The organism is Mycobacterium sp. ACS1612, assembly GCF_001667505.1.
GTDB lineage: Bacteria > Actinomycetota > Actinomycetes > Mycobacteriales > Mycobacteriaceae > Mycobacterium.
On record NZ_LZHZ01000058.1, the window covers coordinates 1 to 44,033 of the forward strand.

The 44,033-nt window shown below is 65.8% G+C and carries 53 protein-coding genes, 1 tRNA gene and 3 pseudogenes; 38 read left to right on the forward strand and 19 right to left on the reverse strand.

The features are described from left to right. Positions 1–335 precede the first annotated feature (335 nt). From A5724_RS33280 to A5724_RS34960, 4 genes are all read right to left on the reverse strand, one after another. Positions 336–545 carry a helix-turn-helix domain-containing protein gene (locus A5724_RS33280; RefSeq protein ID WP_082965227.1) on the reverse strand — a complete coding sequence of 70 codons (210 nt, stop codon included), beginning with the start codon at positions 543–545 and terminating at the stop codon, positions 336–338. 128 nt (positions 546–673) lie between these two features. Continuing rightward, entirely contained in the window at positions 674–1,159 is a 486-nt protein-coding gene (locus A5724_RS22970; protein WP_067807726.1) for an SRPBCC family protein, read from the reverse strand. 34 nt (positions 1,160–1,193) lie between these two features. Then, a complete protein-coding gene (locus A5724_RS22975; protein WP_067807729.1) occupies positions 1,194–1,826 on the reverse strand; it encodes a class I SAM-dependent methyltransferase in 633 nt (210 codons plus the stop codon). 22 nt (positions 1,827–1,848) lie between these two features. Beyond that, positions 1,849–1,971 (reverse strand): hypothetical protein, encoded by a 123-nt coding sequence (locus tag A5724_RS34960; protein WP_255397292.1) that lies wholly within the window; start codon positions 1,969–1,971, stop codon positions 1,849–1,851. A 318-nt stretch (positions 1,972–2,289) separates the two neighbouring features. Here A5724_RS34960 and A5724_RS22980 point away from each other — a divergent pair, with 318 nt between their 5' ends. The 8 genes from A5724_RS22980 (at position 2,290) to A5724_RS23015 (ending at position 8,981) form a co-directional block, all read left to right on the forward strand. Further along, a complete protein-coding gene (locus A5724_RS22980) occupies positions 2,290–2,973 on the forward strand; it encodes a metalloregulator ArsR/SmtB family transcription factor (protein ID WP_082965222.1) in 684 nt (227 codons plus the stop codon). 21 nt (positions 2,974–2,994) lie between these two features. Continuing rightward, complete coding sequence (gene mddA / locus A5724_RS22985; protein ID WP_067807731.1) at positions 2,995–3,759, forward strand: methanethiol S-methyltransferase; 765 nt, start codon at positions 2,995–2,997, stop codon at positions 3,757–3,759. A 20-nt stretch (positions 3,760–3,779) separates the two neighbouring features. Then, positions 3,780–4,256: a DUF4395 family protein gene (locus tag A5724_RS22990; RefSeq protein WP_197518760.1), complete on the forward strand. Its 477-nt coding sequence runs from the start codon at positions 3,780–3,782 to the stop codon at positions 4,254–4,256. Between the two features lies 1 nt (position 4,257). Next, positions 4,258–5,619, forward strand: a complete 1,362-nt coding sequence (locus tag A5724_RS22995; protein WP_067807745.1) for a rhodanese-like domain-containing protein — start codon at positions 4,258–4,260, stop codon at positions 5,617–5,619. Continuing rightward, entirely contained in the window at positions 5,616–6,881 is a 1,266-nt protein-coding gene (locus A5724_RS23000) for an MFS transporter (RefSeq protein ID WP_067807748.1), read from the forward strand. Before A5724_RS22995 ends, A5724_RS23000 begins: the two co-directional genes overlap by 4 nt. A gap of 443 nt (positions 6,882–7,324) precedes the next feature. After that, positions 7,325–7,385: transfer RNA gene (locus A5724_RS23005), tRNA-OTHER, on the forward strand. Between the two features lie 103 nt (positions 7,386–7,488). Further along, complete coding sequence (locus tag A5724_RS23010; protein WP_232004942.1) at positions 7,489–7,860, forward strand: hypothetical protein; 372 nt, start codon at positions 7,489–7,491, stop codon at positions 7,858–7,860. Between the two features lie 128 nt (positions 7,861–7,988). Continuing rightward, positions 7,989–8,981 (forward strand): nitroreductase family protein, encoded by a 993-nt coding sequence (locus tag A5724_RS23015; protein ID WP_067807751.1) that lies wholly within the window; start codon positions 7,989–7,991, stop codon positions 8,979–8,981. On the opposite strand, the gene A5724_RS23020 is transcribed toward A5724_RS23015, so the two are convergent. Beyond that, positions 8,978–9,433, reverse strand: coding sequence for a GNAT family N-acetyltransferase (locus A5724_RS23020; protein WP_067807753.1), 456 nt, complete (start codon positions 9,431–9,433; stop codon positions 8,978–8,980). The genes A5724_RS23015 and A5724_RS23020 overlap by 4 nt on opposite strands. A gap of 307 nt (positions 9,434–9,740) precedes the next feature. Between A5724_RS23020 and A5724_RS23025 the strand changes: the two genes are divergently transcribed. Both A5724_RS23025 and A5724_RS23030 read left to right on the forward strand, forming a co-directional pair. Further along, positions 9,741–10,337 (forward strand): hypothetical protein, encoded by a 597-nt coding sequence (locus tag A5724_RS23025; RefSeq protein WP_067807756.1) that lies wholly within the window; start codon positions 9,741–9,743, stop codon positions 10,335–10,337. 8 nt (positions 10,338–10,345) lie between these two features. Next, complete coding sequence (locus A5724_RS23030) at positions 10,346–11,236, forward strand: universal stress protein (protein ID WP_304528354.1); 891 nt, start codon at positions 10,346–10,348, stop codon at positions 11,234–11,236. A gap of 6 nt (positions 11,237–11,242) precedes the next feature. Here the strand turns inward: A5724_RS23030 and A5724_RS23035 are convergent, their stop codons facing one another. The 3 genes from A5724_RS23035 to A5724_RS35195 form a co-directional block, all read right to left on the reverse strand. Next, a complete protein-coding gene (locus A5724_RS23035; protein ID WP_067807759.1) occupies positions 11,243–11,890 on the reverse strand; it encodes a response regulator transcription factor in 648 nt (215 codons plus the stop codon). Between the two features lie 217 nt (positions 11,891–12,107). Beyond that, entirely contained in the window at positions 12,108–13,106 is a 999-nt protein-coding gene (locus tag A5724_RS23040; protein ID WP_067807861.1) for an NAD(P)H nitroreductase, read from the reverse strand. A gap of 26 nt (positions 13,107–13,132) precedes the next feature. Further along, entirely contained in the window at positions 13,133–13,480 is a 348-nt protein-coding gene (locus tag A5724_RS35195) for a hypothetical protein (RefSeq protein ID WP_369830658.1), read from the reverse strand. Between A5724_RS35195 and A5724_RS35200 the strand changes: the two genes are divergently transcribed. From A5724_RS35200 to A5724_RS33885, 3 genes are read left to right on the forward strand one after another with little or no spacing between them, the layout of a single operon-like run. Further along, positions 13,464–13,955: a hypothetical protein gene (locus tag A5724_RS35200; RefSeq protein ID WP_369830659.1), complete on the forward strand. Its 492-nt coding sequence runs from the start codon at positions 13,464–13,466 to the stop codon at positions 13,953–13,955. The two genes, A5724_RS35195 and A5724_RS35200, sit on opposite strands and share 17 nt — an antisense overlap. After that, positions 13,940–14,413 (forward strand): AAA family ATPase, encoded by a 474-nt coding sequence (locus A5724_RS35205; RefSeq protein WP_369830660.1) that lies wholly within the window; start codon positions 13,940–13,942, stop codon positions 14,411–14,413. Before A5724_RS35200 ends, A5724_RS35205 begins: the two co-directional genes overlap by 16 nt. A 31-nt stretch (positions 14,414–14,444) precedes the next feature. Beyond that, complete coding sequence (locus A5724_RS33885) at positions 14,445–14,594, forward strand: Hsp20 family protein (protein ID WP_232004945.1); 150 nt, start codon at positions 14,445–14,447, stop codon at positions 14,592–14,594. A 49-nt stretch (positions 14,595–14,643) separates the two neighbouring features. Here A5724_RS33885 and A5724_RS34255 read toward each other — a convergent pair. Continuing rightward, positions 14,644–15,303 (reverse strand): annotated as a pseudogene (locus A5724_RS34255) (3-oxoacyl-ACP synthase); the annotation flags it as partial. Further along, positions 15,236–15,541, reverse strand: a pseudogene (locus A5724_RS33290) (3-oxoacyl-[acyl-carrier-protein] synthase III C-terminal domain-containing protein); the annotation flags it as partial. The pseudogenes A5724_RS34255 and A5724_RS33290, both read right to left, overlap by 68 nt. Before the next feature lie 402 nt (positions 15,542–15,943). On the opposite strand from A5724_RS33290, the gene A5724_RS33890 reads away from it, so the two are divergent. The 3 genes from A5724_RS33890 (at position 15,944) to A5724_RS23065 (ending at position 18,193) form a co-directional block, all read left to right on the forward strand. Next, the gene (locus tag A5724_RS33890; RefSeq protein WP_156752418.1) at positions 15,944–16,099 is read left to right on the forward strand and encodes a hypothetical protein; all 156 of its coding nucleotides are present in this window, start codon (positions 15,944–15,946) and stop codon (positions 16,097–16,099) included. Between the two features lie 29 nt (positions 16,100–16,128). After that, positions 16,129–17,811, forward strand: coding sequence for a GAF domain-containing sensor histidine kinase (locus tag A5724_RS23060; protein ID WP_067807865.1), 1,683 nt, complete (start codon positions 16,129–16,131; stop codon positions 17,809–17,811). A gap of 70 nt (positions 17,812–17,881) precedes the next feature. Then, a complete protein-coding gene (locus tag A5724_RS23065) occupies positions 17,882–18,193 on the forward strand; it encodes a hypothetical protein (RefSeq protein ID WP_067807778.1) in 312 nt (103 codons plus the stop codon). Here the strand turns inward: A5724_RS23065 and A5724_RS23070 are convergent. Then, complete coding sequence (locus tag A5724_RS23070; protein WP_067807868.1) at positions 18,190–18,486, reverse strand: DUF3618 domain-containing protein; 297 nt, start codon at positions 18,484–18,486, stop codon at positions 18,190–18,192. The two genes, A5724_RS23065 and A5724_RS23070, sit on opposite strands and share 4 nt — an antisense overlap. Next, positions 18,473–18,883: a phage holin family protein gene (locus A5724_RS23075; RefSeq protein WP_197518761.1), complete on the reverse strand. Its 411-nt coding sequence runs from the start codon at positions 18,881–18,883 to the stop codon at positions 18,473–18,475. Before A5724_RS23075 ends, A5724_RS23070 begins: the two co-directional genes overlap by 14 nt. 351 nt (positions 18,884–19,234) lie before the next feature. On the opposite strand from A5724_RS23075, the gene A5724_RS23080 reads away from it, so the two are divergent. Beyond that, positions 19,235–19,741 (forward strand): hypothetical protein, encoded by a 507-nt coding sequence (locus A5724_RS23080; RefSeq protein WP_067807871.1) that lies wholly within the window; start codon positions 19,235–19,237, stop codon positions 19,739–19,741. 80 nt (positions 19,742–19,821) lie between these two features. On the opposite strand, the gene A5724_RS23085 is transcribed toward A5724_RS23080, so the two are convergent. The 3 genes from A5724_RS23085 to A5724_RS23095 all read right to left on the reverse strand — a co-directional run bounded on the left by A5724_RS23085 (position 19,822) and on the right by A5724_RS23095 (position 22,069). Continuing rightward, a complete protein-coding gene (locus A5724_RS23085; protein ID WP_067807785.1) occupies positions 19,822–20,691 on the reverse strand; it encodes a L,D-transpeptidase family protein in 870 nt (289 codons plus the stop codon). Between the two features lie 142 nt (positions 20,692–20,833). After that, complete coding sequence (locus tag A5724_RS23090; RefSeq protein WP_082965228.1) at positions 20,834–21,535, reverse strand: GAF and ANTAR domain-containing protein; 702 nt, start codon at positions 21,533–21,535, stop codon at positions 20,834–20,836. Between the two features lie 36 nt (positions 21,536–21,571). Next, positions 21,572–22,069: a DUF1990 family protein gene (locus tag A5724_RS23095; protein WP_067807790.1), complete on the reverse strand. Its 498-nt coding sequence runs from the start codon at positions 22,067–22,069 to the stop codon at positions 21,572–21,574. A gap of 37 nt (positions 22,070–22,106) precedes the next feature. On the opposite strand from A5724_RS23095, the gene A5724_RS23100 reads away from it, so the two are divergent. From A5724_RS23100 to A5724_RS23170, 15 genes and pseudogenes are all read left to right on the forward strand, one after another. Then, complete coding sequence (locus A5724_RS23100; protein WP_067807793.1) at positions 22,107–22,979, forward strand: aldo/keto reductase; 873 nt, start codon at positions 22,107–22,109, stop codon at positions 22,977–22,979. A 21-nt stretch (positions 22,980–23,000) separates the two neighbouring features. Continuing rightward, entirely contained in the window at positions 23,001–23,621 is a 621-nt protein-coding gene (locus tag A5724_RS23105) for a PaaI family thioesterase (RefSeq protein WP_067807796.1), read from the forward strand. Beyond that, complete coding sequence (locus A5724_RS23110) at positions 23,618–24,037, forward strand: TIGR02611 family protein (RefSeq protein WP_067807799.1); 420 nt, start codon at positions 23,618–23,620, stop codon at positions 24,035–24,037. Before A5724_RS23105 ends, A5724_RS23110 begins: the two co-directional genes overlap by 4 nt. 79 nt (positions 24,038–24,116) lie before the next feature. Then, complete coding sequence (gene thrS / locus A5724_RS23115; RefSeq protein WP_067807802.1) at positions 24,117–26,171, forward strand: threonine--tRNA ligase; 2,055 nt, start codon at positions 24,117–24,119, stop codon at positions 26,169–26,171. Continuing rightward, positions 26,168–26,725 carry an HIT domain-containing protein gene (locus A5724_RS23120; RefSeq protein WP_067807805.1) on the forward strand — a complete coding sequence of 186 codons (558 nt, stop codon included), beginning with the start codon at positions 26,168–26,170 and terminating at the stop codon, positions 26,723–26,725. The genes thrS and A5724_RS23120 overlap by 4 nt, the downstream gene beginning before the upstream one ends. Further along, positions 26,722–27,393: a phosphatidylinositol phosphate synthase gene (pgsA, locus tag A5724_RS23125; RefSeq protein WP_067807808.1), complete on the forward strand. Its 672-nt coding sequence runs from the start codon at positions 26,722–26,724 to the stop codon at positions 27,391–27,393. The genes A5724_RS23120 and pgsA overlap by 4 nt, the downstream gene beginning before the upstream one ends. Beyond that, complete coding sequence (locus A5724_RS23130) at positions 27,390–28,295, forward strand: phosphatidylinositol mannoside acyltransferase (protein WP_067807811.1); 906 nt, start codon at positions 27,390–27,392, stop codon at positions 28,293–28,295. Before pgsA ends, A5724_RS23130 begins: the two co-directional genes overlap by 4 nt. Continuing rightward, entirely contained in the window at positions 28,295–29,419 is a 1,125-nt protein-coding gene (locus tag A5724_RS23135; RefSeq protein WP_067807814.1) for a glycosyltransferase family 4 protein, read from the forward strand. Before A5724_RS23130 ends, A5724_RS23135 begins: the two co-directional genes overlap by 1 nt. Further along, positions 29,416–30,449, forward strand: a pseudogene (locus A5724_RS23140) (NUDIX domain-containing protein). Before A5724_RS23135 ends, A5724_RS23140 begins: the two are co-directional and overlap by 4 nt. 134 nt (positions 30,450–30,583) lie before the next feature. Further along, on the forward strand, positions 30,584–31,432 hold the full coding sequence (gene pdxS / locus A5724_RS23145; protein WP_232004947.1) for a pyridoxal 5'-phosphate synthase lyase subunit PdxS: 849 nt from the start codon (positions 30,584–30,586) through the stop codon (positions 31,430–31,432). Between the two features lie 10 nt (positions 31,433–31,442). After that, complete coding sequence (gene tesB, locus A5724_RS23150) at positions 31,443–32,285, forward strand: acyl-CoA thioesterase II (RefSeq protein ID WP_067807819.1); 843 nt, start codon at positions 31,443–31,445, stop codon at positions 32,283–32,285. Continuing rightward, positions 32,282–32,866 (forward strand): pyridoxal 5'-phosphate synthase glutaminase subunit PdxT, encoded by a 585-nt coding sequence (gene pdxT, locus A5724_RS23155; RefSeq protein ID WP_067807821.1) that lies wholly within the window; start codon positions 32,282–32,284, stop codon positions 32,864–32,866. Before tesB ends, pdxT begins: the two co-directional genes overlap by 4 nt. 59 nt (positions 32,867–32,925) lie before the next feature. Beyond that, entirely contained in the window at positions 32,926–33,597 is a 672-nt protein-coding gene (locus A5724_RS23160) for an SDR family oxidoreductase (protein WP_067807874.1), read from the forward strand. Between the two features lie 77 nt (positions 33,598–33,674). Beyond that, entirely contained in the window at positions 33,675–34,430 is a 756-nt protein-coding gene (locus A5724_RS23165) for a YebC/PmpR family DNA-binding transcriptional regulator (protein WP_067807824.1), read from the forward strand. After that, positions 34,430–34,849, forward strand: coding sequence for an ester cyclase (locus A5724_RS23170; RefSeq protein ID WP_067807827.1), 420 nt, complete (start codon positions 34,430–34,432; stop codon positions 34,847–34,849). Before A5724_RS23165 ends, A5724_RS23170 begins: the two co-directional genes overlap by 1 nt. Before the next feature lie 81 nt (positions 34,850–34,930). Here the strand turns inward: A5724_RS23170 and A5724_RS23175 are convergent, their stop codons facing one another. Beyond that, on the reverse strand, positions 34,931–36,889 hold the full coding sequence (locus A5724_RS23175; RefSeq protein ID WP_232004944.1) for a molybdopterin-dependent oxidoreductase: 1,959 nt from the start codon (positions 36,887–36,889) through the stop codon (positions 34,931–34,933). Between the two features lie 21 nt (positions 36,890–36,910). After that, positions 36,911–37,747 (reverse strand): alpha/beta fold hydrolase, encoded by an 837-nt coding sequence (locus A5724_RS23180; protein ID WP_067807832.1) that lies wholly within the window; start codon positions 37,745–37,747, stop codon positions 36,911–36,913. 67 nt (positions 37,748–37,814) lie between these two features. On the opposite strand from A5724_RS23180, the gene A5724_RS23185 reads away from it, so the two are divergent. The 6 genes from A5724_RS23185 to A5724_RS23210 all read left to right on the forward strand — a co-directional run bounded on the left by A5724_RS23185 (position 37,815) and on the right by A5724_RS23210 (position 41,393). Next, the gene (locus A5724_RS23185; protein WP_082965225.1) at positions 37,815–38,411 is read left to right on the forward strand and encodes a TetR/AcrR family transcriptional regulator; all 597 of its coding nucleotides are present in this window, start codon (positions 37,815–37,817) and stop codon (positions 38,409–38,411) included. Then, entirely contained in the window at positions 38,402–38,707 is a 306-nt protein-coding gene (locus A5724_RS23190) for a hypothetical protein (protein ID WP_067807838.1), read from the forward strand. Before A5724_RS23185 ends, A5724_RS23190 begins: the two co-directional genes overlap by 10 nt. Before the next feature lie 72 nt (positions 38,708–38,779). Then, positions 38,780–39,355, forward strand: a complete 576-nt coding sequence (gene ruvC / locus A5724_RS23195) for a crossover junction endodeoxyribonuclease RuvC (protein ID WP_067807841.1) — start codon at positions 38,780–38,782, stop codon at positions 39,353–39,355. Beyond that, positions 39,352–39,939 carry a Holliday junction branch migration protein RuvA gene (ruvA, locus tag A5724_RS23200; RefSeq protein ID WP_067807844.1) on the forward strand — a complete coding sequence of 196 codons (588 nt, stop codon included), beginning with the start codon at positions 39,352–39,354 and terminating at the stop codon, positions 39,937–39,939. The genes ruvC and ruvA overlap by 4 nt, the downstream gene beginning before the upstream one ends. Further along, complete coding sequence (ruvB, locus tag A5724_RS23205) at positions 39,936–40,997, forward strand: Holliday junction branch migration DNA helicase RuvB (RefSeq protein ID WP_067807847.1); 1,062 nt, start codon at positions 39,936–39,938, stop codon at positions 40,995–40,997. Before ruvA ends, ruvB begins: the two co-directional genes overlap by 4 nt. Before the next feature lie 9 nt (positions 40,998–41,006). Then, entirely contained in the window at positions 41,007–41,393 is a 387-nt protein-coding gene (locus A5724_RS23210; RefSeq protein ID WP_067807849.1) for a DUF1304 domain-containing protein, read from the forward strand. Here the strand turns inward: A5724_RS23210 and A5724_RS23215 are convergent. Both A5724_RS23215 and A5724_RS23220 read right to left on the reverse strand, forming a co-directional pair. Continuing rightward, positions 41,390–42,190: an MOSC domain-containing protein gene (locus A5724_RS23215; protein ID WP_067807852.1), complete on the reverse strand. Its 801-nt coding sequence runs from the start codon at positions 42,188–42,190 to the stop codon at positions 41,390–41,392. The genes A5724_RS23210 and A5724_RS23215 overlap by 4 nt on opposite strands. A 79-nt stretch (positions 42,191–42,269) precedes the next feature. Next, a partial coding sequence (locus A5724_RS23220; protein ID WP_156752419.1) for a thioester reductase domain-containing protein occupies positions 42,270–44,033 on the reverse strand: 1,764 nt, incomplete at its 5' end.

The following is a 44,033-nucleotide window of genomic DNA, read 5'->3' on the forward strand; positions in this document are numbered from 1 at the left end:
CGACAAGCCACACCCCACTCGGGGGTTCTCCTCACTTCAAGCCGACACGCCTGCTACCAACCTCATGGCCAGGTACAACTAGCCGCCGAATCGCGGCTCGATTCGCGGCCGCCAGATGTCTTCGTAGCCGCGCCGAACCTTGGCACTCAGATCTAGCCGTGAGGCCAGCCATCGAGCACATCCCCGGCAACTGACTTCGTGACGATGGCCGCCTCGCCATTAAACGTCAAAGCGTGGGCTAAGATTGATTTCGCGGCGAGTGATAGCCATGGGCATTTTCCGTCAATAGTTCTGTGCAGTAGAGTATTTCACGGTGCACCGACCAGAATTTGAGTTCATACACGGGTGGATGCCAGCCCCGTCTCGACGTCGATGAGCGCCCACCGGCGATGACGTCCGCTGAGTCGAAGGTGGCGCGGTCCGGGGGCGTCGATAAGGAGTTCGCGCTTGGCCGCCCAGTCATGGAGCGTCGTTAGCGGCACGCCGGTGATCTCGCGAACCTGTTGTGCGGTAGGAATTTCCCTTCCCTCGTCAGCCAAGGTCATCGTGCGCTCCACTCCAGACCGCAGCCGCTAGGTGGCCCACTTAGACATCGTCAGCCCTGCGCGGTGCCCATGCCACAGGCGTCGGAAACATCTTCTGCCGCAGGTACATTTTAGGACGAAGACGTGCGTCAGTCGGCCGGTTTGGTCGTCGTGGTCGCTTCAGCCGCGCGCTTGATGCGTGCGAGTGTTTCCTCGATGCCGCGCTGCACCTGACGTCCGCGGGGAGCCAACATCTCCAGCGCTCGGTTTGTGAATGAGCACCAGAGAAATTCGAACCGCTCGCGGAGCAGGGTTCCCGAGCGGGACGTCTCCATCGTGTATTGCCAATTGGTCTCGCGGCGGCCGGTGCGGTCATCGATCGTAGTGAAGGCGAACTCGCGGCCCGGGTCGGCGACCTGCACGATGGCGGTTCGCTCCCAGCGGTACCTGCCGCGCCGGTTGTAACCGCGGAACCGCGCACCCGCCGAGGCGCTGGTCGCCGCGTCGAGCCATTCGCAGCGGTAGCACTCAGGACTCCATTCGCCCATCCGAGTCACATCGGCGACCAGTTGATAGACCAGGTCCGGCGGCGCAGCGATGTGAATGCTCGCGTCGCCGCGTTTAGGCGTCGGCATTAGCAGCGCCTCCAGACGGTGATGTCGCCGCTACTCACCGGTCGAGCTTTCGGGCCACGATGCGCTCGACAAGCCCCAGCTTGAATCGTTCTGCCCGCTCGATTTCGAACGGCAACTGCTTCAGGTTGTTCAGCGGTCGGCGCAGGAAGTGCTCGCTGGCCATGGGTACCGTGATCAGTTCGAGTGCGCGCTGGATGGCGCGTGCAATCCGCGAGGAGCTCTCGACGTGGTCGACAAGAATCAACTTGCCACCGGGGCGAAGGACGCGGGTCATTTCGCCAAGTGCGGTATCGATGTTGGGTATCGCGCAGAGCCCGAAGGTGCAGACGGCGGTGTCGAAAGTCGCGTCCGCGAACGGCAGTGCGTGCGCGTCGCCTTGGCGAAGCTCGACATCACGCGCCAACTCGGCGGCACGCGTTCTGGCGATAGCCAGCATCGGCTCGCTGAGATCGATGCCAGTCAGTTGAATGTCCGATGGGTAGGCGCCGAGATTCAGACCCGTACCGACAGCCACCTCGAGAACGTCGCCGCTGGCCTGCGAGCAGGCCCACTCGCGTGAGTCGTCGAACAGCATCCGTTCCATGAACTGCATCTCGCGGTCGTAGCCGCGGGATTTCTTGTCCCAGTACCGATGCCACCGTTCGGTGCGTTCTTGCGTGTGAACCATGTCGATCCCTTCCTTGTCGGCGCTAACGGGCGGCGACGACGATACGGGCACGCCACCGCGGGACGTAGGTGATATTGCGGACGTGACCGCGCTGGGGCTTGCTGTCGACCGGCCACCGCGGACCGGGTTGATACGGGGATCGCATGGGCTTCTCCCTCGACACGACGGGGTCGGCAAGCGCTTGTTCCATTCAAACGTTTGTTTATCACCATGATGGTTCTTGCAAGATCGGTCTGCTGATACCGGCAGCAAAGACAGGCTTCTTGGCGCCGGTCCCGGACAACCTCGCCGCGATCACCTCCGTGCTGACGGCCGTGTGCGACGGCCCGATGCTGCAGTGGATCGCCGACCCGGACGCTCGTCCAATGCCGCCGAGGCGCTCAACGCCCTCGGTGCGATCGGCGCCCTGGCGGCCATGCGCTAAGGGCTTCCCATCTGCTAATTCAAGAATTACATTGAATAGGTGATTAATGAGGCTCGGGCAAAACGCGACTTCAAGGACCGCCTCTACGGCGAGTTCGCCCGCATCGGCAAGGCCATCGCTAGCCCGCACCGGTTGGAGATCCTCGAGATCCTCGCGCAGGGCGAGCGCACTGTGGAGTCCATCGCGGCCGAGACCGGCCTCTCGGTGGCGAACACCTCACGGCACCTGCAGCAGCTACGGCAGGCGCAACTCGTGCTCGCCCGACGCGAAGGACTCTTCGTCCACTACCGGCTCAGCGGACCCGAGGTCGTCGGCCTCGTGCTGGCGTTGCGAAAAACCGCCGAGCAACACCTCGCCGAGGTCGACCGCGTCGTGGATGACTTTTTCGGTGATCGTGGTGGCTTCGAGCCCGTCACGCCTGATGAGCTGACGCGCCGCATGACCAACGGCGAAGTCGTTGTGCTCGATGTGCGGCCCGAACAGGAGTACGCGGCAGGGCACATCGCCGGTGCGCGGTCCATGCCCGTCGGGGACATCTCGAAGCGAATCGGCGAACTGCACCCCGACAAGGAGTACATCGCCTACTGCCGTGGACCCTATTGCGTGTATGCCGACGAAGCCGTGGCGATGCTGCGGGCCAAAGGACGTAGGGCGCAACGGCTTACCGACGGCTACCCGGAGTGGTGGCTAGCGGGGCGGCCGGTGCGCAGGACGAACAAGTAACCACCACACCGGGGAGGAATCATGAATCGCTATCTGACGATCGGCTATGGCGCCGTGTGCTACGTCGTGTTCCTGGCGGCCTTCCTCTACGCGATCGGCTTCGTGGGTAACTTCGTCGTACCGCGCAGCATCGATCACGGCGTCGAAGCGTCCATCGCGGAAGCGGTAGTCGTCAACGTGCTGCTGCTCGGACTGTTCGCAGCGCAGCACAGCGTGATGGCACGGCCCGCGTTCAAGAGGCGGTGGATCCGGCTGGTGCCAAGGACAATTGAGCGCAGCACCTATGTGTTGTTGTCAAGTCTTGCGCTTTTTCTGCTGTTCTGGCAGTGGCGCACCATGCCGGCGATCGTATGGGACGTGACATGGACGCCCGGCCAGATCGTGCTGTGGGTGCTGTTCGCCGCCGGCTGGTTGACCGTTCTGCTATCGACGTTCATGATCAGTCACTTCGATCTCTTCGGCCTGCGCCAGGTGTACCTGGCCTGGCGCGGAGCCCCCTACACCGATCTTGAATTCCGAACCTCACTGCTGTACCGAGTGGTGCGCCATCCGCTGATGCTGGGCTTCATCACCGCGTTTTGGGCGACACCCACGATGACGACCGGGCATCTGCTGTTCGCCGTTGCGACAACGGCGTACATCTTGATCGCAATTCAATTGGAGGAACACGATCTCAACGCGGCACTCGGCGACCGCTATCGCAGCTATCACGCCCGGGTGCCGATGCTCATCCCCGGCCTTCACCGCCACCGCTCCCTGCCCGACGTTACGGCGCGACCGGCATAGCGAGAGGCACGACCATGCCCGTGAATCCGACCGTCCGCAGTCGCCTTGAGGCTCAGGGCTTTTGCGGGCTTGACGAAGCCACGCTGGAACAGCTGGCGCCTTGGATGCGCTGGACATACACGCTTGGGACGCTGGTTGCGGTGATCGGTGTGGCGCTGATGTCACCCGCTGTGCTGTGGACACTCGCCGCCATCACCTCTGTAGGCATTCTTTGTCCGGTCCACCCGTTCGATCTTCTCTACAACTACGGAATGCGGCACCTGACCCATACGGGACGCTTCCCGCACTCTGGGCCCCAACGACGGTTCGTTTTCGTCTTCGCGACCGCATGGCTGATCGCGACTGGCTGGGCGTTCCACGTGGGGGCCAGCGTCGTAGGAATCTCCTTGGGTGTCGCTTTGATTTTCGTCGGTGCGCTGGCCAGCATCACCAACTTCTGCATCCCGTCGTTCATCTACAACACCGTCACCGGCCAGCGGCGCAGGGAGAGAGTCTGAAATGTCCGGTATTGACCTGGTGCCGCTGGTCGACGAGGGCCTCGGCAACTCCGCCTATCTCGTCGACCTCGGCGATGGACGCGCGCTCGTCGTCGATGTGAGTCGTGACCTGCGCGCCGTACACGAGGCCGCGGCCAAGCGTGGTTTGGCGATCGGCTTCGCCGCTGACACGCACCTGCACGCCGATTTCCTTTCCGGGGCACATCAACTCGGGGCCAGAGGACACGCTCAGGTGTTGGCATCAGCGGCCGGGCATCGCGAATTCACGCACACCGGTCTGCACGATTGCGACGAGGTTGACCTCGGTGGCCTGCGGCTGCGCGCACTGTTGACGCCTGGCCACACCCACGACCACCTGGCGTTCCTGTTGCTCGACGGCGACCAGGAGGTAGGTGTGTTCACCGGTGGCTCGCTGATCGTCGGTTCGGCGGCCCGTACCGATCTGGTGTCCGAGGACCGGACCGAAGAACTCGCCCGCGCGCAGTACGCGTCGTTGCACATGTTGGCGACACTGCCCGGACATGTCCAAGTCTGGCCCACGCACGGGGCGGGCTCGTTCTGCTCGGCCCCGCCGGGCGCTGAGCGCACCAGCACCATTGCGACCGAACTGGCCACCAATCCGTTGCTGCGGCTACCGGACGAAGACTCGTTCGTATCCCAGCTTCTCGGTTCGCTCGGCAGCTATCCGCCGTATTTCCGGCGGCTGCCCGAGATCAATCGCGTCGGACCACCGGTGCTGGAAGGCGATCCGATCCTGCGGGCGCTCAGCGTCGACGAGGTGCGAACACGGATAGACGACGGCGCTGTCCTCGTGGATGTCAGAACGGTGGACCGCTTCGCCGTTGCACATATCCGCGGTGCTATCTCCATACCGCTGCGGCCAGTGTTCGCCAGCTGGCTCGGCTGGCTCGTCCCCGTCGACCGACCGCTGATCATCGTGCGCGACAGCGACCAGGACCCGGTCGAGATTGCCTGGCAGGCCGCGAAAATCGGCTACGACAACGTCATCGGGGAACTGGACGGCGGCATGCATGCCTGGACGTCGGCGGGCGGCGAGGCGCTTGAAATCGGTCTTGTCCGACCGAAAGACATCGACGGACGCACGGTACTCGACATTCGGCAGCGTTCGGAGTACCTGAACGGGCATCTGCCAGGCGCGATCCATGTCGAACTCGGTGACGTTCCCGAACAAGCCGATGACCTCTCCGACGAAGCGACAGTGGTGATGTGCGGTCACGGTGAGCGGGCGATGGGTGCAGCGAGTCTGCTCGAGCGCGCGGGGCACCGCGACTTGGTCGTACTGGACGGCGGGCCCGGGGACTGGGCCGAGGTCACCGGCGGCAAGCTCGAGACGGGCGCATGAGCACGAGGCATGAGCCCCGACTTGGATTGCGCGCTAACATCGCCCAGTTTTCTCTATTGGTCGTTGTCAACGCGTTTGTGGGCGGAATGGTCGGCCAAGAACAGGCCGTGCTACCGCTGCTGGCTCAACACCAGTTCCACCTCAGCGGCTACACATTTCTGCTGACCTATGTGTTGGCGTTCGGCATCACCAAGGCCGCCACCAACTACTTCGCCGGCACCTGGTCAGATCGGTTCGGACGCAAGCCTGTATTGCTGGCGGGCTGGCTGATCGCGATTCCGGTTCCGCTGCTGCTGATTTGGGCGCCGTCCTGGGGATGGGTGATCTTCGCCAACGTCCTGCTGGGAATCAACCAGGGCCTGACGTGGTCGACAACGGTTGTGATGAAGATCGACCTCGTCGGCCCACGGCAACGCGGGCTGGCGATGGGTTTTAATGAAGCCGCCGGCTACGGTGCGGTCGCGCTGACCGCGGTGACTGCCGGCTACCTGGCCGCCCACTACGGACTACGCCCAGCGCCATTCCTGCTCGGCTTGTCCTACGCCTTAATCGGATTGGGCATTTCCGCTGTCTTCCTGCGCGAGACCCGTGGATACGCTCACCTGGAGGCCGAAAACCACCGCAGCACCGATACCGGCGGCTACGGCGCGTTGTCCAACCGAGAAATCTTCACCCGCACCACATTCACCGAGCCCGCGTTGTCGTCGGCGAGCCAAGCGGGGTTGGTCAACAATCTCAACTTCGGACTCTCATGGGGATTGTTCCCGATCCTGTTCGCGAGCACTGGCACGCCTATCGAGCGTATCGGCGTGCTCATCGCCACTTACCCCGCATTGTGGGGGGCGGGCCAGATCCTCACCGGCGCGCTGTCCGACAAATGGGGACGCAAACACCTCATCACCGCCGGAATGCTCACCCAGGCAGTTGCGCTCGGCTTGATCGCAATCGGCGACACCTTCGCCTGGTGGCTGTTGGCCAGCGCATTGCTCGGCGTGGGCACCGCTATGGTGTATCCCACGCTTCTGGCGGCGATCGGCGACGTGGCCCACCCGCTGTGGCGTGCGCGGGCGGTCGGCATCTACCGCCTGTGGCGCGACAGCGGATATGCCGCTGGCGCAATCGTCGGCGGTACCGCCGCCGACCTCTGGGGCCTGCGCGCTGCAGTCTGGGCGGCTGCTGCGATCACGGTTGTCTCCGGACTAATCGTCGCCGCCCGCATGTACGAGACCCACATGCGGGTCCAGCGCCGCCTCACATCATGAACAGCACCTGCGTCCCGCTCACAGCTCTGTAGCGACGGCGGACCCGCGTCAAAGGGGGAGAGATCATTACCGCGGTGAAAGCGGTTGGTCCTCGCGCAACGTGGCTGGTTCCGGGCTGGCTGAAACGGCTATCCGAGATCGGCGTCAAACCATCGGACTCGGAGGAGCTTCGCGTTCGTCGCGGGCGATCCTGGGGCCCGCAGACCGACCACATTGGCTAGACGTTAAGAGGCTGCCGGAGCTCGCTATGGAACTTATTCATGTGGGCGATATGGCGGTCGCGCAATTCAGCCGGAGATCGTCGGACGTACGCGCCGTCGCCGCTGCGGCGGTACCGGATTTCGAGGCCGGATCGGCCTTTCACTTCTGTATCTGTGGGGGCTCGAACAATCGCCAACGGCTCAGGGCCACTCCCAGCCCGTTGCCAGCGCAAACGGAATCTTGTCACTGGCTAAACCGCCTCACACGCGGAAGGTCACTGGTTCGATCCAGTCGGGACCACCACACCATCCTTGGCTCCAATTACTGCCCCACTTCAAGGGATTAGACGCGCCATGACTAGGTCATGCGCCAGCGGGAACACAGACGTCGGACAAAGGAGACGCAGATGCCCCGCAGCCAGGACCCCGGATCACGAGCGGTTGACACGGCGCGGCGTGCCGCCGAGCTACGCCAGCGGCCCGGTGAGGCGACGCAGCCCCTCAGCCCAGATGACGTCGAAGAGGCCGAACGCGCCGCGGATGAGGCCCGCATCGCCGCCGCCCATTCCGCTCGCTCGGCCGCGCGTAGTCTCGAAAAGACAGCAGAACTCCATGAACGCGTCGCGGAGGTGGAGATCCGCACCATCGATCAGGGCGCCAGTCGGGCTGACGTGCACGAGGAGTCCGTGGCCTTCCACCGTGAATCGGCGGACGAGGACCACAAACTCGCTGAGCGGAAACGCGAGGAGGCCGCTGCCGACGCCGAGCCCGGCCCCTGATCAGGCAGTGCCGCCCATCCGTCCCGACGTGGAGTCAGACGCGCTGCCCCGCGGCGAGTTCGGTGGTCCCTCGACACCAGGGTCTTTGTGCTCTGCTCATTGCGAAGGTGAGTCGCCATTGTGGAGCTATGAACGCACATTTCCCAGACGTCGAGACCATCCGGTCCGCCCTGTTGCTGGCCGCCCGGGCTCCGTCCGTGCACAACTCGCAGCCGTGGCGGTGGCGGGTGGGGGACCAGAGTCTGCATCTGTACGCCGATCCCGATCTGCAGCTGCGACACACCGACCCTGACCGTCGAGACCTGATGCTCAGTTGCGGGGCTGCGTTGAACCACTGCGTGGTCGCGTTCGCCGCTCTGGGGTGGCAGTCGAAGGTCCACCGGCTGCCGAATCCCGACGATCAGCATCATCTGGCCTCGATCGAGCTTTATCGCTACCCGGCCAACGAGATGGATGTGACTCTGGCCGCGGCCATTCCACGGCGCCGCACCGACAGACGTCACTACAGCGCGTGGCCTGTGCCCCAGGGCGACATCGCACTCATGGCGGCCAGGGCGGCGCGCGCGGGTGTGACCCTGCGTCGAGTCGACGGGCTCGAGCATCTCAAAGACCTTGTCTCTGAAGCCGCCGTCCGCCATGCCAACGATCAGGAGTATCTGGCTGAGTTGGCAACCTGGAGCGGCAGGTACGGCGCGACGGCAGGTGTTCCTGCGCGAAGCACTCCCGAACCTGCCTCGGCTGCGATGATTCCGGCGCGCGCTTTCGCCGGTCCCGCGTTGGCGCAGACCGCCGACGTGGATCCGGCGGAGGACAACGCGGTGGTCATCGCCTTGGGCACCGCCGAGGACGACGAGGTTTCGCGGTTGCGCGCAGGGGAAGCCACCAGCCTGGTGTTGCTGACCGCGACCGCACTGGGATTGGCGAGCTGCCCGATCACAGAACCGTTGGAGATCGAAGAAACTCGGGCGGCGGTGCGGGCCGACGTGTTCGGCGACGACGAGTATCCTCAGATGCTGCTGCGTATCGGCTGGGCCCCTGTCAACGCCGATCCGTTGCCGTCGACGCCGCGCCGTAATTTCGCTGAATTGGTTGTGCGACTTGACGGTTCTGCGTTCGGCTAGTGCGCCTCTGCGGCCAGATCGACCGTGATGTGTAACACCGAGCCGTCGAGACGCCGTGTGCACGGCCACCCCGCGTCTGCGAGCACGCGCAGCATCAAATGGTTCTCCCAGAGCACTTCTGCGACGAACTGACGAATTCCGCTGTCCCTGGCGATTCGGCCCAGTTGACGGAGCAGTGCCGTACCGACGCCACGAAGGTGTTGCGCATGGGCCACCACCACGGCCACTTCGGCTACATCCGGCTTCGGCGTGCAGACCACGTAATTGGCTACGCCCAGTAGGCGCCCGACTCCAAACGCGCCGAGGGAGTACTGGCCGGTCTTCGGTAGGGTCAACGACTTCGCCCAATCGGCGAGGTGCGCGGGGTGCATCGCAAAGAAGCGGAAGTAGCGCTCCTCGTCGGTCAACGTGTCGTACAGATTCACCACGTCTTCTGCATCGTCCGGCCGCACCCGCGCAGCGAAATCACCGAGCGGTCAAGGAGTTCTGCCGTCCACACGGCATCGACCCGTTGTGCGTCCATGAGCTCGAAGCCACACCCCTCGTCACCCGGCAGCCTGTTGCATCGAGACTATTGGGTTGGACGGCTGCAGAACCGGGGCCATTGGTCTCTGGTGTCGGCGCCGAAGGTCCACGACAGGAGGCGGTGACATCCGTCTACCGCGGGAGGGCCGTTGGGCCCTAAAACTGCATGCCTGTGTCGGTCCAAGATCGACATATCAGACAGCGCAACCGGCATCTGTGACTCGAGGAGACGTCATGGACACCTTCACAATCGGCACGCTGAGCCCGTGGTGGCTGCGCGCCCTCGTTCGGAGTAACCCGTTGGTGCGCCGCAGCGATCGCATCGAGGCGTTGGTGCTCGTACTCGCCGTCCTCCTCGCGGTCGTTGCGATACCGGTCGCAGGCGCCGTCGGTACTTCGATTCACGAGGAGCGCTCGCGACTGTATGCCGAGCAGGCGCAGACCAGGCATCAGGTGATCGCGAAAGCGGTCGGAGAGGGCCAGGTCGTTCCGAATCATCGAAGCGTCGCATTCGCAGCCGAGGGCACGTGGACTTGGGCCGGGATTGCGCACCAGGGTGTCGTGCCTTGGTCGGATAAGGCCAAAATCGGTGACCGGCAAAGTATTTGGATCGACGACCATGGCGATTACGTCGGCCCGCCGACATCGCCGAGCCGGGCTACCGGGGAAGCGGTCGCGGTTGCGTTTCTCATTCTGCTCGGCGTCGCTGAATTCGCCGCGGCCTCAGTGCATCTGATTCGGCGCCGGCTCGACGACAGGCGATCCGCGCAGTGGGACCGCGACATCAGGGCATTTCAGGATAACGACGGCCCGAGGAGGCACACATCATGACGCAGGAGATCCCGATGAACGCGACTCAGAACGGAATCGTCGTCGGTGTCGACGGTTCACCGGCCGCCCGCGTCGCGGTCGACTGGGCCGCCAGGGAAGCATCGGCACGCCAGGTTCCGCTGACGCTGATCCACGTCATTCCCTGGGCCTCCCTGGGCATGTGGCCCGAATTGCCGATGCCTGCGGATCTCGTGACGCAATTCAACGGCCAGGGGCGCGACATTCTCGGCACTGCCCGCCAAACGGCGATGGACGCAATCAAGAACTCACACCCGATCCAGATCAGTACGGAACTGATCACCGACGGTGTCGTGTCAACGCTCGTCGAGTGGTCGAAGGGGGCCGACTTGGTCGTCGTCGGATGCCGCGGGCTCGGTGCGCTCTCGCGCCGTCTGTTGGGGTCGGTGAGCTGGGGCCTCATCCATCACTCGCACTGCCCGGTCGCGGTGATCCACGACGAGGATCCCTTGATGCCAACGCCCGCAATGGCGCCCGTCGTGGTGGGAATCGACGGTTCACAGGCATCCGAGAAGGCCACCGAGATCGCATTCGAACAAGCTGCCCGCCGTGGGGTAGACCTGGTCGCGGTGCATGCCTGGAGTGACTTCGCGGTCAACGATTTCCCCGGCATCACATGGTCTGATCTGGAGAAGCAGGCCGAGGAGGCGTTGGCCGAGCGGCTTGCGGGCTGGCAGGAGCGTTGTCCCGATGTGACGGTTCGCCGCGTCGTCGTCATGGATCGGCCGGCACGCCAACTTCTCAAGCAGTCGGAGTCAGCGCAACTGACGGTCGTCGGCAGCCACGGCCGCGGGGGGTTCGCTGGAATGTTGCTGGGTTCGGTCAGCGCGGCGGTTGCCGAATCGGCCCGCATGCCGGTGATCGTCGCCCGTCCGTCGTGACGGTCACTACTCAGGCTGGCGGTGCGACGTTTCCAGCTTGGAAATGAACACGGCCGCCTGTGTTCGTCGCTCCATGCCGAGCTTCGCCAACAGCCGGGAAACATAGTTCTTGACCGTCTTCTCGGCGAGGAACATCCTGGCCGCGATCTGCTTGTTGGTCAGGCCCTCGCCGAGCAGGTCAAGCAGGACGCGTTCTTGTTCGCTGAGCCCCGACAACGGATCGGAATGTTCTGCGGCGCCACGGAGTTTGGCCATCAGCGCCGCGGCTGCTCTGTTGTCGAGCAGCGACCGGCCGGCACCGACCTCTTTGATGGCTCGGGCGAGTTCCATGCCCTTGATGTCTTTCACCACGTATCCGCTTGCGCCGGCCAAGATCGCGTCGAGCATGGCCTCGTCGGAGGTGAACGACGTCAACATCAGACAGCGCAGATTCGGCATCCGCGACAGCAGGTCTCTGCACAGCTCGATGCCGTTGCCGTCGGGCAATCTCACATCCAGCACCGCGACATCCGGCTGCAGCGCCAGGATACGGGCGAGCGCCTGACTGACCGAGCCGGCTTCGCCGACCACTTCGAGTTCGGGGTCCGCGCTCAGTAGATCGATGAGTCCGCGCCGGACCACCTCGTGATCGTCAACGAGAAACACTTTCACCACGCGAGGGCCTTCCCTAGACGCTGCCGATCCGGTGGATGTAGTGCTCACAATACGTGCTGCCTTTCGCAGATCAGCGCGGACCACCGAGCCTCGTTCAGTGCCGAGTGGCCTGGCGGACTCAATAGCGCGGAAACGCCGTGCGGGCGTTCACATGGTTCAGGCGCTATCGACGTTGCGTCTGTTTCGCAGAGAGGCGAAAGTCCCTCGTGCGCGGTCGTCAGTCCGTGGTGCGCACTTCGAATACCTCGTCGACAGATCGTCGCGGGGTCGGTGGTGGCACGCCTTCGATGGACGGGGCCCGGCCGATGCGGATCAAGACCTGTGGCGTGATGTCCTGCGTGCTGTGACCGATGAGTTCCGCGACGATGTCTCGGCTTGCCGGCACCTCCGTGATGTGGGTGAGTGTGCAGGTGGCCAGTCCGACCATGGCGGCGTCGAGCAGCACGGCAGAGAGCATTTCCCCACACTCGAGCACGTCGTGCGGCGTGTTGTCGTACGTCGACAACACTGCGACCTTGGCGTGGTCTTCGTCGACCTCCGGCCTCCGCTCCCGATGATGCGTCACGGGGAACGAACGGCCTACGTCGACGCGATCGCTTTCGGCCGCCGACACCAGCGAGCTGCGGGGGATACCTTCGGACAGCGCGAATCCCGCTGTCCACCATTCGAGTTCGGTGTGATACGACGAGTCATACAGGCGCAGCGACTCCGTGAGCTGCGACGCCTCCGCGAGTTCTGAACGACGGTCGTCGGGAATCACGTCGATTCGTACGTGTTCCGAGCGCACGGTGTCTCCAAGCGCCGGTTCGAAGGTGTCCCAGTCCGGCGGTGGCGCAAACGGAAGTCGATCGGTGCGCCGCAGCAGAATCGCGTTCGCGCGCTGACGGTGTCCGTCGGTGACGAATTCGAGTGGGCTGAACTCGATGGCCGCCACGTGCAAGAGGTTGTTGGGGTTGGGAAACCGTTCGACGTGGGCGGAGAAACCCGCGGCGGCCATGGCCACCCGAAGGTGGTCGAGGACGGCGCCACAGGCCATCAAAGTTTCTCGGCCCGAGGCGTCGGCGGCGCGGGGCACCCGGTATGGATCGGCGAAGAGATGGAGGGCGGTTCCCTCGAGTACCCACCGCCACGGCTGGCTGTTGTGAAGCGACGGTGCGCGGCACGCCAGCCGGACGGCTTTTTTGATGATCTCGGTGTCAACCATCGTGGCAGGCATCAGGACCTCCGCTTTCTGTTTTGCCCTCACTCTCGGTCCTCGGCGATTGGCAAACCAGGGCCAATGGTCCCGAGGACGAGGTCTTCGGACCCTTGGTAGGGATCATCCCGGTTGGCAGGCTTGGCCACATGCCGGCGACAGTGAGCGCCTCGAATCAGGCCGTCGCCGCAGCGGGCGGTATGGACGCCCAGGTGCGCGAGACCCACACCGGGCTTGTGTTTCTCGTCGGTGACAAGGTCTACAAAGCCAAGAAGGCCGTAGTGACCGACTTCCTCGACTTCAGCACGTCCGCCGCCCGCGAACACGCGTGTGCGAAGGAAGTGGGTTCCAGCAGAACAGATCTCGGAAGTGGCCCGGTTGGCCACCCAGTTCATTTCGGGACGTGTATCGCTGTACGAGCAACGAATCGCCGACCGCCGCGTCGTCGACGGGCACGCGGATCTGTTGGCAGACGACGTTTTCTGCATGGCCGACGGGCCGGCCCTACTCGACTGCCTGGAGTTCGACGATCGCCTGCGTTACGTCGACGGCCTCGACGACGTGGCTTTCCTGGCGATGGACTTGGAGTCCTTGGGGCGAAAAGAGCTCGGTGACTACTTCCTCGACGAATACGCTCGGCGCGCGGACGACCGTGCGCCCGGCACACTGCGAAATTTCTACATTGCCTACCGGGCTGTGGTTCGGGCGAAGGTGGACTGTATTCGGGTGGCACAGGGAAATCCGGACGCACGTAACGATGCGCGCAGACACATGGATATCGCGGTAAACCGGTTGAAGGCAGGGACGGTACGCTCATCCTCATCGGCGGCGGGCCAGGCACCGGAAAGACGACCTTGTCTCATGGATTAGCAGAAGCCATTGAGGCCGAAGTGCTTTCGACTGACGATGTTCGGCGCGAACTGCAGCGGTCCGGCGTCATCAGCGGGCAACCCGGCAGCCTCGACGACGGTTTGTACACACCCGAGAATGTCGCGATTGTGTATGACGAAGTGTCGCGGCGAGCACGGCAGTTGCTTGCCAACGGAAGATCGACGATTCTCGACGGTACTTGGCGTGACTCCCGTCAACGTGACCGGGCGCGTGAACTAGCCCGGGCAATGGCGGCGCCGATATCAGAATTCACGTGTTCGGTGCCGACGTCGGTGGCTTCCGAAAGGATCGAGAACCGGCCACCCTCCGCCTCGGACGCGACGCCGCAGATCGCCGTCGCGCTGGCGGATCGCAACAACGAACCGCTCGACGGATACCGGGTAGACACCGGTCGACCGCTTTTCGAATCCGTCGCGGACGTACGACGACATATCTGAATAAGGAGATCAATGGGTGGTGCGAATTCTCGTGGCGCATCGATGCGTTCAGTTCCTTGCCCCTGGCGCGGACGAGGACACCATCAGGGCCAGCTGTGACAAGGCAATTTTGACTGTGTCGGTGCCGGTGACCCAGGCGGCAACCGCCGAAAAGCACGTCCCTGTCGAAGCGGCTGAGTAAACCTCCAGACGACAGCCTTGCGACGGACGCCAGGCATGGTTGACACTCCCTACGGCCGACGGGGTGGAACCCGGTACAGAGCAGCTCCCGCAACAATTCCGGCGCCTGCGGCGACCAGCAGAACCCGGCTGCCCGGCCGGGCTCGGTCGACGACGTGGCCGGCCGCGACTGCGAACCAGTGGCCGATCGCGTCGGATTCCGAACCGCAGCACGGTGTGGCCGTCGATGAGACCGACTGTCGCGTTGCAGGTTTCGCCAACGTCGAGGTCGCTCACCCAATGCACACGCGCAATTCGTAGTCGTCGTCGGTCCAACCGCAGAGCACAGCCGGCCCCGACGGCGAGAAGGGAAACTTTTCGCTCATTGCGCGGCCAGGATCGGCATCGCTGATCACGATGAGGGCGCAATCAACGGCGTGCGATTTGAGAAATCCGTCGACAATCTTTAGGGCCGTGAGCATTCCGCAAATCCCGTTGGAAATATCAAATGAGAACGTGCCATGCGTGGCTGAGTGCGGATCCTCCGGATTGGCTCCGATGTCCTTCTGGCTCAACGCCGCAAGGGCAGGCTTTCCAAGGTTGCGGTCGCGATAGACGCCGGCGTTGATGAGCAAGTCAATGTCGTGAGGCTGTTTGCCCGCGTCACTGAGGCAGGCGCGGGCCGCCTTGACCGCGATGCGAAGGGGGCTGTGATGATCGTGCCAGCCGCCGTGGCCAGGCTGTCATCGCCACCGTCGCGCCGGGTCGGATATGTTCGGCTTCGAGTTCTTCGACAAGAGCGACGGTATGCGTTGTCGACCCCGTGTTGCCGTATCGGCCAACGGTTATCACCGCGTCGTGGCGTGGTGTGTCGCCGAAGGCGGCCGCCATCTTCGCCATGTCCTTGCGGATCTCCCTTGCCGAAGGCTGACGGGTGATCACGTGGTCGATGTCGTGTATCGAAATGCCCACCACATAAGGGTCTTCGTCACCGACCGAGACGCGTCGCTCCCGAATCCCCGTCAGTCGTTCGAGGTCGATATGCGTGTGGTGGCGTGTCGTTGGCATCAACTCCGCGGTGCTCAGATGCGTGGGTTTTACAGCTATTCGTGGTTCGAGCGGGTTGCCGGCGCGGATATCCGAAATGCGAACGCCGTACACCTCAATTGGCAGGACTTGCGCCGTGGTGACTCGGTCTGGCTGGCACGGCGGTACGGTGACGCTGCTCGTCTGGTGGTGGCGGTCAAACCGAACTCATATCTGCTTCGGACATCGCCCGACGATTTCGACCGCGTGCAAGACGGAGCGCCGGCGCCGTCGGGCATGCGGCTTTTGATCTGCCGCACTTCGTGATGGAGCAGAAGATGACGCGTGGCGTTCGAGACCGCGCCGAACAATTGCGCCGCGATCGCGTCAACGGGTTCACGCGGTATCGGCATCGTGGCTGCCGCGAATCCGTCGAACTCGTCAAATAATCGCCGGAAAACTTCGCCTCTCGCCTTGCCCGATGCAACGATGGAAATGTGACCGACCCCGAGTCGGGCGTTGAAACCAGCATGCGCCCGCTTCGCGACACGCTGTCTCAGCTGCGGCTTCGCGAGCTGCTGAGCGAGGTGCAGGACCGTGTCGAACAGATCGTTGAAGGGCGCGACCGCCTCGACGGCCTGCTGGAAGCCATGTTGGTGGTCACGTCGGGTCTCGAACTGGACCAAACCCTTCGCACCATCGTGCACACCGCTATCGAATTGGTCGACGCGCAATATGGAGCGCTCGGCGTCCGAGGGCGCGACCATGAATTGATCGAGTTCATCTACGAGGGCATCGACGAGGAGATGCGCGAGAAGATCGGGCATCTGCCTGAGGGCCGCGGAGTTCTCGGCGTCCTCATCGACGATCCGAAGCCCATCCGGTTGGACAACATCGCTCACCACGCGGCATCGGTGGGGTTTCCGCCCAACCATCCCCCCATGCGCACCTTTCTCGGCGTACCCGTACGTATCCGCGACGAGGTCTTCGGCAACCTGTACCTCACGGAGAAGGCGAACGGTCAGCCGTTCAGCGAGGACGACGAGGTCCTGGTTCAGGCACTCGCGGCGGCAGCGGGCATCGCCATCGACAACGCACGGCTCTATCAGAAATCCAAGACGCGCCAGTCCTGGATTGAAGCCACCCGCGACATCGGGACGGAACTGCTCTCCGGCACCGATCCGGCCAGGGTGTTTCGCCTGGTCGCCGACGAAGTGCGAACGCTCAGCGGTGCCGAAGTGACGCTGGTGGCCGTTCCGGCAGATCCTGACGTGCCGGCAACCGAGGTCGACGAACTGCAGGTCACCGCGACATCCGGCGACGGTCCGGCGACGGATCTGGTGTCGATCCCGGTCGAGGGAACATCGGTTGGCGCGGCGTTCGTCGAGCGCGCCCCCGGCCGGTTCGACCGCTTCGACCTCGTTGCCGGTGAACCTGCGTCGACGGGCCCCGCGCTGGTGTTGCCGCTACGGGCGACGGACGCCGTTGCGGGCGTTCTCGTCGCGGTTCGCGGCGCAGGGGCGCAACCGTTCAGCGACGAAGAACTCGACATGATGGCGGCGTTCGCGGACCAGGCCGCCCTGGCGTGGCAACTGGCGAGCGCGCAGCGGCAAATGCGTGAACTCGGCATCCTGACCGATCGCGACCGCATCGCGCGAGACCTGCACGATCACGTCATCCAGCGCCTCTTCGCCGTCGGGCTCTCCCTGCAAGGGACGATCCCTCGAGCGCGGATACCCGAAGTGCAACAACGGCTTTCCGCCTGTGTTGACGATCTGCAGGAAGTGATACAGGAAATCCGGACCGCGATATTCGACCTGCACGGCGCATCGTCGGGGACGACTCGACTACGTCAGCGTCTTGACGAAGCGGTGGCCCAGTTCGCCAGCCCGGACGTCCGGACCACGACGCAATTCGTCGGCCCGCTGTCGGTGGTCGACGCCACCCTGGCCGACCACGCCGAAGCGGTCGTCCGGGAGGCGGTCAGCAACGCGATCAGGCACGGCAAGGCCACCACGCTGTCGGTGAGTGTCACGGTCGCAGATGACCTGATCATCGAAGTCGTGGACAACGGCGGGGGAATATCGGGCGAGATCACCGGCAGCGGCCTGACCAACCTGCAGAAGCGTGCCCAGGACGTCGGCGGCACTTTTGCCATCGAAAGTGCCGCTGACCGCGGAACCACCCTGCGGTGGTCGGCGCCACTGCAGTAGGTCGAACGAACCGCGCGTCGACGACCAAAGGCCCTAATGAGGCCGTGAGCGCTCTGGATAACGTGCGATCGTGCTCGATGACCGACCGGACAATGACGCACGCGTGCACCTCGCGATGCAGGAAGGGCGTCTTCGGAAAGCGACCGTGCGACAAGTGGATCGGCGCGTCGACAGTTGGATCCGCCGTTATCCGGACGTACCCGTCGAAGTTGTCGCCGCAGGCACCGGTCGACAGTATCGGCAGTCCGACGGCGACGGCGCAGACGTTCAACTAGCGGTGGTCGGTGCGGCCGACGCCGGCGCGGCCGCCACGCTGACGATGCCGAATTGCCACCCCATCTTGGGATATCCGGATTGTTCGGTGTTGTTGGTCCGTACCTAGCGACGCCTGCGCCACAGGACCAACGCGACGATTGCGGCACCGGCCACGACTGCGATGATCGGCGCACCGACTTTCGGCTGGGTCGCCACCCGGCCCACGTGGTGCGTCGTGTCGACGACGCGCTGTTTGGTCTCGGCGGCCTTGTCCTTGGCGCGCTGTTTCACGTCTAGCTTCTCCGACAGTGCGCCGACGGTGTCGCCCAACTCTTTTCGAGTGCGTTCGATGTCGGCCTGAATGTCTTCGACGCCGGCGTCGGGGCCGGGCTCCTGCGGTAACGGGTCAGGCTGTGCCATGGCGCGCATCCTTGATCTCTTGTATATCTGCCTTAACCGTCTCGACGGTTCGCGGCGCCGCCGGGGTGACCTCCTTGGCTTGGCTGCGTCCGGCGAACGCGGCAATGCCCGCGGCGAGGATCAACACCGCGCCGACGATCAGCGCGGCAGCCCACACCGGTAACACCAGCGACAGCGCGGCGACCGCGGCGGCGATGACGGTGGCCGCACCGAAGAACGCGAGCAGGCCCGCCACGCTGAACAGTCCCGCGCCGATGCCGGCGTGTTTGGCGGATTGCTGGAATTCCTTCTCCGCAAGCCGCATCTCGTCGCGGATCAGCCGCGACACCTGTGACGACAGCTGGCCCATCAATTCACCGATCGTGGGCTCCGCGGTCTGCTTCGACTCGACACTCATCACATACCAACCCCTGTCCTAGTTCGTGTCCTCCCTTCTCAGTGATGCCCATCAACGCTGCGCCGAAAACCCGATGACGGGTCGGCTTCGACGTGGCATCAGTTGGATAACTGCGAATCCGCGGTGGTGAAGCAGCGCTTGGCTTTTCAAGATCGTTGCACGTCAACGGGTTTTGCGGGATTCCGAAGCCGTACGTCACCATTTGGACACAGTGTGGTGCGCCGGGGCGCGCCGCCGACGTTGGCTGCTGATAATTAACGTCGTCGTTCAACACGACTTCTGTACGGCACGCGGCTTTGCCGCACCACCTGAAAGCCGAATGGCTGAGCGCGAATGAAGGGTTCGATGTCGATGACGATCTTTGATCGAGTCACCGTCACAGTAGTTGCTGCTGGCGCTGTATTGTGCAGTGCCGCGATGGCGTTGAGCCCGCAAGTGGCAGCCGCCCCGTTGGTCACCGGCGGCGAGGATTACGCATGCTTGCAGTCATCGGCGGGCGCGGCTCCCGCTGCCGCTGCGGCACCGGCAGCCGCCGCATGCGCTCCCAGCGCGCCACTGTCCGAAATGGCTGGTGTTCCGATGGCCCTGCCGGGGCCGGTTCCCGTCGTGGCGCCGGTACCTGCTGGTGCTCCGGTTCCCGTCGGCGCTCCGGTGCCGGTCGGCGCTCCGGTGCCAGTGGGTGCCCCGGTACCGGTGGGCGGGCTGCCGGTGGGCGCGCCGATCCCTGCGGCTGCGCCGCTGGCCGGCGGTGCGCCTCTGGTCGAGATGGCCGGCACAGGCAAGGGTGCTCCGACCGGTCCGCCGCCACCTGGTGCGCCCGTGGACGGTCAACCGATCACCCCAGGCCCGACAGGCTGACCGCGCACACATCCTGAACCGGGTTCGGCCCGGCGGCGAGTACCGATCCGCCGCCGGGCCGAAACGTTTGGACTCCCGCTTCAGTTCGGCACTGCGCGGGGCACCTCGATGCTGTTCTCCTGCACGATGATCGGGTCGCCGACGTTGGCGGTGTTGAAGTACCACTCGGCGTCCTCGGTGCTGAGTCCGACACACCCGTGGCTGGTGTTCTCATAGCCGAGCGAGTTGACCGCCCACGGCGCCGAATGCACGAAAAGCCCACGGCGAGTGAAGCGTACGGCGTACTCGACGTCGAGCAGGTACCCGTCGGGAGCGTCGACCGGAATGCCGACGCTGCTCGAGTCCATCATCACGTCGCGTTCCTTCGACAACACGGTGTAGGTGCCGACGGGTGTTGGATACTCCGGTCTGCCCATCGACGCCGGGAACACGCCGGGCTCACCCCAGTGCGGTCGGTGATGCGGGGCGGGCAGTTCGGACGGAGGTCCCGCGTCGGCGCCGTCGATGGTCACCGTGAAGGTGTGGTCGGAGATGCTGGCGACGCCGATAACCGCTGGGCCCGTTTGGAATTCGGTCTTGAACCCACCCACCGACAGTGCCACCGTGCTGTGCGCCGGCCAGAAGCGGTCGGGCAGCCATTGCACGACGCGGTTGTCGAGCCAGTCGAACTCGCCCGTCATCGCGGGGGCGGAGGTGATGCCGATCGCGCGTTCCGCGGCGTGCTTGTCGAGCACCGGCGCGTTGAACGTCACCACGATCGGGTGCGCCACCCCGACCACCTGGCCGCGAGCCGGCTGCACCGACGCGATCGCGGGCTTGAGCAACGGATTCGCCGCAGGGGCAGGAACGTTCGCCCGGTTCGTGACCGCCATGCTGGCGTCGGCAGGCCCGGCAGCCATCACCGCGTTGATCCCGAGTACCGCAAGAACACACAGCGCAACCCCACGCATGCCTTTTGATTCCTTTGAAATAACAACAGTGTTAATTAGATCGTAGGGTGCCGCGCGGAGTTCGATGTGTAGGTGCGCCTTGGCATTTCGGTCAAGGATCCATCACGCTTTGGCCACGGTGGATACCCGCGGCTGTGAACAGCTAGCTGTCCTGGGCCTTCGTGATGAGGTCGGTGGCCACCTGGACCAGGGGGACATTCGAGTCCTGTGACAGCTTGCGCAACACCTCGAACGCCTGCACCGCGTCGACGCCGTAACGCTCCATGATCATGCCCTTCGCCTGGCCGATCATGTCCCGACTGGCCAGCGCGCGCTTGAACTGTTCTTCCCGCCGCGCCGAATTCCAGGCCACCGAGGAATGTGCAGCGAAGACCCGCCCGATGTCGCGCGATGAATCGTCGAACGCGTTCGATCGCTCGGCGTAGACGTTGAGCGCACCCATGGTTTCGTCGGCGATGAACAACTGAAACGCGATGATGGCCCGGATCGGCGTCTGCTCTAGCGCATCCCGGCGGTAGCTCGGGAACCGGTCGTCGGTCTCGAGGTCCGCGACGTGCACGATCTTCTCTTCCCAGGCGGCGGTGAGGCACGGGCCTTCGCGATGGCGTTGCTGGACCTCGTCGAGCAAGATAGGCCACTTGTGCGTCGCGGCGGGGGTGTCGATGTGTTTGGCGTTGCGGGTGACCGTGATGCCCGCGTAGTCGGCGCCAGGGATCTCGACCGCGGCGTGTTCGACCAGTTCGTCGAGCACCGTGTCGGCGTCCGCATCCGCCCGGCTATGAAGCGCCTGCACCAGTTGAGCAATGCGAAGGTGGGTAGCCTCCACGTCGCCTCGGTCGTTCAACGTCACCCCTCGATCTTCCGTCAACCCGGTGCCGAATTACAACGCCCGTAAATAACGGTCGGTGACGACTCGCTGGATCACCGACGTGACGGGCGAGCCGAGCCTGCTCCACCACGTGGCGTGCCGCGAGAACGCGGTCACTTCCGCGTGTACCTCGTCGGAGGCCAGGTCGTAGCGCACCATGAAGCGTTCTTCACCGCTTTCGGCGTGACCCGGCAGCGTCCCGTAGGCGAACCCGCGCAGGTCCGGTTCGTCGACGATGTACACCACGCGGCATGGCGCAGCCACCGGGCCCAGGTGCACCAGCACCTCCGCTCCCGTGACGGCCACCTCGCTGGTCGCATCGACGCGCAGACCGGCGCCGCGCAGCATGCCCCACCGCATGCCTTCGGCGGCCGCGTCCTCGAACCGTCGCCGCCCCCGCCCGATCACCGCCGACTTCCGTACATGGTGGTATCCCTCAGGTAACGCGGCCGCCGTGGCTCCCACTTCGGGGTACGTCAGCGGCAGCCCCGCGAGGTCCAGCAGCTTCACAAGGACACCTTCTCATCGCGGGCGTACGGTCTGTGAAATGACGACGCAAAGCATCGCGCACGCATCCGGAACGTTCACCCTCGGCGGTGACCTCACGGTCAACCGTCTGGGCTTCGGCGCGATGCGCCTGACCGGAACGGGCGTTTGGGGTCCGCCCGCAGATCACGACGAATGCATCCGGGTGTTGCGCCGCGCCGTCGAGCTCGGCGTCAACTTCATCGACACCGCGAACTCGTACGGGCCGTACGTGTCCGAGGAGCTGATCCGCGAGGCGCTGCACCCGTACGACGGTGTGGTCATCGCCACGAAGGCAGGCCTGCTGCGCACCGGGCCGGACGAATGGTCGCCGCTGGGCTTCCCCGCGTATCTGCGCCAGGAATGCGAGCTGAGCCTGCGCAGGCTCGGCGTCGACACCATCGACCTGTTCCAGTTGCATCGGATCGACCCCAAGTTCCCCGCCGAGGACCAGCTCGGCGAGCTGGTGAAGCTGCAGCAGGAGGGCAAGATCCGCCACATCGGGCTGTCCGAGGTGGACGTCGATCAACTCGAGGCGGCGCAGAAGACCGCGACGATCGTGTCGGTGCAGAACATGTACAACATCACCGTCCGGTCGGCCGAGCCGGTGCTCGACGCGTGCGAAGCCGGCAGCATCGGGTTCATCCCGTGGTTCCCGCTGGCGGCCGGACCGTTGGCCGCGCCAGGCGGCCCGCTACAGCGCATCGCCGACGAGCACCATGCCACCCCGTCCCAGCTGGCGCTGGCCTGGCTGTTGAAGCGCTCGCCGGTGATGCTGCCGATCCCTGGCACGTCCAAGGTCGCGCACCTGGAGGAGAACGTGGCGGCCGCGAAAATCGAGCTGTCCGACGCCGAGTTCGACACGCTGAGCAAAGCCGGGTCCGCCGACAGCTGAGGCAACCAATACGGTGACCGGGTGGCCTACGCACAGGAGCATCGCGGTGGAGACTTCAGCCCAGCCGAGCCCACCGCCCACGGCGGACCCGACTACGGCCGATTCGTCGAGGCAGTCCGCACGCTGCAGGACCATGCGCGCGCCGCGGACGCGCCCGACGACGTGATCACCCAGGCTGCCGATCTGATCGAGGCCGCGTCCAACCTGCTGGCGCCCTACGACGCGGACGAGTGGTCGTCACCGTCGGGCCGCAGGATGGACCTGCCCAACCGGGGCAGCGTGTTGGGCATCCCGGGGGAGTACCACAAGACCGACGATGGGCGAGTCGCAGGCAGCGTCTGCTTTCGGCGTTTCCACCTTGGCCGCAACGGCGCAGCCCACGGCGGATGCATCGCGCAACTGTTCGACTCGCTGCTCGGGTACACCGCGTTCCGGCTGACGCAAAGCCTCTATCAGCGCACCGCCTTCCTGCACGTCGACTACCGCAAGATCGTGCCGATCGAGACGGAACTGCAGGTCGACGCCGGGGTGGACCGCGTCGACGGCCGCAAGATGTTCATCTCGGGCCGGGTGCTCGACGGGGACACCGTGCTGGCCGAGGCCAACGCGCTGTTCGTCAAGCTGAACCCGGGGCAGCCGTGAAGCCGTCGGAGGTCAAACGGCGCTGGGCGCGGTGGCGCGACCGACTGCGCGAGCGCCCGCGCGTCGAATTCGGCTACCGCATTGGCATCGCAGTAATCGGGCTTGCGGTCCTCGGCGTCGGCATCCTCGCGATCCCGTATCCCGGGCCCGGCTGGGCAATCGTCTTCGTCGGCCTCGCGATTCTGGCCACCGAATTCGACTGGGCGCGACGGCTGCTCGCCTACACGCGGACGCGCTACGACACGGCGATGGCTTGGTTCAAGGCACAGGGACTGTGGGTGCAGCTGCTCGGCGCGGCCTTCACAGCCGCCGTGGTGCTCGCCACCCTCTGGCTGCTCGGCGCGCTCGGCTGGGCCGCCGGGCTGGTCGGTATCGAGGCCAGGTGGCTGCGCAGCCCCATTGGCCTGGGGGCATGACCACCGACCCCGATAGCATGGTCGCGTTCAGTGCCGACCCGCACACCGCCCGTTTCACCGAAAGTTTGGAGAGTCACCGATGAGCGCGCCCGCCAGCCCCGCCCTAGCAGCCCCGATCCGGGTCGCTGCCGGGACCACCGCAGGGGCAGCGGTCCGGGAGGCCGGCCTGCCGAGCCGCGGCGCCGAAGACGCCATCGTGGTCGTGCGCGACGCCGACGGCCGGCTGCACGATCTCTCGTGGACGCCGGATGCCGACGTCGAGGTGACACCGGTGGCCGCCAACACCGACGAGGGCCGCAGCGTGATCAGGCACTCGACGGCGCATGTGCTCGCGCAGGCGGTGCAGGACATGTTCCCCGAGGCCAAGCTCGGTATCGGGCCGCCCATCACCGACGGCTTCTACTACGACTTCGACGTGCCCCGCGCGTTCACGCCGGAGGATCTGGAGGCGCTCGAGAAGCGTATGCGCCAGATCGTCAAGGAGGGCCAACTGTTCTCGCGGCGGGTGTACGCCTCCAAAGAGGAAGCCCGCGAAGAACTCGCCAACGAGCCGTACAAACTCGAACTCGTCGACGACAAGTCCGGCGACCCCGACGTGATGGAGGTCGGCGGTGACGAGCTCACCGCCTACGACAACCTCAATCCCCGTACCCGCGAACGCGAGTGGGGCGATCTGTGCCGCGGTCCGCACATCCCGACGACGCGCTACATTCCCGCGTTCAAGCTGACCCGCAGCTCGGCGGCATACTGGCGCGGCGACCAGAACAACGCCAGCCTGCAACGCATCTACGGCACCGCATGGGAGTCGCAGGAAGCGCTGGATGCGCACCTCGAATTCATCGCCGAAGCGCAGCGTCGTGACCATCGCAAGCTCGGCGCCGAACTGGACCTGTTCAGCTTTCCCGACGAAATCGGTTCCGGCCTAGCGGTTTTCCACCCCAAGGGTGGCATCATCCGCCGCGAACTCGAGGACTACTCGCGGCGCAAGCACATCGAGGCCGGCTACCAATTCGTCAACAGCCCGCATATCACCAAGGCGGAGCTGTTCAAGATCTCCGGGCACCTCGACTGGTACGCCGACGGAATGTTCCCGCCGATGCACCTCGACGCCGAACTCAACGAGGACGGCACGGTACGCAAGCCCGGCCAGGACTACTACCTCAAGCCGATGAACTGCCCGATGCATTGCCTGATCTTCCGGTCGCGGGGGCGGTCGTATCGCGAACTTCCGTTGCGGCTCTTCGAGTTCGGCACCGTCTACCGCTACGAGCTGTCCGGCGTCGTGCACGGGCTGACCCGGGTACGCGGGTTGACGATGGACGACTCCCACATCTACTGCACCCGCGACCAGATGCGCGACGAGCTGACCTCGTTGCTGCGGTTCATCCTCGAACTGCTCGGTGACTACGGTCTGACCGACTTCTACCTCGAGCTCTCGACCAAGGATCCGAAGAAGTCCGTCGGGTCCGACGAGTTGTGGGAGGAAGCCACCAACGTGCTGGCCGAGGTCGGTGCGGCCTCGGGGCTGGAGTTGGTGCCGGATCCGGGTGGCGCGGCGTTCTACGGCCCCAAGATCTCGGTGCAGGTCAAGGACGCGCTCGGCCGCAGTTGGCAGATGTCGACCATCCAGCTGGACTTCAACTTCCCCGAACGCTTCGAGTTGGAATACACAGCCGCGGACGGCAGCAGGCAGCGGCCGGTGATGATCCACCGCGCGCTGTTCGGGTCGATCGAGCGGTTCTTCGGCATCCTCACCGAGCACTACGCGGGCGCCTTCCCGGCGTGGCTGGCGCCGGTGCAGGTGGTCGGCATCCCAGTGGCCGACGACCACATCCCGTACCTCAACGGCCTTGTCACGCAACTGAAGTCGCACGGCATCCGGGCCGAGGTCGACGCCAGCGACGACCGGATGGCCAAGAAGATCGTCAACCACACCAACCAGAAGGTGCCGTTCATGCTCCTGGCGGGTGACCGCGACGTCGAAGCCAACGCGGTCAGCTTCCGCTTCGGCGACCGCACCCAGGTCAACGGCGTGCCGCGCGAGGACGCGATCGCCGCGATCGCCAAGTGGATCTCCAGCCGCGAAAACGCCGCTCCCACTGCTGAACTGCTCGAAGTAGGCGCGACCAAGTGAGTGACCCCGACGATCGGACGATCGTTGACCACGGCGTCGGTGAACCCGACCACCTGCAGCGGTTGTGGACACCGCACCGGATGACCTACATCGCCGAGGCGCCGATGAAGGGCGGTTCGGCGGCGTCGCGCGAGCCGTTCACCGACATCCCCGGGATGCCCGACGAAGAAGGGCTGATGGTCGCCCGTGGCGAACTGGTGTACGTCGTGCTCAACCTGTATCCGTACAACCCCGGCCACTCGATGGTGGTGCCGTACCGGCGGGTGTCCGAACTCGAAGACCTCACGCCTGAGGAGAGCGCCGAGCTGATGGCGTTCACGCAGAAGCTGATTCGGGTGATCAAGTCGGTGTCTCGTCCGCACGGATTCAACGTCGGCTTGAACCTGGGTAGCTCGGCGGGCGGGTCGCTGGCCGAGCACCTGCACATGCATGTGGTGCCGCGGTGGAGCGGCGACGCGAACTTCATCACGATCATCGGTGGCTCGAAGATCGTCCCGCAACTGTTGCGTGAGACCCGTGAGTTGTTGGCGACCGAGTGGGCAAAGCAGCCGTGAGCAACTTCTACCTGTTGACCCGCGCGGCGTACGCGAAGTTGTCGACGCCGGTCGCCAAGGCCGCGCTGCGGGCGGGGTTCACACCCGACAGCATCACGATTCTCGGCACGGCCGGGACGGTGCTGAGCGCATTGACGTTGTTCCCGATCGGCGAATTGTGGTGGGGCGCGGTCGCGGTGTGGTTCTTCGTGCTCGCCGACATGCTCGACGGGGCGATGGCACGTGAACGCGGTGGCGGCACCCGGTTCGGGGCGGTGCTGGACGCCGCCTGCGACCGCATCGGCGACGGCGCGGTGTTCTGCGGCCTGCTGTGGTGGGCGGCGTTCGGGATGCAGAGCACCTCGCTGGTGGTGGCCACGCTGATCTGCCTGGTCACCTCGCAGGTCATCTCCTACATCAAGGCTCGCGCCGAAGCCAGTGGGCTGTCCGGTGACGGCGGCATCATCGAGCGGCCGGAACGGCTCATCATCGTGCTCGTCGGGGCGGGGCTGTCCGGTCTGTTCGGCGTGCTGTGGCTGCTGCACATCGCAATGTGGGTGTTGGCGGTGGCCAGCCTGGTGACCGTAGGGCAGCGCATGCACAGCGTGCGAACGTCGCCGGGCGCGATGGATCGGCTGACGAAATCCAAGGCGGCCAACGGCGACAAACCCGAGGCGACCCAGCCGTGATCCCGTTCGGGGGGCAGATCAGCGATCTGGGTTACGCCACCGGGTGGCGGCTGGTGCGCGCCATGCCGGAGTCCGTGGCACGCAACGCATTTGATGCGGGCGCGCGGTACGCGGCCCGCGGTGGCGGCCCCGCACAGCTACGCAAGAACCTGGCCCGGGTCATCGGCACCACGCCAGAACAGGTGCCCGACGAGCTGATTCGTGCTTCGCTGTCCTCCCACGCGCGGTACTGGCGGGAGGCGTTCAGGTTGCCCTCGATGGATCTGGAGAAGCAGGGCGAACTGCTTGACGGGTGCTTCGAGGGCAAGGAGCACATCGCGGCCGCGCTGGATGCGGGCCGTGGCGCGATCATGGCGCTGCCGCACAGCGGCAACTGGGATATGGCCGGGGTCTGGCTGGTGTGGAGACACGGCACGTTCACCACCGTCAACGAGCGGCTCAAGCCCGAATCGCTGTACCACCGCTTCATCGCCTACCGGGAAAGTCTCGGGTTCGAGATGCTGCCGTTGACGGGCGGGGAGCGGCCGCCGTTCGAGGTTCTCACCGAACGGTTGCGTGCCGGTCGTCCCGTCTGCCTGATGGCCGACCGCGACCTCAGCCGCAACGGCGTCGAGGTCGACTTCTTCGGGGAGCCCACCCGGATGCCCGCAGGATCGGCCAAGCTCGCCATCGAGACGGGCGCGGACCTGATGGCGGTGCACTGCTGGTTCACCGAACGCGGGTGGGGGTTCAAGTTCAGCGAGCCGCTGGACACCTCATCCGGCGACGTCTCCGTCATCACCCAGAAACTGGCGGACCACTTCGCGGCCAACATCGGCGCCCACCCCGCCGACTGGCACATGATCCAGCCGCAGTGGATAGCCGATCTTTCGGACGAGCGTAGGGCGAAACTGGAGACGTAATGCGTATCGGCATGGTCTGCCCGTATTCGTTCGACGTCCCCGGCGGCGTGCAGTCGCACGTCTTACAACTGGCCGAGGTGATGCATCGCGGGGGTCACGACGTCAGCGTGCTGGCGCCGTCGTCGCCGCATGTGCAACTGCCCGACTACGTGGTGTCCGGTGGCAAGGCAGTACCCATTCCCTACAACGGGTCGGTGGCCCGGCTGAGGTTCGGCCCCGCTACCCACCGCATGGTCAAGCGCTGGCTGGCCGACGGCGACTTCGATGTGCTGCATCTGCACGAGCCCAACGCGCCCAGCTTGTCGATGCTGGCGCTGAACATCGCCGAGGGCCCGATCGTCGCGACCTTCCACACGTCCACGACGAAATCGTTGACGCTCAGCGTCTTCGAGCCGATTCTGCGGCCGATGCACGAGAAGATCGTCGGCCGGATCGCGGTGTCGGATCTGGCGCGGCGCTGGCAGATGGAGGCGCTCGGCAGCGACGCGGTGGAAATCCCCAACGGTGTGGACGTGGGGTCGTTCGCGCATGCGCCGCTTCTCGACGGCTATCCGCGACCGGGGAAGACGGTGCTGTTCCTGGGCCGCTTCGATGAGCCGCGCAAGGGCATGGCCGTGCTGCTCGGCGCGCTGCCCGCCCTGGTGGAGCGGTTCGCCGACCTAGAGATCCTCATCGTCGGCCGCGGCGACGAGGACGAACTTCGCGAGAACGCCGGAGAGCTGGCCGGGCATCTGCGCTTCCTCGGCCAGGTCGACGATGCGCAGAAGGCGTCGGCGATGCGTAGCGCCGACGTGTACTGCGCCCCGCACCTCGGTGGCGAGAGCTTCGGCATCGTGCTCGTCGAGGCGATGGCGGCGGGCACCCCGGTGGTGGCCAGTGACCTCGATGCGTTCCGTCGGGTGCTGGTCGACGGCAAGGCAGGCCGACTGGTGCCGGTCGACGACCCGGCGGCCATGGCCGCCGGAATCATCGAGATGCTGGAGAACGACTCGCTGCGGGCCGGCTACGTCGCCGAGGCCACCGAGGTGGTGCGACGCTACGACTGGTCGGTCGTCGAGCGGCAGATCATGCGGGTCTACGAAACCGTCGCGGGCGCGGGGACCAAGGTCAAGGTGGCAAGTTGATCACGTGGGTAGTGGTCGTCGCGCTGGCCGTGCTGGTCGCCGTGTTCCTGCTGATCGCCGCGTGGGCCTACCAGACCGCGCACCGGCTGGACCGGCTGCACGTGCGCTACGACCTGTCGTGGCAGGCGCTCGACGGCGCGCTGGCCCGCCGTGCGGTGGTGGCACGAGCGGTCGCCGTCGAGGCGTACGCAGGCGGGCCCGACGGCAAGCGGTTGGCGGCGCTGGCCGACGCGGCGGAGCGGTCGCCGCGCGCCGGCCGCGAGGCCGCCGAGAACGAGCTCTCGGCCGCGCTTGCGTTCGTCGATCCGGTGTCGCTGCCGGTGGCTCTGGTCGCCGAGCTCGCCGACGCCGAGGCGCGGGTGTTGCTCGCCCGCCGGTTCCACAACGACGCCGTCCGTGACACGCTGGCGCTGCGTGAGCGGCCTGCGGTGCGCATCCTTCGGCTCGGCGGAACCGCAGCGCTGCCAAGCTATTTCGAAATCGCCGAACGCGCGCAGGTCTCGCCGCCGGAGGTCGGATGGCGGTGACACTGCGCACGTCTGCCCGGGTGGTTCTGCTCGACGAGGACGGTGCGGTGCTGCTGTTCTGCGGCTCAGACCCCGCCACCGCCGACGCTCCCCGGTGGTGGTTCACCATCGGCGGGGCGGTGGAACCAGGGGAGGCGCTGGTCGACGCCGCGGCGCGGGAAGTCGCCGAGGAGACCGGCCTACAGGTGATGCCCACCGAACTCGTCGGTCCGGTCTGGCGGCGTGAGGCGGTATTCGAGTTCGACGGCGCGGTGATCCATAGCGAGGAGTTGTTTTTCGTCCACCGCACCAGGCGCTTCGTGCCAGCGACGGGTGGTCACACGGAGTTGGAGCGCCGCACGATTCACGGTCACCGCTGGTGCGATGCGACAATGATCGACGAACTGGTCGCCAAGGGCGAAACTGTGTACCCGCTGCAGCTAGGCGAGCTTCTCGACGACGCGAACATGCTTGCCGACGTGCAGAGCGGTACACGCGAACGGCAGCTGCAAGTCATTCGCTGATGTGCGGATTCAATGCATTTGCCGCCCCCTCTAGACTGGATCAGTAGCAATTGGAGGAGATAACAGTGGATACCGCACCTGGATCGAATGGGTCTGCCAACAGCCAGACCGGGACGGCGCGGGTGAAGCGCGGCATGGCCGAGATGCTCAAGGGCGGCGTGATCATGGACGTCGTCACCCCCGAGCAGGCCCGCATCGCTGAGGGCGCAGGCGCCGTCGCGGTGATGGCGTTGGAGCGGGTGCCTGCCGACATCCGCGCCCAGGGCGGGGTGTCGCGGATGAGCGACCCGGACATGATCGAGGGCATCATCTCCGCGGTCACGATCCCGGTGATGGCCAAGGTGCGTATCGGGCATTTCGTCGAGGCGCAGATTCTGCAGAGCCTGGGTGTGGATTACATAGACGAGTCCGAGGTGCTGACCCCGGCCGACTACAGCCATCACATCGACAAGTGGAAGTTCACCGTGCCGTTTGTGTGCGGTGCGACCAACCTGGGTGAGGCGCTGCGGCGCATCACCGAGGGCGCGGCGATGATCCGCTCCAAGGGTGAGGCCGGCACCGGCGACGTGTCGAATGCGACCACGCATATGCGGCAGATCGGCGGTGAGATCCGTCGGTTGACGTCGCTGTCGGAAGACGAGTTGTACGTGGCGGCAAAGGAATTGCAGGCGCCCTACGAACTGGTCGTTGAGGTGGCGCGGGCGGGCAAGCTGCCGGTCACGCTCTTCACCGCCGGTGGCATCGCCACGCCGGCCGATGCGGCGATGATGATGCAGCTGGGTGCTGAGGGGGTGTTCGTCGGTTCGGGCATCTTCAAGTCCGGCGACCCGGCGCAGCGTGCCGCGGCGATCGTCAAGGCGACGACGTTCTACGACGACCCCGACGTGCTGGCCAAGGTGTCACGCGGGCTGGGCGAGGCCATGGTCGGCATCAACGTGGAGGACATCGCGGCCCCGCACCGGCTCGCCGAACGCGGCTGGTAAACAAGAATAGATGGCGATCGAAGAGATCCTCAACCTCGAACAACTCGAGGTGAACATCTACCGCGGAAGTGTCTTCAGCCCCGAATCCGGCTATTTCCAACGTACTTTCGGCGGTCACGTGGCGGGCCAGTCGCTGGTGTCGGCGGTGCGCACAGTGGACGAGCGCTTTGCGGTGCATTCGCTGCACGGCTACTTCCTGCGGCCGGGCGACGCCACGGCACCGACGGTCTTCACCGTCGAACGCCTCCGCGACGGCGGTTCGTTCGTCACGCGGCGCGTCAACGCCATCCAGCACGGCGAGACCATCTTCTCGATGTCGGCGTCGTTCCAGAGCGACCAGAGCGGCATCGAGCACCAGGACGCGATGCCGTACGCGCCGCCACCGGACGACCTGCCAGGGTTCATCTCCAAGGGCGGAGCGTTCGACGACGCGGGCTTCGCGCAGTTTGCAGAATGGGACGTGCGCATCGTGCCGCGCGACCAGATGAAGCTGCTGCCAGGAAAGGCGTCGCAACAGCAGGTGTGGTTCCGGCATCGTGATCCGCTGCCCGACGACCCCGTCCTGCACATCTGCGCGCTGGCCTACATGAGCGACCTCACGCTGCTGGGCTCCGCCCAGGTCAACCACATCGAAGAACGCCCGCACCTGATGGTGGCGTCGCTGGATCACGCGATGTGGTTCATGCGCCCGTTCCGGGCCGACGAATGGCTGCTCTACGACCAGTCGTCGCCGTCGGCGTCGGGTGGCCGCTCGCTGACGCAGGGCAAGATCTTCACCCAGACCGGGGAGATGGTGGCGGCGGTGATGCAGGAGGGGCTGACCCGCTACAAACGCGACTACCAGAAGCCATGAGTGCCCCGCAGGTCGGTGTGCTCGCGTTGCAGGGCGACACCCGTGAACACCTGGCGGCGCTGCGCGAAGCGGGGGCAGAGGCCGCGACCGTGCGCCGGGTCGCCGAACTCGAGGCCGTCGACGCGCTGGTGATACCCGGTGGCGAATCCACCACGATGAGCCATCTGCTGCGCGAGTTCGAACTGCTCGAACCGCTGCGGGCGCGGCTCGCCGAGGGTATGCCCGCGTACGGATCGTGCGCCGGGATGATTCTGCTGGCCACCGAGATCCTGGACGCGGGCGCCGACGGCCGTGAAGCCGTCCCGCTAAAAGCCATCGATATGACGGTGCGCCGCAACGCCTTTGGCCGTCAGGTCGACTCGTTCGAGGGGGATTTCCCGTTCGAAGGGCTCGACGATCGCGTGCACGCAGTGTTCATCCGGGCGCCGTGGGTGGAAAGGGTCGGCCCCGAGGTCGAGGTGCTGGGCCGGGCCGCCGGTCACATCGTCGCGGTCCGGCAGGGCCGCGTGCTGGCGACGGCGTTTCATCCCGAGATGACCGGCGACCGCCGCATCCACAAGCTTTTCGTCGACATGCTGTGATCCGCGTCACAATTCGCTAATTATGGAATGGTCGGTACGTAATGCGGCTTGCATGCAGCATGACTACCGAACAGATCACCGCACTCGTCACTGGAGCCAACCGCGGACTTGGTAAGCGGTTCGCCGAACAACTCGTCGCGCGCGGCGCCAAGGTGTACGGCGGCGCACGGCGCCCCGAGACCGTCGACGTGCCCGGCGTCATCCCCGTCCAACTCGACATCACCGATCCCGGATCCGTCGCCAGGGCAGCAGAATTGGCGACCGACGTCAACGTGCTGATCAACAACGCGGGTGTCTCGACAGCCGCGAACCTGCTGTCGGGCTCCTTCGACGACGTGCGCCTGGAGATCGAGACCCATTTCCTCGGCACGCTCGCCGTCACGCGCGCGTTCGTTCCGGTCATCGAGAGCAACGGTGGCGGGTCGATCCTCAACGTGCTTTCGGTGTTGTCGTGGGCCCACGCGCCGGAGTTCGGCGCCTACTCTGCGGCGAAGGCGGCGGGCTGGGCGATGACCGATGCGATCCGGCAGGAACTCGCGCCGCGCGGCATCCACGTCGCGTCCCTGCACGTCGGATACATGGACACCGATATGGCCGCGCACGCCCCTGCCGACCGCAAGACCGACCCGTCCGTGGTGGCGAAGCTGGCACTGGACGGCCTTTTCGCAGGTGAGCCGGAGGTCATCGCCGACGACCTGACGCGCCACGTGAAGGCGCAGCTGTCCAGCTGATGCGGTTCGATTGCAGGTAAACCGCCACGTAGACTCGTTCTTCGGACTTACCCCGCAAGAAAGAGAGCAGTACCTGCATGAGCGGCCATTCCAAGTGGGCCACCACCAAGCACAAGAAGGCTGTGATCGATGCCCGCCGCGGCAAGAACTTCGCGCGGTTGATCAAGAACATCGAGGTGGCCGCGCGCGTCGGTGGCGGTGACCCCGCCGGCAACCCCACGCTGTACGACGCGATTCAGAAGGCCAAGAAGAACTCGGTGCCCAACGACAACATCGAGCGGGCCCGCAAGCGTGGCGCCGGCGAGGAGGCCGGTGGCGCCGACTATCAGGCCATCACCTACGAGGGCTACGGCCCCAACGGGGTGGCCGTGCTGATCGAGTGCCTGACCGACAACCGCAACCGGGCCGCCGGCGAGGTGCGGGTCGCGGTCACCCGCAACGGCGGCAACATGGCCGACCCCGGATCGGTGTCGTACCTGTTCTCCCGCAAGGGTGTGGTGACGCTGGCCAAGGACGGGCTCACCGAGGACGATGTGCTGACCGCGGTGCTCGAAGCGGGTGCAGAAGAGGTCAACGACCTCGACGACACCTTCGAAATCATCTGTGAGCCAAGCGATCTCGTTGCCGTGCGGACCGCGCTGCAGGAGGCGGGCATCGACTACGAGTCGGCGGAGGCCAGCTTTCAGCCGTCGGTCAGCGTGCCCGTGGACCTCGACGGCGCCCGCAAGGTGGTCAAGCTGATCGACGCGCTCGAGGACCTCGACGACGTCCAGGACGTCTACACCAATGTCGACATCCCCGACGACGTCGCCGCCCTTCTCGACGAGGAGTAGTGACCGCCAACAAGGCGGTGGTCAAGCGGTTCCATGAGGCCGCCAACAGCGGCGACATGGCGGAGTTGGCCAAGACCATCGACGAGGTGGTCCACCCCGACGCCGTGATCCGCACCCCGTTGCCCATCGACACGACGGGCCCCGAGGCGCTCAAGCAGATCTGGGCGGCGCTGTTCGCGATCTATCCCGACATCCACCTCACGGTCGAGGACGTGATCGCCGAAGGCGACAAGGTGGTGACACGGACGACGGTCCGCGGCACCCATCGCGGTGAGTTCATGGGTGTCGCGCCCACCGGCAAGCCTGTCACCTACAACGAGATGTTCATGTTCCGCTTCACCGACGGCCGCATCGTCGAGACGTGGGGTGTCGTCGACGTCTACGCGCAGATGAAGCAGATCGGCGTGCTCCCGGCCTGAGGTCGTGCGCCGAGACTGCAGATGTCGCGCAGGCGTCTCGTCGCACTTTTCCGCGGTAACTGCAACTTCGCGGTCAGGACGTCACGCCGGATACACCCTGACGGGAATCGCCGAATAGCGCGTCATCCCCGTCACCGAGTCGATGTCGTCCTTACTCGTCAACACGTTGACGTTCGCCCCGGCGTGTCCGTGGGGCACCGACACGGCGCCGCGGCGCATCGACGCGTCCACCCTGGCGATGCCGGTCAGCTCACCGTGGTCAGTGCGCACGATCAACCGCTCATCGTCGGCGACACCCGCCGCCGCCGCGTCGTCCGGGTTGAGCATGACCTCGGGGACCTCACCGAGGAACTCCAGTTGCGCGTTGAGCCGTCGCAGTTGTCGCCGCGGCACCAGCATCAACGGAGCCGGCTCACGCAGCGTGTGCAACTGCTCGACGAGCACCTCGGGCGCCAGCCGCCAGCCTCCCAGCCGTTCGATGTGCCGGTCCACCCACGACGCTGGCAGCTCGTGATCGACGGTGGCCCAACCGGTTTCGACGAGTTCGTGGTAGGACACGCGTCCGCCGGCGCTCATCTGTGCCAGCATCGCCTCGTCGGTAGCCGCGGTATCGGCCAGATCGTGGTCGAGTCGGCGGCCGATCTCCGTCAACACCCACCACATCGAACGGCGTTGCCCCACAGGCGCAACCACCCCGTCGGTGTGCTGCGCCGACACCCGCGGACACAGGAAATCCCACAGTGTCACGTCGGGCCGTTCCAGTTGACCCTTCGTGGGCAGCACGTGCGTCGACAACGCCGTGGTCTCGTTGGGCAGGATCTCGGTAGTGGCCAACACGTCGAGCTTCTCCAGTGCGGGCCGCAGCGATCCGGCGTCGGGAAACGCGGTGAGCAGGCTGCCGCCGAGGTTGAGGAACGCGCGGATGTTGCCCGCGTCGATCTCGTCGGGCAGCGCGGCGCACGGCCACTCCCGCAGGAACGCCTGCGTCTCAGGACGACTGCGCGGCCCTGGCCCGAACCGGCCCTCCGGAGGAGTGACCGGCAAGTCGAAGCTCTCGAGTTGGTAGCCGAACCCAGGGTGGAACCACATCCCGCCGGGGCGGTTCATCGAATCGGTCAGCACCAGCAGCGCCCAGGAAAGCCATTGCGTGACATTGGCGCTCGGAGACATCGTGACACCGGTGCCGGTGTCGACCGCGATGCGGCCCGCCCTGCGCACCGCGGCCAGTAGCTGTTCGAGGTCGTACTCGGCAACGTCGGCGACCGCCGCCGCATGCTGCGCGGTGAACGGTTCGACCGCGGCCGCCAGCGCGTCGACATCCTGCGCGGCCGCCTTGACGCCGTCGCGCAGCATTTCCCGCACCAGGTAGGCGAGCACCGCGTAGTCGGTGCCGGGCCGCGGCGCGAGGTGATGGCTGGCCATGCGCGCGGTCTCGGTGCGGCGGGGGTCGACCACCCACACCTCGGCATGCCTGACCAGATCGCGCATGACACCGCGCGGATTCGGCATCCCGACGCTATGACCGTGGGAGACAACGGGATTGCTGCCGATGAAGATCGCAAGCACGGCGTTGTCGTAGTCCGGCCTTGCGGTCAGCGCCGCCGAACCGCCCATCAGTTCCGCCATCAACACCTTCGCGGTGCCGTCGATGGTCAGCGGGCTGAACTTGGCGGGCGTGCCGATCGCAGCATGTAACTGTTGCGCAACCCGGTAGCCGAGGGCGTCCATGCCGACGCCGGTGCCGAAGTTGATCCCGACGGACGCGGGCCCGTAGGCGTCGATGATCGCGCGCAGCCTGCCGCCGAGGTCGTCGAGGCAGGCCTCCCAGGTGGTGTCCCGCAGTGCGCCGTCGACCCGCATCTGCGGGCGCTCCAACCGGTCCGGGTGGTGGTGAATCTGCGGCAACGCACGGCCCTTCGGGCAGGTGTAGCCACGCGAGAACGGATGCTCCCCGTCGCCGTGCACCGCGACCACCCGGTCGTCGTCGACGTCGACGAGGATGCCGCACACCGATGTGCAGACCCGGCAGAAGCTGCGCACCGTTCTCACGGTCGCAGAACGTTACTCTCCGGCTGTCAGGAACGCCCCGATTTCTCGCGCCGTCTGCTCGGGCTGATCCAGCATCACCAACACGTTGGCGTCCTCGACGTAGCGCAAGGTGCCGCCGGTGAGGTCGGCCAGGCGTGCGGCGTGTTCGTCGGGCATCACCGGGTTGTGGCTCCACAACACGAGTGCATCGCCGTGAAACTCGGACAGCCGCTCGGTGGCCCGGATCAGGTCCGCGTCGTCGAACTTGGTGTGGCAGTACTTGACGAGATCGCGCCTGACACGGCTGTCGGCCAGGCCTGCGGCCAGCCACTGGTCGACGATGCCTTGGGGGACAGGATTTTTCGCCATCTGGCCGAATATCAGCCACCGCCTGCGCAGCCAGCCGATCTTGAGCTGACGCATCGCCAGCGACACCGTCAGCGTGTTGCGGCTGGCCAACCATGCGACTTTGCCGGGCAGGCCGGGCGGGAAGTTGTCGAACGCCTCCGACGGGCAGATCACCAGTTGCCCAACGCGTTTGTCTCGGCCTGCGTCGGTGAGGAAGAGCGGCCCACCCCAGTCCGAAACCACCAGGGTCACGTCGTCCAGACCCGTCGCATCAAGGAAGTCGCCGACGATGTCGACCATTCCGCGCAGGGTCAGGTCGGCGTCCTCGCGCATCGGGATGCGATGCCCGCCCAGCGGCAGCACCGGCAGCAGATAGCGGAAGCCGGGCGGTAGCAGCGGCAGCGCCAGATTCCACTGCGCGTCGTTCATCAGCAGGCCGTGCAGCAGCACGACCGGGCGACCGTCAGGATCGCCCTCCTCGCGGTATTCGATCGTTCCTGCGGTGACCTCGACGGACTTCATGATGACCTTTCGTTATTAGAACGTTGATTCTAGAACGTATGCTCTAGTCTGTAGTCGGGAGGCGAGAATGGCAAGGTCCACCAGGGAATCGATCCTGACGGCGGCGGCGGAGTTGATGCGGCACAAGGGCTACGGCGCGGTCGGCATGAAGGACATCGCCGAGGCCTCCGGCGCGCCGATCGGCTCGCTGTACCACCACTTCCGCGGCGGCAAGGTGCAGATCGCGCGTGAGGCGCTGATCAACGCAGGCGCCGCCTACGCGCTGCTGATCCCGTCGATCGTCGACGAGCACACCGACCTGGGCGAGGCCATCGACGCCGTGTTCACCCAGGCCGCCGAGGACATGGCGGGCACCGGCTTCGCGAACATGTGCCCGGTGGCCAGCGTGGCCGCCGAGGTCGCCGACACGGTCGAGGAGCTGCGCGAGGCGTCGGCGACCGTGTTCACCGCGTGGATCGACGACGGCAGCGCATACTTCGCGTCGCGCGGTCTCGACGAGTCGCAGGCCCGCCAGGTCACCCTCTCGCTGATCGGTGCCCTGGAAGGCGCGTTCGTGCTGGGCCGCACGCTGCGCAGCACCGAACCGCTGCTGGCCGCCGGCCGTGCGCTGTCCCCGCAGTACCGCGGCGTCGCGCTGACCGCCAAGATGTCCGCATGGCAGTAGTCGTAGACCCACACGGTAGGGCCTGGTCGGTGCACCGCGATTGGTGGCCATTTCCCGGCGATCTACTGGACTTCACCGACCTGATCGAGATCGTCATCGGCCTGCTGTTCGTGGCGGTGTGGCCGTTCTGGCTGCTGACGAAGTTCCTCGGTGCGCGCTGGGTCGTCGTGGTCGAGCGCGATGGCCACGAAGTCGGGCGCGAACTGGTCCGCGGCGGACGCAAAGCGAAGGCGCGGATCAACGACATCGCCCTGCAGATCGCCAAGGGTGACCGCTCCGGCAGCTACACGATCTGATGCGTGTCTTCCCCGATCTGGTCGCCGCATCCCGTTAAGCTCTCGAACAGGTGTTCACAGAAGGGGCCTGACGTGCGTGTGATGGGAGTCGACCCCGGGCTGACCCGCTGCGGGCTGTCCGTGATCGAGGGCGGCCACGGTCGACAGGTCACCGCGCTCGACGTCGACGTGGTGCGTACCCCGTCCGATGACCCGCTGCACCGAAGGCTGCTGACCATCAGCGACGCCGTCGAATACTGGATGGACACCCACCGGCCCGACGTGATCGCCATCGAGCGGGTGTTCTCGCAGCAGAATGTCTCGACGGTGATGGGCACCGCGCAGGCGGGCGGCGTCATCGCGCTGGCCGCCGCGAAACGCAACATCGACGTGCACTTCCACACGCCCAGTGAGGTCAAGGCCGCGGTGACAGGCAACGGCAACGCGGGCAAGGCCCAGGTCACCGCGATGGTCACCAAAATCCTTGCTCTGCAAGCCAAACCGACGCCTGCCGACGCCGCCGACGCACTGGCGCTGGCCATCTGCCACTGCTGGCGGGCCCCGATGATCGCCAGGATGGCGGCGGCTCAGGCGCTGGCCGCCGAACAACAACGCAAGTACAAGGCCACATTGAAAGCTACGCAGGCCAAGGCGAAGGCGGCACGATGATCGCATCCGTTCGCGGGGAAGTCCTCGACATCGCACTCGACCACGTGGTGATCGAGGCGTGCGGCGTCGGCTACAAGGTGATGGCCACCCCGACCACACTGGCGACGTTGCACCGCGGCAGCGAGGCTCGCCTGATCACGGCCATGATCGTGCGGGAAGATTCGCAGACGCTGTACGGCTTCGCCGACGCCGACGCACGGGATCTGTTCCTGACGCTTCTCGGGGTGTCCGGGGTGGGCCCGAAGATCGCGCTTGCCACCCTTGCCGTCTATGACGCGCCCTCGCTGCGCCAGGCATTGGCCGACGGTGACGTCACCGCGTTGACCCGGGTGCCGGGCATCGGCAAGCGCGGTGCCGAGCGTATGGTGCTCGAACTGCGTGACAAGATCGGCGCTGTGCATGCGTCGGGCGCTGTGACGCTGAACGGGCACTCGGTGCGCGGCCCGGTGGTGGAAGCGCTTGTCGGCCTTGGCTTTGCGGTCAAGCAGGCCGAGGAGGCCACCGACAAGGTGCTTGCCAACGAGCCAGAGGCCACCACGTCCAGCGCGCTGCGGTCGGCGCTGTCGATGCTGGGCAAGAAGTGAGCCGGTTCGAAGAGGGCGAGGAACCCGACGACCGCGAGGTGTCGCCGGCGCTGACCGTCGGTGAGGGCGACATCGACGCCAGCCTGCGGCCGCGCACACTGCGCGAGTTCATCGGCCAACCGCGGGTGCGCGAGCAGTTGCAACTGGTTATCGAGGGCGCCAAGAACCGCGGCGGCACACCGGATCACATTCTGCTGTCGGGTCCGCCGGGTCTCGGCAAGACGTCGCTGGCCATGATCATCGCCGCCGAACTCGGTTCGTCGCTTCGGGTCACCTCCGGTCCGGCGCTGGAGCGCGCGGGCGATCTGGCCGCGATGCTGTCCAACCTGGTCGAGCACGACGTGTTGTTCATCGACGAGATCCATCGCATCGCCAGACCCGCCGAGGAGATGCTGTATCTGGCCATGGAGGATTTCCGGGTCGACGTGGTGGTCGGCAAAGGCCCTGGTGCCACGTCGATTCCGCTCGAGGTGGCGCCGTTCACCTTGGTCGGGGCCACCACCCGCTCCGGTGCGCTGACCGGGCCGCTGCGCGATCGGTTCGGGTTCACCGCACACATGGACTTCTACGAGCCCGCCGAGTTGGAGCGGGTGCTGTCGCGGTCGGCCGGCATCCTCGGCATCGAGGTGGGCGCCGACGCGGGCGCGGAGATCGCCCGCCGCTCGCGCGGTACCCCGCGTATCGCCAACCGCCTGCTGCGCCGCGTCCGTGACTATGCGGAGGTGCGTGCCGACGGTGTGATCACCCGCGACATCGCCAAGGCGGCGCTCGAGGTGTACGACGTCGACGAGCTCGGCCTCGATCGGCTCGACCGTGCCGTATTGTCGGCGCTGACACGCAGTTTCGGCGGCGGCCCGGTCGGGGTGTCGACGCTGGCCGTCGCGGTCGGCGAGGAAGCCACCACCGTCGAAGAGGTGTGCGAGCCGTTCCTGGTGCGCGCGGGGATGATCGCCAGGACCCCGCGCGGGCGGGTCGCAACCGCCCAGGCGTGGACACATCTCGGCATGACACCGCCCAGCGGGGTCAACGGCCTGGGTCAGGTCGGACTGTTCGACTAGGGGGCCGAATTGTTCTATGCCGGTTTGGTTTTCGCGGGCCTTGCGGCCCTGCTGCACGTCTACATCTGGGTGATGGAGTCGCTGACCTGGACGTCGCCGCGCACCCGCGCGACGTTCGGCATCTCCGCAGAAGAAGCGGTGGCCACCAAGGAACTGGCGTTCAATCAGGGCTTCTACAACCTGTTCCTGGCGATCGTGACGGTGATCGGCCTGGTGCTCGCGGTCGCCGACCATCGCGACGCCGGGTTGGCGCTGATCTTCGCGGGGACAGGGTCGATGCTGGCCGCGGCGATCGTGCTGCTGGTGTCGTCCCCGGACAAGGCGCGCGCGGCGATCACGCAGGGGGTCCTGCCCTTGATCGCGGTCGTGTTGGTCGGGCTGTCCCTGACGCTCTAGTCCAGGCGGACCGGGTCGCCACTCCGGATCGGTCCGTCGTCGAGGACTTCCAGGTAGACCCCGGCGCACGGCAGCACTCCGAGGCCCAAGGTGTCGACGCGGTTCTCGGCCGCGGGCGTGCGTAGAGCGTGCGGGGCACGCGGTAACGGGCCGTGTTCGAGTGTGGGTATCGCACAGCGAGGCGTCGCGCCCATCACCCGCATCCGCACCCCGCCTACGGTCAAAGTGCGGTCGGTCCAATCCTTTTCGGCGTACGCGGGAAACTCGGCGGGAGTCTCGATCACGATGTTCGGGCGGTAGCGCAGAGGTTCGGTTCCGATGCGCTCGACGGTGGCGGTGGTGATCGCGTGCAACGGGGCCAGATCGGTGAACGAATCGCCCGGCGTCGCCTGACCGATCTCCAGAAGCGGCGCGTCCACTTCGGCGTCCTCGCCGAGGTCGAGCACTTGATCCGGGTCCGCACGCTCTAGCGCGGCTCCTTCCGGCCGGTGGTCAATTAGTCGGACCCGCCGATGCAGCAGCGCGGACAACACGTCGTCGGCGCCCTCCTGGTCGGGCGTGGTGGTGACGCCGTCGGGAAGCGCGATGCGTACCTGGCCGTCGACCGTGCTGGCGTGGCATTGCAGCAGAGCGCGCCACAACCGGGCCTGCTTGGCGCTGGCGATTCTTCCGGTGGCGTCGTCCAGCAAGGCGAACCGCCGGTCTCCCTCGGCGCCTCGTGGGTCGACCGACAGAGTGGTGACCGTCTCGCCGAGCATTGATTTGACCGGGTAGCGGTGCAGGCTTCCTACGCGCATGGCTACGACATATACCCGACAGTGCGGTTCCTCACGCGAAGAGGGCGGATCGCGCGAGAAACCGCACTGCCGAGTTGGATCAGAGCAGGCCGAGCAGCTGCAGATCGGTGATGTATTTGATGATGATGTCCCGCGTTATGTGTGGGATGTCTTTGTCGGGGCCGATTTTCGCCTCTTGCACGGCGGTGCGGAATCGGTCGGTTGGGGCGATGGATCCGTGGATCGGTGGTTGGGGATGCTGATAGTTGTGCAGTAGCGGTAGCAGTGAGGCTTGGCGTTGGCGTTCGGGCAGGGCGCGCATCGCGGTGTGGAAGCGCTGCAGCCAGTCGGCGTAGTCGCCGACGCGGCGTACAGCGAAGCCGGCGTCGATGAGCCAGTCGACGTATTCGTCGAGGCCGATGCCGTCGTCGTAGGGGTTCATCACGTGATAGGTCTGGAACCCTTCGGTGACGTGCGCCCCCAGCGTCGAGATGGCCTCGGCGATGAATTCCACCGGCAGGCCGTCGTAGTGCGCGCGCTGCCGGTTGCCGTCGGCGTCGAGTTGGTAGAAGGAGTCGGGCGCGATCCCGGTGGCCACCAGGCTCAGCATCAGCCGGGTGAACATGTCGGGCACGTTGAGCTGGCCGGCATAGGTGGTGTCGGCGAGGATCATGTCGCAGCGGAACACCGAAACGGGAAGGCCGCATAGGTCGTTGGCCTCGCGCAGCAGTACCTCACCGGCCCATTTGCTGTTGCCGTAGCCGTTGGCGTAGGTGTCGTCGACTTTGCGGGTGGCGCTGTAGACGCGCACGTCGCCGTCCTCGGTGAACTGGCCGGGCTCGATGCCCGCCCCCACACCGATCGTGGACACGTAGATGTAGGGCTTGCGCTTGGTGGTGAGCGCGATGCGTATCAGTTCGGCGGTGCCCACCGCGTTGGGCCCGAAGAGCTGGCTGTAGGGCAGGACGTGGTTGACCAACGCGGCGGGGTCCACGATCAGGTCGACCGTATCTGCCAGCCGCTGCCAGGTCTGTGGGCTCAGGCCGAGGTTGGCTTCCCCCTTGTCGCCTGCGATCACCTCGAGGTGGTCGGCCGCCAAATCCTGGTAGTGGCGCAGCAATTCGGCGTCACCGCTGTCGAATGTCTGGTCCAGCCGGTCGCGGGCTGCCGCATCGTCCTTGGCGCGTACCAGGGCGATCACCTTGCCGTCGACCAGGTCCATCCGTTGCAGCCATTCCAGCGCCAGGTAGCGGCCCAGGAATCCTGTTGCGCCGGTGAGCAGCACGGTGCGCACCTCGTTGCTGGGGCCTGGCAGCGACGGCGCCGCCGCGAGGGTCTTGGCGTCGATGAACTTGTCGAGGGTCAGGTCGGCCGCGTGCACCTCGGTGATCGGCTTTTCCGAGCGGCCGTGCACCGACGCGAACGTCGGCCGCTTGCTGCCGGGTTGGCGTTGGGCCGCGATGTAGGCCGCCAGCGCAGCAAGGTCGTTGGCGGGGCTGACGATCACACCTACGGGTACCTCGATGTCGAAGATCTCGTGCAGCAGGTTGGCGAATGTCAACGCCGACAGCGAATCTCCGCCCAGATCGGTGAAGTGCGCGTCGGGCTGTAGGTCGCTTGCCGCCGCACCCAGCAGCGCACCCGCCGCCCGGCTGATGGTCTCCAGCACCGGACGATCGGCGCCATGCCGGCGCAACTCCCGCAGTTCGTTGGCCTGGCTGTCGGCCAGGTCCGCGTAGAGCTGTTCGAGCCGATCGCGGTAGTGCTCCTTGACCTTGGGCCGCGCCAGCTTGCGGATACCGGTCAACAGCCCGTTCTCCAGCGTGAACGGTGTTGTCTCGATGATGAAGTCGCGCGGAATCTC

What these genes read in the sequence shown, in the direction of transcription:
- A5724_RS33280 (WP_082965227.1), bottom strand. Translation starts at nt 545, where the DNA reads ATGACCTTGGCTGACGAGGGAAGGGAAATTCCTACCGCACAACAGGTT.
- A5724_RS22970 (WP_067807726.1), bottom strand. Translation starts at nt 1,159, where the DNA reads ATGCCGACGCCTAAACGCGGCGACGCGAGCATTCACATCGCTGCGCCG.
- A5724_RS22975 (WP_067807729.1), bottom strand. Translation starts at nt 1,826, where the DNA reads ATGGTTCACACGCAAGAACGCACCGAACGGTGGCATCGGTACTGGGAC.
- A5724_RS34960 (WP_255397292.1), bottom strand. Translation starts at nt 1,971, where the DNA reads ATGCGATCCCCGTATCAACCCGGTCCGCGGTGGCCGGTCGACAGCAAG.
- mddA (WP_067807731.1), top strand. Translation starts at nt 2,995, where the DNA reads ATGAATCGCTATCTGACGATCGGCTATGGCGCCGTGTGCTACGTCGTG.
- A5724_RS22995 (WP_067807745.1), top strand. Translation starts at nt 4,258, where the DNA reads ATGTCCGGTATTGACCTGGTGCCGCTGGTCGACGAGGGCCTCGGCAAC.
- A5724_RS23000 (WP_067807748.1), top strand. Translation starts at nt 5,616, where the DNA reads ATGAGCACGAGGCATGAGCCCCGACTTGGATTGCGCGCTAACATCGCC.
- A5724_RS23010 (WP_232004942.1), top strand. Translation starts at nt 7,489, where the DNA reads ATGCCCCGCAGCCAGGACCCCGGATCACGAGCGGTTGACACGGCGCGG.
- A5724_RS23015 (WP_067807751.1), top strand. Translation starts at nt 7,989, where the DNA reads ATGAACGCACATTTCCCAGACGTCGAGACCATCCGGTCCGCCCTGTTG.
- A5724_RS23025 (WP_067807756.1), top strand. Translation starts at nt 9,741, where the DNA reads ATGGACACCTTCACAATCGGCACGCTGAGCCCGTGGTGGCTGCGCGCC.
- A5724_RS23040 (WP_067807861.1), bottom strand. Translation starts at nt 13,106, where the DNA reads ATGCCTGCCACGATGGTTGACACCGAGATCATCAAAAAAGCCGTCCGG.
- A5724_RS35195 (WP_369830658.1), bottom strand. Translation starts at nt 13,480, where the DNA reads ATGAACTGGGTGGCCAACCGGGCCACTTCCGAGATCTGTTCTGCTGGA.
- A5724_RS23060 (WP_067807865.1), top strand. Translation starts at nt 16,129, where the DNA reads ATGCGCCCGCTTCGCGACACGCTGTCTCAGCTGCGGCTTCGCGAGCTG.
- A5724_RS23070 (WP_067807868.1), bottom strand. Translation starts at nt 18,486, where the DNA reads ATGGCACAGCCTGACCCGTTACCGCAGGAGCCCGGCCCCGACGCCGGC.
- A5724_RS23075 (WP_197518761.1), bottom strand. Translation starts at nt 18,883, where the DNA reads ATGAGTGTCGAGTCGAAGCAGACCGCGGAGCCCACGATCGGTGAATTG.
- A5724_RS23080 (WP_067807871.1), top strand. Translation starts at nt 19,235, where the DNA reads ATGACGATCTTTGATCGAGTCACCGTCACAGTAGTTGCTGCTGGCGCT.
- A5724_RS23085 (WP_067807785.1), bottom strand. Translation starts at nt 20,691, where the DNA reads ATGCGTGGGGTTGCGCTGTGTGTTCTTGCGGTACTCGGGATCAACGCG.
- A5724_RS23100 (WP_067807793.1), top strand. Translation starts at nt 22,107, where the DNA reads ATGACGACGCAAAGCATCGCGCACGCATCCGGAACGTTCACCCTCGGC.
- thrS (WP_067807802.1), top strand. Translation starts at nt 24,117, where the DNA reads ATGAGCGCGCCCGCCAGCCCCGCCCTAGCAGCCCCGATCCGGGTCGCT.
- A5724_RS23135 (WP_067807814.1), top strand. Translation starts at nt 28,295, where the DNA reads ATGCGTATCGGCATGGTCTGCCCGTATTCGTTCGACGTCCCCGGCGGC.
- pdxS (WP_232004947.1), top strand. Translation starts at nt 30,584, where the DNA reads ATGGCCGAGATGCTCAAGGGCGGCGTGATCATGGACGTCGTCACCCCC.
- tesB (WP_067807819.1), top strand. Translation starts at nt 31,443, where the DNA reads ATGGCGATCGAAGAGATCCTCAACCTCGAACAACTCGAGGTGAACATC.
- pdxT (WP_067807821.1), top strand. Translation starts at nt 32,282, where the DNA reads ATGAGTGCCCCGCAGGTCGGTGTGCTCGCGTTGCAGGGCGACACCCGT.
- A5724_RS23160 (WP_067807874.1), top strand. Translation starts at nt 32,926, where the DNA reads ATGACTACCGAACAGATCACCGCACTCGTCACTGGAGCCAACCGCGGA.
- A5724_RS23165 (WP_067807824.1), top strand. Translation starts at nt 33,675, where the DNA reads ATGAGCGGCCATTCCAAGTGGGCCACCACCAAGCACAAGAAGGCTGTG.
- A5724_RS23180 (WP_067807832.1), bottom strand. Translation starts at nt 37,747, where the DNA reads ATGAAGTCCGTCGAGGTCACCGCAGGAACGATCGAATACCGCGAGGAG.
- A5724_RS23185 (WP_082965225.1), top strand. Translation starts at nt 37,815, where the DNA reads ATGGCAAGGTCCACCAGGGAATCGATCCTGACGGCGGCGGCGGAGTTG.
- A5724_RS23190 (WP_067807838.1), top strand. Translation starts at nt 38,402, where the DNA reads ATGGCAGTAGTCGTAGACCCACACGGTAGGGCCTGGTCGGTGCACCGC.
- ruvA (WP_067807844.1), top strand. Translation starts at nt 39,352, where the DNA reads ATGATCGCATCCGTTCGCGGGGAAGTCCTCGACATCGCACTCGACCAC.
- A5724_RS23215 (WP_067807852.1), bottom strand. Translation starts at nt 42,190, where the DNA reads ATGCGCGTAGGAAGCCTGCACCGCTACCCGGTCAAATCAATGCTCGGC.